At 55.1% G+C, this 55,023-nt stretch carries 59 protein-coding genes and 2 tRNA genes (2 of these 61 only partly in view); 28 read left to right on the top strand and 33 right to left on the bottom strand.

What is annotated here, in order from left to right:
* The 7 genes in view from flgH to flgB are tightly spaced (at most 57 nt apart) and all read right to left on the bottom strand, a layout consistent with a single transcriptional unit that may run on beyond the window.
* On the bottom strand, window positions 1-122 hold the start of the coding sequence (gene flgH, locus IMQ56_RS19185) for a flagellar basal body L-ring protein FlgH (protein ID WP_003857987.1). The gene continues 577 nt to the left of window position 1, outside the view; only the first 122 of its 699 coding nucleotides appear in the window; the start codon lies at window positions 120-122; its stop codon lies beyond the left edge, outside the window.
* A gap of 57 nt (window positions 123-179) precedes the next feature.
* Window positions 180-962 carry a flagellar basal-body rod protein FlgG gene (gene flgG / locus IMQ56_RS19190; RefSeq protein ID WP_000625853.1) on the bottom strand — a complete coding sequence of 261 codons (783 nt, stop codon included), beginning with the start codon at window positions 960-962 and terminating at the stop codon, window positions 180-182.
* 11 nt (window positions 963-973) lie between these two features.
* Window positions 974-1,729 carry a flagellar basal body rod protein FlgF gene (locus IMQ56_RS19195; protein ID WP_196063657.1) on the bottom strand — a complete coding sequence of 252 codons (756 nt, stop codon included), beginning with the start codon at window positions 1,727-1,729 and terminating at the stop codon, window positions 974-976.
* A gap of 20 nt (window positions 1,730-1,749) precedes the next feature.
* Window positions 1,750-2,958 carry a flagellar hook protein FlgE gene (flgE, locus tag IMQ56_RS19200; RefSeq protein WP_015570832.1) on the bottom strand — a complete coding sequence of 403 codons (1,209 nt, stop codon included), beginning with the start codon at window positions 2,956-2,958 and terminating at the stop codon, window positions 1,750-1,752.
* 26 nt (window positions 2,959-2,984) lie between these two features.
* Window positions 2,985-3,695, bottom strand: coding sequence for a flagellar hook assembly protein FlgD (flgD, locus tag IMQ56_RS19205; protein ID WP_003857994.1), 711 nt, complete (start codon window positions 3,693-3,695; stop codon window positions 2,985-2,987).
* An 11-nt stretch (window positions 3,696-3,706) separates the two neighbouring features.
* Entirely contained in the window at window positions 3,707-4,111 is a 405-nt protein-coding gene (flgC, locus tag IMQ56_RS19210; RefSeq protein WP_003857997.1) for a flagellar basal body rod protein FlgC, read from the bottom strand.
* Window positions 4,112-4,114: 3 nt separating this feature from the next.
* Window positions 4,115-4,531 carry a flagellar basal body rod protein FlgB gene (gene flgB / locus IMQ56_RS19215; protein WP_003857999.1) on the bottom strand — a complete coding sequence of 139 codons (417 nt, stop codon included), beginning with the start codon at window positions 4,529-4,531 and terminating at the stop codon, window positions 4,115-4,117.
* Between the two features lie 157 nt (window positions 4,532-4,688).
* Here flgB and flgA point away from each other — a divergent pair, with 157 nt between their 5' ends.
* The 3 genes from flgA to flgN all read left to right on the top strand — a co-directional run bounded on the left by flgA (window position 4,689) and on the right by flgN (window position 6,165).
* Window positions 4,689-5,348 carry a flagellar basal body P-ring formation chaperone FlgA gene (flgA, locus tag IMQ56_RS19220; protein ID WP_023303425.1) on the top strand — a complete coding sequence of 220 codons (660 nt, stop codon included), beginning with the start codon at window positions 4,689-4,691 and terminating at the stop codon, window positions 5,346-5,348.
* A gap of 93 nt (window positions 5,349-5,441) precedes the next feature.
* Window positions 5,442-5,735 carry a flagellar biosynthesis anti-sigma factor FlgM gene (gene flgM, locus IMQ56_RS19225; protein WP_003858002.1) on the top strand — a complete coding sequence of 98 codons (294 nt, stop codon included), beginning with the start codon at window positions 5,442-5,444 and terminating at the stop codon, window positions 5,733-5,735.
* Window positions 5,736-5,739: 4 nt separating this feature from the next.
* Window positions 5,740-6,165: a flagella biosynthesis chaperone FlgN gene (gene flgN / locus IMQ56_RS19230; protein ID WP_108393743.1), complete on the top strand. Its 426-nt coding sequence runs from the start codon at window positions 5,740-5,742 to the stop codon at window positions 6,163-6,165.
* Window positions 6,166-6,224: 59 nt separating this feature from the next.
* On the opposite strand, the gene murJ is transcribed toward flgN, so the two are convergent.
* The 4 genes from murJ to rimJ form a co-directional block, all read right to left on the bottom strand.
* The gene (gene murJ / locus IMQ56_RS19235) at window positions 6,225-7,760 is read right to left on the bottom strand and encodes a murein biosynthesis integral membrane protein MurJ (RefSeq protein ID WP_196063658.1); all 1,536 of its coding nucleotides are present in this window, start codon (window positions 7,758-7,760) and stop codon (window positions 6,225-6,227) included.
* A 129-nt stretch (window positions 7,761-7,889) separates the two neighbouring features.
* Window positions 7,890-8,813 carry a Gfo/Idh/MocA family oxidoreductase gene (locus tag IMQ56_RS19240; protein ID WP_196063659.1) on the bottom strand — a complete coding sequence of 308 codons (924 nt, stop codon included), beginning with the start codon at window positions 8,811-8,813 and terminating at the stop codon, window positions 7,890-7,892.
* Between the two features lie 2 nt (window positions 8,814-8,815).
* Window positions 8,816-9,466, bottom strand: a complete 651-nt coding sequence (locus IMQ56_RS19245; protein ID WP_196063660.1) for a YceH family protein — start codon at window positions 9,464-9,466, stop codon at window positions 8,816-8,818.
* A gap of 9 nt (window positions 9,467-9,475) precedes the next feature.
* On the bottom strand, window positions 9,476-10,060 hold the full coding sequence (gene rimJ / locus IMQ56_RS19250; protein ID WP_003858007.1) for a ribosomal protein S5-alanine N-acetyltransferase: 585 nt from the start codon (window positions 10,058-10,060) through the stop codon (window positions 9,476-9,478).
* Between the two features lie 236 nt (window positions 10,061-10,296).
* On the opposite strand from rimJ, the gene mdtH reads away from it, so the two are divergent.
* The 9 genes from mdtH (at window position 10,297) to IMQ56_RS19295 (ending at window position 16,958) form a co-directional block, all read left to right on the top strand.
* Window positions 10,297-11,505, top strand: a complete 1,209-nt coding sequence (gene mdtH, locus IMQ56_RS19255) for a multidrug efflux MFS transporter MdtH (RefSeq protein WP_003858008.1) — start codon at window positions 10,297-10,299, stop codon at window positions 11,503-11,505.
* Between the two features lie 98 nt (window positions 11,506-11,603).
* Window positions 11,604-12,164 (top strand): lipoprotein, encoded by a 561-nt coding sequence (locus IMQ56_RS19260; protein ID WP_017384739.1) that lies wholly within the window; start codon window positions 11,604-11,606, stop codon window positions 12,162-12,164.
* 128 nt (window positions 12,165-12,292) lie between these two features.
* Entirely contained in the window at window positions 12,293-13,339 is a 1,047-nt protein-coding gene (gene pyrC, locus IMQ56_RS19265; protein ID WP_017384740.1) for a dihydroorotase, read from the top strand.
* A 74-nt stretch (window positions 13,340-13,413) separates the two neighbouring features.
* Window positions 13,414-13,659 (top strand): DNA damage-inducible protein I, encoded by a 246-nt coding sequence (gene dinI, locus IMQ56_RS19270; protein ID WP_023303421.1) that lies wholly within the window; start codon window positions 13,414-13,416, stop codon window positions 13,657-13,659.
* Window positions 13,660-13,933: 274 nt separating this feature from the next.
* Entirely contained in the window at window positions 13,934-14,188 is a 255-nt protein-coding gene (bssS, locus tag IMQ56_RS19275) for a biofilm formation regulator BssS (protein ID WP_015570838.1), read from the top strand.
* A gap of 114 nt (window positions 14,189-14,302) precedes the next feature.
* Window positions 14,303-15,421: an N-methyl-L-tryptophan oxidase gene (gene solA / locus IMQ56_RS19280; RefSeq protein ID WP_196063661.1), complete on the top strand. Its 1,119-nt coding sequence runs from the start codon at window positions 14,303-14,305 to the stop codon at window positions 15,419-15,421.
* 50 nt (window positions 15,422-15,471) lie between these two features.
* Window positions 15,472-15,585 carry a YceO family protein gene (locus tag IMQ56_RS19285; RefSeq protein WP_003858014.1) on the top strand — a complete coding sequence of 38 codons (114 nt, stop codon included), beginning with the start codon at window positions 15,472-15,474 and terminating at the stop codon, window positions 15,583-15,585.
* A 226-nt stretch (window positions 15,586-15,811) separates the two neighbouring features.
* Window positions 15,812-16,378, top strand: a complete 567-nt coding sequence (locus tag IMQ56_RS19290) for a cytochrome b (RefSeq protein ID WP_017384743.1) — start codon at window positions 15,812-15,814, stop codon at window positions 16,376-16,378.
* Window position 16,379: 1 nt separating this feature from the next.
* Complete coding sequence (locus IMQ56_RS19295; protein ID WP_017384744.1) at window positions 16,380-16,958, top strand: YceI family protein; 579 nt, start codon at window positions 16,380-16,382, stop codon at window positions 16,956-16,958.
* Between the two features lie 38 nt (window positions 16,959-16,996).
* Here the strand turns inward: IMQ56_RS19295 and IMQ56_RS19300 are convergent, their stop codons facing one another.
* The gene (locus IMQ56_RS19300) at window positions 16,997-18,046 is read right to left on the bottom strand and encodes a rhodanese-related sulfurtransferase (protein ID WP_015570841.1); all 1,050 of its coding nucleotides are present in this window, start codon (window positions 18,044-18,046) and stop codon (window positions 16,997-16,999) included.
* A 218-nt stretch (window positions 18,047-18,264) separates the two neighbouring features.
* Here IMQ56_RS19300 and IMQ56_RS19305 point away from each other — a divergent pair, with 218 nt between their 5' ends.
* The 3 genes from IMQ56_RS19305 (at window position 18,265) to IMQ56_RS19315 (ending at window position 21,022) form a co-directional block, all read left to right on the top strand.
* Window positions 18,265-19,191, top strand: coding sequence for a Kdo(2)-lipid IV(A) acyltransferase (locus tag IMQ56_RS19305; RefSeq protein ID WP_003858019.1), 927 nt, complete (start codon window positions 18,265-18,267; stop codon window positions 19,189-19,191).
* A gap of 141 nt (window positions 19,192-19,332) precedes the next feature.
* The gene (mdtG, locus tag IMQ56_RS19310) at window positions 19,333-20,568 is read left to right on the top strand and encodes a multidrug efflux MFS transporter MdtG (RefSeq protein WP_062932045.1); all 1,236 of its coding nucleotides are present in this window, start codon (window positions 19,333-19,335) and stop codon (window positions 20,566-20,568) included.
* A gap of 79 nt (window positions 20,569-20,647) precedes the next feature.
* The gene (locus tag IMQ56_RS19315) at window positions 20,648-21,022 is read left to right on the top strand and encodes a MysB family protein (protein WP_003858026.1); all 375 of its coding nucleotides are present in this window, start codon (window positions 20,648-20,650) and stop codon (window positions 21,020-21,022) included.
* Window positions 21,023-21,029: 7 nt separating this feature from the next.
* Here the strand turns inward: IMQ56_RS19315 and IMQ56_RS19320 are convergent, their stop codons facing one another.
* The 3 genes from IMQ56_RS19320 to mdoG form a co-directional block, all read right to left on the bottom strand.
* Window positions 21,030-21,257 (bottom strand): YceK/YidQ family lipoprotein, encoded by a 228-nt coding sequence (locus IMQ56_RS19320; protein ID WP_003858030.1) that lies wholly within the window; start codon window positions 21,255-21,257, stop codon window positions 21,030-21,032.
* A gap of 84 nt (window positions 21,258-21,341) precedes the next feature.
* Window positions 21,342-23,870 (bottom strand): glucans biosynthesis glucosyltransferase MdoH, encoded by a 2,529-nt coding sequence (gene mdoH, locus IMQ56_RS19325; RefSeq protein ID WP_015570846.1) that lies wholly within the window; start codon window positions 23,868-23,870, stop codon window positions 21,342-21,344.
* A complete protein-coding gene (gene mdoG / locus IMQ56_RS19330) occupies window positions 23,863-25,416 on the bottom strand; it encodes a glucans biosynthesis protein MdoG (RefSeq protein WP_015570847.1) in 1,554 nt (517 codons plus the stop codon). The genes mdoH and mdoG overlap by 8 nt, the downstream gene beginning before the upstream one ends.
* Before the next feature lie 255 nt (window positions 25,417-25,671).
* Between mdoG and mdoC the strand changes: the two genes are divergently transcribed.
* Complete coding sequence (mdoC, locus tag IMQ56_RS19335) at window positions 25,672-26,811, top strand: glucans biosynthesis protein MdoC (RefSeq protein ID WP_047052420.1); 1,140 nt, start codon at window positions 25,672-25,674, stop codon at window positions 26,809-26,811.
* A 41-nt stretch (window positions 26,812-26,852) separates the two neighbouring features.
* Here the strand turns inward: mdoC and ymdB are convergent, their stop codons facing one another.
* The 5 genes from ymdB to csgB form a co-directional block, all read right to left on the bottom strand.
* Window positions 26,853-27,389, bottom strand: coding sequence for an O-acetyl-ADP-ribose deacetylase (gene ymdB, locus IMQ56_RS19340; protein ID WP_015570849.1), 537 nt, complete (start codon window positions 27,387-27,389; stop codon window positions 26,853-26,855).
* An 80-nt stretch (window positions 27,390-27,469) separates the two neighbouring features.
* Window positions 27,470-27,790, bottom strand: coding sequence for a type 1 fimbrial protein (locus IMQ56_RS19345; RefSeq protein ID WP_017384751.1), 321 nt, complete (start codon window positions 27,788-27,790; stop codon window positions 27,470-27,472).
* Window positions 27,791-27,943: 153 nt separating this feature from the next.
* A complete protein-coding gene (csgC, locus tag IMQ56_RS19350; protein WP_196063662.1) occupies window positions 27,944-28,276 on the bottom strand; it encodes a curli assembly chaperone CsgC in 333 nt (110 codons plus the stop codon).
* A gap of 56 nt (window positions 28,277-28,332) precedes the next feature.
* Window positions 28,333-28,788 (bottom strand): curli major subunit CsgA, encoded by a 456-nt coding sequence (csgA, locus tag IMQ56_RS19355; protein ID WP_003858043.1) that lies wholly within the window; start codon window positions 28,786-28,788, stop codon window positions 28,333-28,335.
* A gap of 39 nt (window positions 28,789-28,827) precedes the next feature.
* Window positions 28,828-29,283, bottom strand: coding sequence for a curli minor subunit CsgB (gene csgB / locus IMQ56_RS19360; RefSeq protein WP_196063663.1), 456 nt, complete (start codon window positions 29,281-29,283; stop codon window positions 28,828-28,830).
* Between the two features lie 743 nt (window positions 29,284-30,026).
* Between csgB and csgD the strand changes: the two genes are divergently transcribed.
* The 4 genes from csgD to csgG are packed head-to-tail and all read left to right on the top strand — an operon-like array spanning window position 30,027 to window position 32,374.
* On the top strand, window positions 30,027-30,677 hold the full coding sequence (gene csgD / locus IMQ56_RS19365) for a biofilm master transcriptional regulator CsgD (protein WP_017384754.1): 651 nt from the start codon (window positions 30,027-30,029) through the stop codon (window positions 30,675-30,677).
* A gap of 4 nt (window positions 30,678-30,681) precedes the next feature.
* Window positions 30,682-31,071, top strand: a complete 390-nt coding sequence (csgE, locus tag IMQ56_RS19370; RefSeq protein WP_058689476.1) for a curli production assembly/transport protein CsgE — start codon at window positions 30,682-30,684, stop codon at window positions 31,069-31,071.
* 26 nt (window positions 31,072-31,097) lie between these two features.
* Complete coding sequence (gene csgF / locus IMQ56_RS19375; RefSeq protein WP_003858054.1) at window positions 31,098-31,514, top strand: curli production assembly/transport protein CsgF; 417 nt, start codon at window positions 31,098-31,100, stop codon at window positions 31,512-31,514.
* 26 nt (window positions 31,515-31,540) lie between these two features.
* Complete coding sequence (csgG, locus tag IMQ56_RS19380) at window positions 31,541-32,374, top strand: curli production assembly/transport protein CsgG (protein ID WP_003858055.1); 834 nt, start codon at window positions 31,541-31,543, stop codon at window positions 32,372-32,374.
* 43 nt (window positions 32,375-32,417) lie between these two features.
* On the opposite strand, the gene IMQ56_RS19385 is transcribed toward csgG, so the two are convergent.
* The 4 genes from IMQ56_RS19385 to ghrA form a co-directional block, all read right to left on the bottom strand.
* Entirely contained in the window at window positions 32,418-32,900 is a 483-nt protein-coding gene (locus IMQ56_RS19385; RefSeq protein WP_072201885.1) for a DUF1097 domain-containing protein, read from the bottom strand.
* Between the two features lie 96 nt (window positions 32,901-32,996).
* Window positions 32,997-33,551: a molecular chaperone gene (locus tag IMQ56_RS19390; protein WP_003858059.1), complete on the bottom strand. Its 555-nt coding sequence runs from the start codon at window positions 33,549-33,551 to the stop codon at window positions 32,997-32,999.
* A gap of 19 nt (window positions 33,552-33,570) precedes the next feature.
* On the bottom strand, window positions 33,571-34,308 hold the full coding sequence (locus IMQ56_RS19395) for a phosphatase (RefSeq protein WP_003858061.1): 738 nt from the start codon (window positions 34,306-34,308) through the stop codon (window positions 33,571-33,573).
* Window positions 34,309-34,392: 84 nt separating this feature from the next.
* A complete protein-coding gene (ghrA, locus tag IMQ56_RS19400) occupies window positions 34,393-35,331 on the bottom strand; it encodes a glyoxylate/hydroxypyruvate reductase GhrA (protein WP_045338817.1) in 939 nt (312 codons plus the stop codon).
* Between the two features lie 229 nt (window positions 35,332-35,560).
* On the opposite strand from ghrA, the gene IMQ56_RS19405 reads away from it, so the two are divergent.
* Window positions 35,561-35,648 (top strand) — tRNA-Ser (locus IMQ56_RS19405).
* 120 nt (window positions 35,649-35,768) lie between these two features.
* Here the strand turns inward: IMQ56_RS19405 and IMQ56_RS19410 are convergent.
* Window positions 35,769-36,674, bottom strand: coding sequence for a LysR family transcriptional regulator (locus IMQ56_RS19410; RefSeq protein WP_017384759.1), 906 nt, complete (start codon window positions 36,672-36,674; stop codon window positions 35,769-35,771).
* 109 nt (window positions 36,675-36,783) lie between these two features.
* On the opposite strand from IMQ56_RS19410, the gene IMQ56_RS19415 reads away from it, so the two are divergent.
* From IMQ56_RS19415 to IMQ56_RS19425, 3 genes are all read left to right on the top strand, one after another.
* The gene (locus IMQ56_RS19415) at window positions 36,784-37,644 is read left to right on the top strand and encodes a pirin family protein (RefSeq protein WP_058686328.1); all 861 of its coding nucleotides are present in this window, start codon (window positions 36,784-36,786) and stop codon (window positions 37,642-37,644) included.
* Window positions 37,645-37,663: 19 nt separating this feature from the next.
* The gene (locus IMQ56_RS19420; RefSeq protein ID WP_003858068.1) at window positions 37,664-38,341 is read left to right on the top strand and encodes an isochorismatase family protein; all 678 of its coding nucleotides are present in this window, start codon (window positions 37,664-37,666) and stop codon (window positions 38,339-38,341) included.
* A 137-nt stretch (window positions 38,342-38,478) separates the two neighbouring features.
* Window positions 38,479-38,566 (top strand) — tRNA-Ser (locus IMQ56_RS19425).
* Between the two features lie 216 nt (window positions 38,567-38,782).
* Here IMQ56_RS19425 and IMQ56_RS19430 read toward each other — a convergent pair.
* The 5 genes from IMQ56_RS19430 to efeU all read right to left on the bottom strand — a co-directional run bounded on the left by IMQ56_RS19430 (window position 38,783) and on the right by efeU (window position 45,277).
* Window positions 38,783-40,288, bottom strand: a complete 1,506-nt coding sequence (locus IMQ56_RS19430; protein WP_045338039.1) for an alanine/glycine:cation symporter family protein — start codon at window positions 40,286-40,288, stop codon at window positions 38,783-38,785.
* Window positions 40,289-40,697: 409 nt separating this feature from the next.
* Entirely contained in the window at window positions 40,698-41,489 is a 792-nt protein-coding gene (gene phoH, locus IMQ56_RS19435; protein ID WP_032670149.1) for a phosphate starvation-inducible protein PhoH, read from the bottom strand.
* Between the two features lie 499 nt (window positions 41,490-41,988).
* The gene (efeB, locus tag IMQ56_RS19440; protein WP_196063664.1) at window positions 41,989-43,272 is read right to left on the bottom strand and encodes an iron uptake transporter deferrochelatase/peroxidase subunit; all 1,284 of its coding nucleotides are present in this window, start codon (window positions 43,270-43,272) and stop codon (window positions 41,989-41,991) included.
* Between the two features lie 3 nt (window positions 43,273-43,275).
* Window positions 43,276-44,403 (bottom strand): iron uptake system protein EfeO, encoded by a 1,128-nt coding sequence (gene efeO, locus IMQ56_RS19445; RefSeq protein WP_039271135.1) that lies wholly within the window; start codon window positions 44,401-44,403, stop codon window positions 43,276-43,278.
* A gap of 40 nt (window positions 44,404-44,443) precedes the next feature.
* Window positions 44,444-45,277, bottom strand: coding sequence for an iron uptake transporter permease EfeU (efeU, locus tag IMQ56_RS19450; RefSeq protein ID WP_023296293.1), 834 nt, complete (start codon window positions 45,275-45,277; stop codon window positions 44,444-44,446).
* 251 nt (window positions 45,278-45,528) lie between these two features.
* Here efeU and IMQ56_RS19455 point away from each other — a divergent pair, with 251 nt between their 5' ends.
* On the top strand, window positions 45,529-46,713 hold the full coding sequence (locus IMQ56_RS19455) for a nucleoside transporter C-terminal domain-containing protein (protein ID WP_017384766.1): 1,185 nt from the start codon (window positions 45,529-45,531) through the stop codon (window positions 46,711-46,713).
* A 72-nt stretch (window positions 46,714-46,785) separates the two neighbouring features.
* Here IMQ56_RS19455 and IMQ56_RS19460 read toward each other — a convergent pair whose 3' ends face one another.
* A complete protein-coding gene (locus IMQ56_RS19460) occupies window positions 46,786-47,205 on the bottom strand; it encodes a DUF3574 domain-containing protein (protein WP_033487255.1) in 420 nt (139 codons plus the stop codon).
* A gap of 72 nt (window positions 47,206-47,277) precedes the next feature.
* Complete coding sequence (gene putP / locus IMQ56_RS19465) at window positions 47,278-48,786, bottom strand: sodium/proline symporter PutP (RefSeq protein ID WP_049132751.1); 1,509 nt, start codon at window positions 48,784-48,786, stop codon at window positions 47,278-47,280.
* Between the two features lie 422 nt (window positions 48,787-49,208).
* Here putP and putA point away from each other — a divergent pair, with 422 nt between their 5' ends.
* Both putA and IMQ56_RS19475 read left to right on the top strand, forming a co-directional pair.
* On the top strand, window positions 49,209-53,171 hold the full coding sequence (gene putA / locus IMQ56_RS19470; RefSeq protein ID WP_196063665.1) for a trifunctional transcriptional regulator/proline dehydrogenase/L-glutamate gamma-semialdehyde dehydrogenase: 3,963 nt from the start codon (window positions 49,209-49,211) through the stop codon (window positions 53,169-53,171).
* A 100-nt stretch (window positions 53,172-53,271) separates the two neighbouring features.
* Window positions 53,272-53,667 carry a lysozyme inhibitor LprI family protein gene (locus IMQ56_RS19475; protein WP_048220188.1) on the top strand — a complete coding sequence of 132 codons (396 nt, stop codon included), beginning with the start codon at window positions 53,272-53,274 and terminating at the stop codon, window positions 53,665-53,667.
* On the opposite strand, the gene rutR is transcribed toward IMQ56_RS19475, so the two are convergent.
* Complete coding sequence (gene rutR / locus IMQ56_RS19480; protein ID WP_196063666.1) at window positions 53,664-54,302, bottom strand: HTH-type transcriptional regulator RutR; 639 nt, start codon at window positions 54,300-54,302, stop codon at window positions 53,664-53,666. The genes IMQ56_RS19475 and rutR overlap by 4 nt on opposite strands.
* Window positions 54,303-54,547: 245 nt before the next feature.
* On the opposite strand from rutR, the gene rutA reads away from it, so the two are divergent.
* On the top strand, window positions 54,548-55,023 hold the 5' portion of the coding sequence (gene rutA, locus IMQ56_RS19485) for a pyrimidine utilization protein A (RefSeq protein ID WP_196063667.1). It continues 616 nt past the right edge of the window; the window shows 476 of its 1,092 coding nt (coding positions 1-476); its start codon is at window positions 54,548-54,550; its stop codon lies off the right edge, out of view.

Consider the following 55,023-nt stretch of genomic DNA (forward strand, 5'->3'; position numbering starts at 1 on the left):
GGAACGGGTTGGGCGGTAGTCGCACCCTGTACCAATGGTTTAGACGGGATCCAGGCACACCCGCTGAGGGTGACGGCCAGAACAGTCAGGATCGGATAACGAAACGCCGCGTTTTTTTGCATTGCCTTCATCTTCGAAAACAGGGAGCCGGTGCGACGTTTACCGCACCGGGCTACACCTTAGAGTTGCGTCAGTTTTTGCAGCATCTGGTCGGTCGTCGACACTGCTTTACTGTTAATTTCATAGGCGCGCTGGACCTGGATCATATTCACCAGCTCTTCCGCCACGTTAACGTTCGAGGTTTCCACATACCCCTGATACAGCAGCCCCGCCCCGTTCAGGCCCGGGGTACTTTCATTTGGCGTGCCGGAAGACTGCGTTTCGGTGTAGAGGTTCTCGCCGATGCTTTCCAGTCCGGTATCGTTCATGAAGGTGGTCAGGTTGAGCTGTCCAACCTGGACCGGCGCGGCCTGACCTTGCTGAGTGACGCTGACGATGCCGTCACGACCAATGGTGATACTCAGCGCGTTCGCCGGGATGGTGATCGCAGGCTGAACCTGGAAACCGCCCGCCGTCACCAGCTGACCATTCTGATCCACCTGGAACGAACCATCGCGGGTATAGGCGGAGGTCCCGTCAGGCAGCTGCACCTGGAAGAAACCCTGACCTTTAATGGCAACGTCTTTACTGTTGTTGGTCTGGGACAGGTTGCCCTGGCTGTGCAGACGCTCGGTGGCGACCGGGCGCACGCCGGTACCAATTTGCAGACCGGACGGCAGCGTGGTTTGCTCAGAAGACTGCGCCCCTGGCTGACGAATCGTTTGATAAAGCAAATCTTCGAAAACCGCACGCTGGCGCTTGAAACCATTGGTGCTGACGTTTGCCAGGTTGTTGGCAATCACATCCATATTGGTTTGCTGTGCGTCCAGACCGGTTTTCGCGATCCATAAAGAACTGATCATAGGGAGTCCTGTTAACTCATAGCCAGAAGTTGGTTAGCCTTGCCTGCGTTTTCATCGACGCTGCTGATGATTTTCATCTGCATTTCGAAGCGGCGGGCGCTGGCGATCATGTCGGTCATGGCTTCCACCGGTTTGACGTTACTGCCTTCCAGCACGCCGGACATCACGCGGATGGTCGGGTCGGCCTGTAACGTGGCGCCACGCGTGGCCTGCGCCGCCTGGGTCAGACGGAACATCCCGTCATCGCCACGCTGTACTTCGTTGCCTTCCGCTTTCACCAGCTTCAGACGACCGACAGGCGCAACGGTGTTCGCCGGGTCGCCCGGGTTTAACGCCGAGATCGTCCCGTCTGCCGCAATGGTCAGCTCTGACCCTTCCGGCACCGTCAACGGACCGGCTTCGCCCATAACCGGATGCCCCTGAATCGTCAGCTGCCCGGTGGCGCTCACCTGGATATTACCGTTGCGGGTATACCCTTCCCCGCCGTTAGCCGTTTGCACCGCCAGCCAGCCGTCCTGCTGAAGGGCAACGTCCAGCGGACGCGCGGTGTAATCCATCTGGCCTGGCGTCATGTCGGCGCCCGGCGTGGAGGCGGTGACCAGCGTACGCGTGGGCAATGACAGCCCTTCTACCGGCACAGCACGCAGCGCGTTGAGCTGCGCACGAAAACCTGGCGTGGAAGCGTTCGCAAGGTTGCTGGCGGTAACAGCCTGCTGATTGAGCGTCTGGCTTGCTGCGCCCATCGCTGTATATATTGCGTGATCCATTGCGCTTTCCCGTCAGCTGCTTAACGCAGGTTAACCAGCGTGTTGAGGATCTGATCCTGGGTTTTGATGGTCTGCGCGTTGGACTGGTAGTTACGTTGCGCGACGATCATGTTCACCAGCTCTTTACTCAGATCGACGTTGGAGGCTTCCAGCGCGCCGTTAGTCAGCGTGCCGAAGTTACCGGAACCCGCGGTTCCCAGCAGGGCAACCCCGGAAGACTGCGTGGCAGACCAGACGTTATCCCCTTCGGATTTCAGGCCTTCGTTGTTGGCGAAGTTTGCCAGTACGATCTGGCCCAGCACCTGGGTCTGTTCGTTCGAATAGTTACCGACAACGGTACCGTCATCGTTGATCTGGTAGCTCACCAGATCGCCCGGCTTATAGCCGTTCTGGCTCGTCGCCACGATGTTGTTCGCACCGGTGTTTTGCTGCATGGAGTTGGCGAAACTCATGTCAAACGTGGCTGGCGTCGCGCCCGGAACGGTGCCCGTTGTGATCTTGATATCATCGCCACCCGTCAGCACACCACTCTCGTTAAAGGTCAGCGTGGTTGCCAGTTTCGCTGCATCTCCCGCTACGCTGCCGTCCTGCGAATACACTTTCCAGGAGTTAGCTGGCGTCTCGTTTTTGACATAAAACAGGTTCATGTTGTGCGCATTACCCTGACTGTCAAACACCGTCACGGTGCCTTTCTTGTTGTAAGAGTCAGGGTTGGACGGATCGAAGGCGACGGTTGGCGCGGTATCGGTGGAGTTCAGGTTGATCTGCTGAGAGGCCGTGGTGGTGGACTTCGCCGCCATCAGCGTCGTTGGGATGGAGATCGCCTGCGGATTCGCACCGGTTTGCACCGTAGGCGGCGTGCCGGCAACCGGATAACCGGTTAACTGAAGCCCCTGCATGTTCACCAGGTTACGGTTTTCATCCAGCTTGAACTGGCCGTTGCGGCTGTAGAACACGGAACCGTTGGCATCCACCATACGGAAGAAACCGTTCTGGCTGATGGCGACGTCCAGACCGCGACCGGTGTTGGTGGTCGTCCCGTCGGTGAAGTCCTGGGTGATACCCGCAACCTTCACGCCCAGGCCCACTTTAGAGCCTGCAAACATATCTGCAAAAGACGCAGAACCGGATTTAAAACCATAGGTCGCGGAGTTGGCGATGTTGTTGCCAATGACGTCCAGGTTGGTGGCCGCAGCATTCAGGCCGCTGACCGCTTGAGAAAAGGCCATGACTTACTCCTGATAAGTATGAAGGCTTAGATAATCTGCCGAACTTCGTCGAGTGTGGTGGTACCGGAGGTACCCAAATCCAGTTTGTTGCCATCGCTACCTTTGATGACGCCCTGAACCAGGGCAAACTGTAGCGGCTGAGCCACCAGCTGAGTGGTGCCGTTGCTGGCGCTAATCGCAACCTGATACGAGCCGTTAGGCGCTTTAGTGCCGTCGGTCAGGCTGCCATCCCAGGTAAAGGTATGAACGCCCGCTTTAAGCTCGCCAATCTCAATCGTGCGCACCACATTGCCGCTGGCGTCTTTGATTGTGGCGGTGACTTTGTCGGCCGGCTGCTGCAACTCAACGCCAAACGGCGTCGTGGTGGTGGTGGACGTGCCATCGGTAGTGCTGGTGCCCGCCAGAATCGTGGTCCCCGGGATCATCACCCCGTGACCGATCAGGTTGGCGGCCTGCAAGGACTGGCTGTTATCGATTTGACCGGAGACCGAGCCGAGCGTGGTGTTCAGTTTCTCAATGCCGCTGACGGTACTGATCTGCGCAAGCTGCGTGGTCAGTTCGTTGTTCTGCATCGGATTGGTCGGATCCTGATTTTTCAGCTGCGCCACCAGCAGGGTCAGAAAGCTACTCTGTAAATCGGAGGCATTGCTCCCGGTGAGAGAGCTGGAACCGGTCGCACTGCTGGTGCTGTTGACGCCGGTATTTGTCGGGTCATTCACGTTTACGGCGATGGACATGCGTGTCTCCTTTACTGGCCGAGAGTGAGTGTTTTGAGCATCATGCTCTTCACGGTATTAAGCACTTCGACGTTTGCCTGGTAGCTGCGCGACGCGGACATGGAGTTCACCATCTCCCCGACCACATCCACGTTCGGCATTTTCACGTAGCCGCTGGCATCCGCGAGCGGGTTGCCAGGCTCGTAAACCAGCTTGTCGGGTGCCTGGCTCTCAACCACGTCCGCCACTTTTACGCCGCCCGTTGCCGCACCCGGTGCAGCATCAACCTGGAAGACAACCTGTTTAGCGCGATACGGTTGCCCGTCAGGGCCGGTCACGCTGTCGGCGTTGGCGAGGTTACTGGCGGCCACGTTCAGTCGTTTGGACTGCGCCGTTAATGCCGAACCGGCGATATCAAAAATATTCAGCAAGGCCATTTACTAATTGCCCCCCTGTAGGACGGTCATCATGCCTTTAATTTGCCCGCCGAGTAGCGTCAGACCTGTCTGGTATTGCAGGCTGTTATCGGCAAACTGTGTGCGCTCCCGGTCCATGTCGACGGTATTGCCATCAAGTGAGGGCTGATCGGGAATACGGTAAAGCAGGTCGGTCGTTGGCGCGGTCATCGCCTGAGCGGGAATATGACGTGAGGATGTCAGGGCCAGTGAGACACCCGTTCCTTCGGCACGTCCACGCTCCATCACTTTTTTGAGTTCACTGGAAAAATCAATATCGCGCGCCTGATACCCGGGGGTATCCGCGTTGGCGATATTGGCGGCTAAAATCTCCTGCCGCTGGGCGCGTAAATTGAGCGCTTCCTGCTGAAAACGTAACGCGGCGTCGAGTTTATCGAGCATGTCTCCTCCGCTGATGAGAAAATTTCAGTTCACAGCTTAAATCTCACCCCGTCTCCCCTATCGACGGAATAAGCGCAAAATGCGTCGCTATTTGTTGCGTTGATGGAAAACCACCGCGGGTAGAATTTGCTAAATTCTGGACATGGTGGAACATGCGATGCGGACTTTTAAACGTGGCCTGGCGGCGACCCTACTGCTTTTAAGCCCTCTGGTGCAGGCTGAGGGGTTAGAGGACCAGCTCAATGCATTCTTTGCGCAGAAACTGGCCGGTTTCAGCGATGACGTACGCGTGACCGTGCGCTCCCCGCCTAACCTTTACCCTTCCTGCGAAGCCCCGTCATTTAGCGTGACCGGCAGCACCCGCTTATGGGGCAACGTGAACGTGCTGGCGCGTTGCGCCAATGAAAAACGCTACTTACAGGTTGCGGTTCAGGCGACGGGCAATTATGTTGTCGCCGCCGTTCCCATTCCCCGGGGCAGCCTGCTGCAACCTGACAGCGTAACGCTGAAGCGAGGCCGTCTGGATCAGCTTCCACCGCGGACGATGCTGGATATCAACCAGGCTCAGGAGGCGGTCAGCCTGCGCGATGTCGCTCCTGGACAGGCGATACAGCTATCCATGCTGCGCCAGGCGTGGCGGGTGAAAGCGGGACAACAGGTGATGGTGGTCGCCAATGGCGAAGGCTTTAGTATCAACAGTGAAGGAAAAGCGCTGAATAATGCCGCAGTGGCGCAAAATGCCCGGGTCAGAATGTCCTCAGGCCAGGTGGTCAGCGGCACGGTCGGTCCTGATGGGAATATTCTGATTAACCTGTAATCTTTTTAAAGATTTCGCGGCGACTGCCGATAAATATTCAACAAATGATGATGTCAGGCGCAAACGCCGCGAACCCTCGATGAGGACAACACTATGAGCATTGATCGTACATCAGCCCTGAAGCCGGTTAGCACTGTACAACCTCGCGAAACGAATGAGGCTGCCCCGCAAAAAACGCGTCTGGAAAAAACGTCGACGGCTAACAGCACCAGCGTCACGCTGAGCGATGCGCAGTCGAAGCTGATGCAGCCAGGCAGCAGCGATATCAATATGGAACGTGTTGAAGCGCTGAAAACGGCTATCCGTAACGGCGAACTGAAAATGGATACCAGCAAAATCGCTGATGCGCTGATTCAGGACGCACAGAGTTTCCTCCAGAGTAACTAACCGTATGAGTCGACTGTCAGAAATACTGGATCAGATGACGGTGGTCCTGAACGACCTGAAAGCGGTGATGGATGCAGAACAGCACCACCTCTCTTCTGGTCAAATCAACGGCAGCGCGTTGCAACGCATAACTGAAGATAAAAGCTCGCTGCTGGCGACCCTGGATTATCTGGAAAAACAGCGACGCGCTGAGCAAGACGCGAAACGCAGCGCCAATGATGAGATCAACGAACGCTGGCAGACCATTACAGAAAAAACCCAGCATCTTCGCGATCTTAACCAGCATAACGGCTGGCTGCTGGAAGGACAGATTATCCGTAATCAGCAGGCGCTTGAAGTGTTAAAGCCCTATAAAGAGCCGGGGCTGTACGGTGCGGATGGTCAGACGGCCACGGCACGTATCACGGGTGGGAAAAAGATTTCGATTTGACGCAGTAGCGGCACGTCATGAAGCGGGGAGCACCTTCTGGTGAACTCCCCTTTTGGCGTTTATACCGTGCGGCGGGTGAACTCTTTCACTTTGAAGCCAAGCACCGCCAGCGTGGCAAAGTACGCCACCACACCGACCACCACCACGGCCATCAGACGCATCAGGCGGTAAGGCATGGTGCCCTGCGCCCACTCAGGCATGACATACAACATGCCAACCAGCGCGGCCGCCATCACCACTACCGCAATCGCCAGACGCAGCAGGAAGCTTGCCCAGCCCGTCTGCGGTGTGAAGATATCCTGCTTGCGCAGCTGCCAGTACAGCAGCCCGGCGTTCAGACAGGCCGCCAGACCAATCGACAATGACAGCCCCGCGTGTTTCAGCGGTCCAATAAACGCCAGGTTCATCAGCTGCGTCATGATCAGCGTCACAATGGCAATCTTAACCGGCGTTTTGATGTCCTGACGTGAATAGAAACCGGGCGCAAGCACCTTCACGACAATCAGCCCCATCAGCCCCACCGAGTAGGCTACGAGCGCACGCTGGGTCATAGCGGCATCAAAGGCGGTGAACTTTCCATACTGGAACAACGACACCGTCAGCGGTTTCGCCAGGATCCCCAGCGCCACCGCGCTTGGCAGCGCCAGCAGAAAACAGAGACGCAGGCCCCAGTCCATCAGGCGGCAGTATTCATCGTGGTTGCCGCTGGCGAAACTTTTCGACAGCGACGGCAGCAGAATAGTCCCCAGCGCCACGCCCAGCACCCCGGATGGAAACTCCATCAGACGATCGGCGTAGTACATCCAGGACACCGAGCCCGACACCAGGAAAGAGGCGAAGATGGTATTGATGATCAGCGAGATCTGGCTAACGGACACGCCGAGTATCGCCGGTCCCATCTGTTTGATAACGCGCATTGCGCCCGCATCTTTGAAATTAATGCGCGGCAGAACCAGCATGCCGATTTTTTTCAGGTGCGGAAGCTGGTAAGCAAGCTGTAACACGCCGCCGACGGTCACGGCCCAGGCCAGCGCCAGCACCGGTGGGTTAAAATGCGGCGCGGCGAACAGCGCAAAGCCAATCATGCTGACGTTGAGGAACGTGGGGGCAAAGGCCGGAACGGAGAAGCGGTTCCAGGTATTCAGGATGGCACCCACCAGCGACGCCAGCGAAATCAGCAGAATATAGGGGAAGGTTATACGCAGCAGTTGGGTGGTCAGGGTAAATTTATCCGCTGTGTCAGCAAAACCCGGCGCCGTCACCATGATCACCCAGGGCGCTGCCAGCATCCCCAGGACGGTCACGATCGCCAGCGCCAGCGTCAGTAATCCGGAAACGTAGGCCACAAAGACGCGGGTGGCATCTTCGCCCTGTTTGCTTTTATATTCTGCGAGGATCGGAACAAATGCCTGTGAAAAGGCCCCTTCGGCAAAAATACGGCGCAGCAGGTTTGGCAGCTTAAAGGCGACGAAAAAGGCGTCAGTCGCCATCCCGGCGCCAAAAACCCTAGCCACAATGGCATCGCGCGCAAAGCCAAGCACGCGGGAAAACATGGTCATCGAGCTGACGGCCGCCAGCGATTTTAATAAGTTCATTAACGTGAAGTTCCACAACCCTACGGATTTCCAGGACGGGCAAGCGTTAGCGCCACCCGGCAAAGCCAACAAGCGGCGCTTAGTCTAACCGGATTTCAACGAATTACTATCGGCAGATGTTACAACGCGTTATTCCGACATGGCTTCGCGCCAGAGTCGTTCCACAATGCGCTGCGCCAGAATAGCCTGCTCCCCGGACGTTTCAGGAACCGTCTGATTCTGCACGCAGGTGATGAAGTGACGCGCGCAGCCCACAAAGCCACGCTGCTCCAGGGTGCTTTGCCAGCCGGGAACCGGTAACGCGACCACGCCATTGCCCTTCTCTTCCCGCCACTCTCGCATATCGGTGACGTCATACAGCGCGCCATCCGTAACGGCCTGCACGGACTCGCGCTGGCTGCCCGCCCGACGATGCATGCTGGTCGTCACCTGCAAATGCTCAACGGCAAAATGATGTTCGGCGTAAACCATCTCACCCTGCTCGTTGGTCAGCAGCGTGCCGCTTTGCAGCTGGGCTTTTCCGTTACTCAGCCACAGGGCCGTATCCACGACGTGGAGATAATCATCCAGCAGCGTGAAGCGCAGGTCGTTAGGCCCCACGCTGTCGGTACGGTGCTTATCCATACGCAGAGAGGCGAACGAGCCGGACTGCGCTTTAAGCTGCTGATAGAGCGGCGCAAAACGGCGGTTGAAGCCGACCATCAGCGTCAGCTTTTTACGCGCGGCCAGCTCAATCAGTCGTTCAGCATCCTGTACATTTTCCGCCAGGGGTTTATCCACGCAGACGTGAACGCCTGCGTTCAGCAACTCGCTCACCACCTGGTAGTGCGTCGCGGTTGAGGTATGCACAAATACCGCATCACATTCACGGGCTAAATCCTGTAGCGAACCGGCATAAGGGATGCGCCAGGTTTTGCAGATGCGCTCTGCTTTCTCGCGGGTGGGCGACCACGCCCCTTGCAGCGTCCAGTCGGACGCGGCGCCTAAAACGGGCAGCCAGGCGTTTTGCGCGATCCCTCCCAGCCCCACAACACCAATGCGTAATGTTGTCACGATTAATCTCCCAGATGTGCGAGTAACGCATCCAGACGCTGCTTCAGCCCGGCAACCTCGTCTTCCAGGGCCGCCACGCGCGCGTTCAGGCTGTCGTTTGATGCTGGCGTGTCGGATTCTACGGCCAGCGCAGAGGGCTCAACGTCGCCGCTAAAAAGGTGCATGTAGCGGCTTTCACGCTTGCCCGGCTCGCGTGGCAGACGCACCACGTAAGGACCGTCCTCGCGTGAGGCTAATCGCTCCAGCGTCTGTTCAACGTCCTGCATATCCTGAAACTCATGCATGCGGGAGGCGCGTGTGCGCAGTTCACCCGGCGTCTGCGCCCCGCGCAGCAGCAGCGTGGTGATCACTGCCACTTCTGCGGCGCTGAGTTTTAAATCGCCAAATTCGGAATTACAAAAGCGCTGTTCATATTTAGTGACGCGATTACCGAAGCCGCTGACGGTGCGCAGGTAGTGGCGCTTCACCAGCTCGTCAAGGGTATCCTGCACCTCGTGCTCGCCAAGGTTCATCACCGGCTCACGGTTCGTCTTCTGGTTGCAGGCCATCGTGACGGCATTCACGGACAGAGGATACTGTTCCGGCGTGGTGACCTGCTTTTCCAGAAGGCAGCCGACCACGCGCGCTTCGGCGCCATTTAACTGATATTTCATTTTTTCTCCTTAACGACCCGCGGTCCACTCCTGCGTGGTGAGCGCGGTGAGCACATGGTCCCGCCACTCGCCGTCAATCAGCAGATAATCTTTGGCATAGCCCTCTTTCTCAAACCCCAGGCGGGCCAGCAGATCGCCGCTGCGCTTATTGTGCGGCATGTAGTTGGCCATAATGCGATGGATATGTTGCGTGCGCTGCATGTAGCGAATCGCCGCCGTCAGCGCCTCAAACATGAGCCCCTGCCCCTGCCATTTCTGACCGATGGAATACCCGAGGTAACAGGCGTGAAACGACCCGCGTACCACGTTTGAAAAATTGGCAATGCCAACGATCTCTTTCTCTTCCGGATCGAGAAGCGCGAAATAAAACGCACTTCCCTGTTTATGAAATTCCGCAATCATACTGAGGCGCGCCTGCCAGCCAGAGGGGTAGCAGTGGCTCTCGTCCCGAACGGGTTCCCAGGGTTTTAAAAACTGGCGATTCTCGGCGTAATAATCCGCCAGACGCCAGGCATCACGCTCATGCACCAGACGAACGACCAGCCTGTCCGTCGTCAGACGCACCTTTGGCACATTACTGCGATAGCCAAACATCGTTACCACTCCTTCCCGTCGCTTCTGCTCTGCCTGTTAGCTTTACTATACCTGCGCCTGTGCCTTCTGTGAAAACAGTGACATACCATTTTGATCGCTTTTCACATTTTTCGATGAGAACTCTCTATCAAAGCACCTTTTTGATAAAAAAATATTGTCGCCAGCGGGTATGGGAAAAAGCCCGGCGACACCGCAGAATGTTAGCGTGCTCACCTTTTATTTTCCCTGGAGGGAAAATGTCCCGCGTATCACAGGCCAGGAGCCTGGGTAAATATTTCCTGCTCGTCGATAACATGCTGGTCGTGCTCGGCTTTTTTGTCGTTTTTCCGCTTATATCGATTCGTTTTGTCGATCAAATGGGCTGGGCGGCATTGATGGTCGGGATCGCGCTGGGTCTACGCCAGTTTGTACAACAGGGTCTGGGCGTGTTTGGCGGCGCAATAGCCGACCGCTTCGGCGCGAAACCGATGATCGTTACCGGCATGCTGTTACGTGCGGCGGGATTCGCCACCATGGCAATCGCTCATGAACCCTGGCTGCTGTGGTTCTCCTGTTTCCTTTCCGGGATTGGCGGTACCCTTTTCGACCCACCGCGTACCGCGCTGGTGGTGAAGCTTATCCGTCCGCAACACCGGGGGCGCTTCTTCTCGATTTTGATGATGCAGGACAGCGCTGGCGCGGTGGTGGGCGCCCTGCTGGGAAGCTGGCTGCTGCAATACGATTTCCGCCTGGTCTGCGCCACCGGCGCGGTGTTGTTTATTCTCTGCGCGCTGTTTAACGGTCTGTTTCTGCCCGCGTGGAAGCTGTCAACGGTGAAAGCACCTGTGCGGGAAGGGCTCGACCGTGTGCTAAGCGATAAACGCTTCGTCACCTATGTGTTAACCCTGACTGGCTACTACATGCTCGCCGTGCAGGTCATGCTGATGCTGCCCATTATGGTTAACGATATTGCCGGCACGCCGGCAGCGGTGAAATGGATGTATGCCATTGAGGCCTGCCTCTCTCTGACGCTGCTCTATCCGATTGCCCGCTGGAGCGAGCGCCGTTTCCGACTTGAGCACCGTCTGATGGCCGGGCTGTTGCTGATGACGCTGAGCATGATGCCCATCGGCCTGGTGAGTTCGCTTCAGCAACTGTTTATGCTCATCTGCACCTTCTATATTGGCTCAATCATTGCCGAGCCAGCCCGTGAAACGCTGAGCGCGTCACTTGCCGACGCCCGGGCCCGAGGCAGCTACATGGGCTTCAGCCGTCTCGGGCTGGCGCTTGGCGGCGCACTGGGTTACACCGGTGGCGGCTGGCTGTTTGATGCCGGAAAAGCGCTCCATCAGCCGGAGCTGCCGTGGGTCATGCTCGGCATGGTCGGCTTTATGACGCTGATTGCCCTCTGGTGGCAGTTCAGTGATAAACGCAGCACCCGCGGGATGCTGGAGCCTGGCGCCTGACCGCTTTCATTATCAGTTTTTTCTGCTGGTTTCTGTTGGATCACCCTGACATACTGGCGTATCAGGACAGATGCGCCGATTTTATGTTGAGGAACGCCATGAAAAAGATCGTTATTGCCGCTGCGTTAATTGTCAGTGGTCTGCTGGTGGGATGTAACCAGCTTACGCAGTACACCGTCAGTGAGCAGGAAATTAATCAGGCGCTGGAAAAACATAATAACTTTTCAAAAGATATCGGCGTGCCCGGCCTTGCGGATGCGCATATCGTCCTGACGAATCTCGCCAGCCAGATTGGGCGCGAGGAGCCTAACAAAGTCACCCTTTCCGGCGATGCCAGCCTCGATATGACCTCGCTCTTCGGCAATCAGAAAGCGGATATCAAGCTGAAGCTCAAGGCGCTGCCGGTCTTTAATAAAGAGAAAGGGGCCATTTTCCTGCAAGAGATGGAAATCGTCGATGCAGTTGTGACGCCGGAAAAAATGAAACCGGTGCTGCAAACGCTGATGCCGTATCTCAACCAGTCGTTGCAGAACTACTTTAACCAACAGCCTGCCTATGTTCTGAGCGAAGACAAGAGCAAAGGCGAATCTCTGGCGAAAAAATATGCCAAAGGGATAGAGGTGAAACCGGGTGAAATCATCATCCCTTTCACCGACTAAACACTCCGGGCGCTCAGGCGCCCGTTTTTTTTAACGGAATAGTGTGCAAACGAAAACGTTTCCGCTTATGATTTGTGTCCGGCAAAAACAGCCCTCTTATGACTGATCTCTTTCAAGCCGGAGCTTCCATGACTGTACAATCCCAGGTTCTCAAAATCCGCCGCCCAGACGACTGGCATATCCATCTTCGTGATGGCGACATGCTGAAAACCGTCGTGCCGTATACCAGCGAAATTTATGGCCGTGCGATTGTTATGCCTAACCTGGTTCCGCCAGTCACTACCGTCGAGGCCGCGATTGCCTATCGCCAGCGTATCCTTGACGCCGTTCCGGCCGGACACGATTTTACCCCATTGATGACCTGCTACCTGACGGACTCGCTGGATCCGAATGAAGTTGAGCGCGGGTTTAACGAAGGTGTATTCACCGCCGCGAAGCTCTACCCGGCGAATGCCACCACCAACTCCAGCCATGGGGTGACCAGCATTGACGCCATCATGCCCGTTCTGGAGCGTATGCAAAAACTGGGCATGCCGCTGCTGGTGCACGGGGAAGTGACCCACGCTGACATTGATATTTTCGATCGCGAAGCACGTTTTATCGAAACGGTCATGGAGCCGCTGCGCCAGCGTCTTCCGGGGCTGAAAGTGGTGTTTGAACACATTACGACTAAAGATGCCGCAGAGTATGTCCGGGATGGAAACGAGCTGATTGCCGCCACCATCACCCCGCAGCACCTGATGTTTAACCGTAACCACATGCTGGTGGGCGGCGTTCGTCCACATCTGTATTGTCTGCCGATCCTCAAGCGCAACATCCACCAGCAGGCGCTACGTGAGCTGGTCGCCAGCGGCTTTCCGCGCGCGTTCCTCGGCACGGATTCCGCCCCGCATGCCCGTCACCGTAAAGAGGCGAGCTGCGGCTGTGCAGGCTGCTTTAACGCCCCGACCGCCCTGGCAAGTTACGCAACCGTGTTTGAAGAGATGAATGCGTTAGACCATTTCGAAGCCTTCTGCTCCCTTAACGGTCCGCGTTTCTACGGTCTGCCGGTTAATGACACGTTCATTGAGCTTGAGCGCAAAGAAAGCCAGGTTGAGGCGTCGATTGCGCTCACCGACGATACGCTGATCCCCTTCCTGGCCGGTGAAACCGTAAACTGGACGGTAAAACGCTAAAAAAATCGCGCCCCCTGTTGTCAAACCGACAATATAACTGTATAAATAAACAGTATATTACACAGGGGGCATTTATGCGTATCGAAGTCACCATTGCCAAATCCACCGTCCTGCCTGCTGGCGCACTCGACGCTCTGGCGGGTGAACTATCCCGACGTATTAACAGCACTTTTCCTGAAAACGATGGTGCCGTAACGGTACGTTATGCAACAGCAAACCATCTTTCCGTCATCGGCGGCGCGAAAGAAGACAAAGAACGCATCAGCGAAATTTTGCAGGAAACATGGGAAAGCGCCGACGACTGGTTCATCACTGCTTAAAATTTGCTCCCTCATTGTGTTTTTTTGCCGGGTCGCCCCGGCTTTTTTTCGTTTCGTCTCCTGAAAGTTCAAAATATTTCAGCATCTTCTTAGAAAATCGTGAACAAGATGGCGTTTTATTGTTCGAACAATCCTAAAAAGCATAAAAATGTGTTGCTACCCGTTTATTTTTTCCTTCTGAACCCTTATTAATTGATATACTGAAATTGCTTTCAGAAAAACATGCATTGAACCTCAAAGTCGTTGTCTTCTAACACGCATTAAGGGGGTTATAATGGAAAAGAATAGTGAAGTCATCCAGACCCATCCGCTTGTTGGCTGGGATATCAGCACCGTAGACAGCTACGATGCGCTGATGCTGCGTTTGCACTACCAGACCCCAAATCAGCAAAACCGTGACGAAGCGGAAGTTGGACAGACGCTGTGGCTTACAACAGACGTCGCCCGTCAGTTTATCTCTATTTTAGAAGCAGGCATCGCAAAAATAGAATCTGGCGACTATCAGGAAAATGAGTATAAACGGCATTGACCTTATGCCCCTTTTCACTCAACAGGCACCCTCGCGGTGCCTTATTTATTTCGTTCTTGTATAAGCCCACATAGTTAATTACTCTGCTAACAAAGCGTTAGTAAAGAGAAGCCTATGAAATACGATTTAATCATTATCGGAAGCGGCTCCGTAGGATCTGCCGCCGGGTATTACGCCACGCAGGCGGGTCTGAATGTGCTGATGATTGACGCCCATCTTCCTCCCCACGCTGAAGGAAGCCATCACGGCGATACCCGTCTGATCCGTCACGCTTACGGCGAAGGTGAACGTTATGTACCGCTGGTGCTTCGGGCTCAGACGCTGTGGGATGAGCTGGCCACACTCACCGAAGATCGCATTTTTGAGCGCACCGGGGTCGTTAACCTGGGGCCAGCCAGCTCCACGTTTCTGGCGACCGTCGAGGAGAGCGCGAAAGCCTACCGCCTGGACGTCGAGCGTCTGGATGCAAACGGCATCATGGCGCGCTGGCCGGAAATTTCTGTCCCTGACGACTACATTGGGTTGTTTGAAGCCAACTCTGGCGTGCTGCACAGCGAAACGGCCATTAAGACCTGGATTGATCTCGCCGCCAAAGCGGGCTGCGCACAGTTGTTCAACTGTCCGGTCACGGGCATCACCCACCATGCAGAGGGTTCAACCGTCACCACCTCTGAAGGTGAATATACCGCCACGCGTCTGCTGGTGAGTGCGGGAACGTGGGTGACGAAACTGCTGCCGGACCTACCCATCCAGCCGGTGCGAAAAGTCTTCTCCTGGTTCCAGTCTGACGGGCGTTACAGCAGCCAGAACAAATTCCCGGCGTTTACAGGCGAGTTACCCAATGGCGACCAGTTCTACGGTTTCCCCTCGGAAAAAGACGCGCTCAAGATTGGCAAACATAACGGCGGACAGGTAATTTCCTCTGCGGAAGAACGCAAGCCGTACGGTGCTTATCCGCAGGATGGTTCCGAAGCCTTCACGTTCCTGCGTAATATCCTGCCGGGCGTAGGCGGGTTGCTTTACGGCGCAGCGTGCACCTACGACAACACCCCGGATGAAGATTTTATCATCGACACCCTTCCGGGACACGATAACACCCTGCTCGTAACCGGGCTCAGCGGTCACGGGTTTAAATTTGCCTCTGTGTTAGGTGAAATCGCCGCCCAGTTTGCGCAGGGGATCGCGCCTTCGTTTGATCTCAAGCCCTTCGCGCTCTCGCGCTTTAACCGATAATACCTCTACAGGCTCCGAATAACCGGGGCCTGTTTAGCGAGAGGGGCATGATGCGCAGACTGGTGAATTACCTTATCAATAACATCCGCGAGCATTTCATGCTCTACATTGTTCTTTGGTCGCTGCTGGCGATCATTGACGTTATCTATATTGTATTCTTCTGAAAATTCTCGCTGACGTTTATTGACACTCCTTTAAATTTATTTAACTTATATTTTTTAAAAAACGTCACCTCAAATTTATTGAACGAAGCGATTGAAATACATTGCGGAAACACATTCAAATTCGCTGAAATAAATTAAATAAAAAACATTATTCATTTTTTTCAGTTGCATTATTTATTTAACCCGTCCATTTTTATTGCTCAGTCATTTGAGAACGGAAATTCATATGCAATGGCGTAACTCCTCCCGTCGCTACGGAATTATATCCATGTGTTTACACTGGCTATTTGCACTTGCCGTTTATGCCATGTTTGGTCTCGGCCTCTGGATGGTGACATTAAGCTATTATGACGGTTGGTATCATCAGGCCCCCGAATTGCACAAAAGCATTGGGGTTCTGCTGATGATGGGTCTGGTTTTTCGCGTGATCTGGCGACATATCTCTCCGCCCCCTCCAGCGCCCAAAAGCCATGGCCGACTTACCCGCATAAGCGCTGTTGGCGCACATATCGCACTCTATGCCCTGCTGTTCGCCATTCTGATCAGCGGCTATCTCATTTCGACCGCAGACGGTAAACCGATCAGCGTGTTTGGGCTTTTTGACGTCCCAGCCACGCTGGCTGACGCCGGTTCACAGGCTGACACCGCAGGTGTGGTTCATCTGTGGCTGGCATGGAGCGTGGTGATCCTGTCTGTCCTGCATGGCCTTGCGGCCCTGAAACATCACTTTATTGATAAAGACGATACGCTGAAGCGCATGCTTGGCCGTTCGTCAGTTGACTCTGGAGCATAAAATGAAAAAACGCCTGTTGGGTATCGCATTAGGTTCGCTGCTATTTACCACCGGTTCGGCCATTGCCGCTGACTATAAAATTGATAAGGAGGGCCAGCATGCCTTTGTCAATTTCCGTATTCAGCATCTGGGTTACAGCTGGTTATATGGCACATTCAATGATTTCGATGGCACATTTACTTTCGACGAGAAAAACCCTGCTGCCGATAAAGTGAACGTCACCATTAATACCAACAGCGTCGACACTAATCACGCCGAGCGTGATAAACATCTGCGCAGCGCTGAATTTCTGAACGTGGGCAAATTCCCGCAAGCTACTTTCGCGTCGACAGAGGTGAAGAAAGACGGTGATAAGCTCGCTATTACCGGTAATCTGACGCTGAACGGCGTAACAAAACCGGTCACACTGGATGCCAAATTAATTGGACAGGGCGACGATCCGTGGGGTGGCAAACGTGCTGGCTTTGAAGCCGCAGGCAAAATTCATCTGAAAGATTTTAATATCACCACGGATTTAGGCCCGGCATCGCAGGATGTTGAGTTGATTATTTCGGTGGAAGGCGTTCAGCAGAAGTCATAAAACAGGCCCGGCAGGCTTTCGCGCCGCCGGGCAGTGTTTTACTCCGGGTCCGGAATACCCAGTTTGGTATTCAGTCGGCCCCGGGATTTATTAAAGATCTTATTCCCGTTCTCGCGTCCGGCACGGCGACGACGTTGCTCTTCTTCAGGCAAGATACTCTCTTCACTGCACAGCTCGCTACAGCAGCCATTAAACTTCTCGGCACATGCAGGGCACTGAATAAACAGCAGATGACATCCGTCGTTTTTGCAGTTGGTATGCGTATCGCACGGCGTACCGCACTGGTGGCAGTGCGCGATCACGTCCTCTGAAATTCGCTCGCCCATACGCTCGTCAAACACAAAGTTCTTACCGATAAAACGCACCGGTAAACCCTGCTCACGGGCGCGACGGGCATACTCAATGATCCCACCCTCAATGTGCCAGACTTTATTAAACCCGTTGTGCTTCATCCAGGCGCTGGCTTTTTCACAGCGGATCCCCCCGGTGCAGTACATAACGATCTTTTTGTCTTTATGCTCCTGCATCATCTCAACGGCTTTTGGCAGTTGCTCGCGGAAGGTGTCGGCAGGAATTTCCATCGCATTCTCGAAGTGACCCACTTCATATTCGTAGTGGTTACGCATATCAATGAACACCGCATCCGGATCGTCGAGCATCGCGTTCACTTCAGCGGCCTTCAGGTACTCCCCCACATTAGCGGCATTGAAGCTCGGATCGTCAATGCCATCCGCCACAATACGCTCGCGCACCTTCATGCGCAGCACCCAGAATGATTTACCGTCATCATCCAGCGCAATGTTCAGGCGTAAGCCGTTAAGCGCCGGATCAAACCCGTAAAGGAGGTCGCGGAAGGCGCTGACCTTGCTTTCCGGCACGCTGATCTGCGCGTTAATCCCCTCACGCGCCAGATAGACGCGACCAAACACGTTCAGGGCGGTAAAAGCCTGGTAAAGCGCATCGCGGGTCGCCTGGGGATCATCGATGGTGAAATACTTATAGAAAGAGATCGTTGTGCGCGGTTCGGTTTCGGCCAACATACGCGCTTTCAACATCTCATTCGAAACGCGGTTGTGTAACACTGGCATGGTGTACAAGTCCTGCAATCGTTGAGAAATAAAAATCGGTCGGCATGATATAGCAAACAAAGACAATTTACATCCACACAATTTACGCTACATTTCAGTCAACCTGATTAATCAGACTTAACATTTGCATATTCTTTCATGTTTCGATGACAGACATTTTGGCTATGCCTTAAAAAATGAGACAATAGCCTTTCAGGACGTTAGAACACAGGACAGACATGACCCAGTTACCGAAATTTACTGCCGCGCTTTTGCATCCCCGCTATTGGTTAACATGGTCAGGCATTGGCTTGTTGTGGCTAATTGTACAGCTGCCTTATCCCGTCATTTTCCGCATGGGTAAAGGACTGGGCCGCATTGCTCAGCAGTTTATGAAGCGTCGCGCCAGGATCGCGTATCGTAACCTTGAGCTTTGCTTTCCTCAGATGAGTGAATCTGAGCGCCACGACATGGTGGTTAAAAACTTCGAATCTGTCGGCATGGGGCTGATGGAGACCGGTATGGCCTGGTTCTGGTCGGATAAGCGCATGGCGCGCTGGACGGAAGTGGCCGGGACCGGCATGGAGCCGGTGCATACTCTTCAGGCCAACCAGACTGGCGTCCTGCTGATTGGCGTTCATTTCCTGACGCTCGAAATTGGCGCGCGGATGTTCGGCATGCAGGCGCCGGGTATAGGCGTTTATCGTCCTAACGATAATCCGGTGATCGATTTGATCCAGACCAACGGACGCATGCGCTCCAATAAAAGCATGATCGATCGCAAAGACCTGAAAGGGATGATCCGCGCCCTGAAATCAGGTGAAGTGGTCTGGTATGCCCCGGATCATGACTATGGCCCGCAATCCAGCGTGTTTGTCCCGTTCTTTGCGGTGGAAGATGCAGCGACGACCACCGGGACCTGGATGCTGGCGCGGATGTCCAAAGCGGCTATCGTGCCGTTTGTGCCGCGCCGTAAACCAGACGGTTCAGGCTATCAGCTCATCATGCTGGAGCCGGAACTCGCGCCACCGCTGATTGATGCAGAAACCACCGCCCGCTGGATGAACGGCGTTGTCGAGAAATGCATTATGCTCGCGCCGGAGCAGTACATGTGGCTGCATCGCCGCTTTAAAACCCGGCCTCAGGGCGTCCCTTCCCGGTATTAACCTGCGTGCGGCCTTCCGGGCCGCATGTTGTTTTAGCTTTAAAAGCTCCCCGTCATTGCGGCAATCATACCCCGGGCGCATAATTAGCAGGCTTATTACCTCACTGTTCACGGTGCCCTGCACCTCATTATGCGGATAGTTATGTCCCCCACAGATGCTCCCATAAACTGGAAACGTAACCTGACGGTTGCGTGGCTGGGTTGTTTTCTTACTGGCGCCGCCTTTAGCCTGGTGATGCCCTTCCTGCCCCTCTACGTTGAACAGCTCGGCGTCACCGGACATAGCGCCCTGAATATGTGGTCCGGCCTGGTGTTCAGCATTACGTTCCTGTTCTCCGCCATTGCGTCGCCTTTCTGGGGTGGGCTGGCGGATCGCAAAGGCCGCAAAATTATGCTGCTGCGCTCCGCGCTCGGCATGGCGATCATTATGCTGCTGATGGGGGTGGCGCAGAATGTCTGGCAGTTCCTGATACTACGCGCGCTTCTGGGCCTGCTCGGGGGATTTATCCCTAACGCCAACGCCCTGATCGCCACCCAAATCCCGCGCCAGAAAAGCGGCTGGGCGTTGGGCACGCTATCCACTGGCGGAGTAAGCGGCGCACTGCTGGGCCCACTGGCGGGCGGGCTGCTGGCCGACCACTACGGACTGCGGCCGGTATTCTTCATTACCGCCAGCGTGCTGTTCCTCTGCTTCCTGGTGACGCTTATCTGTATCCGCGAGAATTTCACACCCGTGGCCAAAAAAGAGATGCTGCACGCCCGGGATGTGCTGGCCTCGCTGAAAAACCCAAAGCTGGTGCTGAGCCTGTTTGTAACCACCATGATTATCCAGGTGGCCACCGGTTCAATCGCGCCTATACTGACGCTCTATGTCCGCGATCTGGCGGGAAACGTCAGCAACATTGCTTTTATCAGCGGCCTGATCGCCTCTGTTCCCGGCGTGGCCGCGCTACTGAGCGCGCCGCGGCTCGGCAAGCTGGGAGACCGGATAGGCCCGGAGAAAATCCTGATCTGCGCCCTGATCGTCTCCGTCCTGCTGCTGATCCCCATGGCGATGGTGCAGTCTCCCTGGCAACTCGGCGTCCTGCGCTTCCTGCTGGGGGCTGCGGATGGTGCGCTACTCCCGGCTGTACAGACGCTGCTGGTCTATAACTCCACCAACCAGATAGCCGGTCGTATTTTCAGCTATAACCAGTCGTTTCGCGATCTGGGTAACGTCACCGGACCGCTGGTCGGCGCGGGGATTTCGGCCAGCTTCGGTTTCCGGGCGGTCTTTATCGTGACGGCAGGCGTCGTGCTGTTCAACGCCGTTTATTCGTGGCTCAGCTTATCCCGGGCGCTACGCCCGGCGCGAATAAGACAACATCGTGACGGCTAATTTTCGCATTCATACTTGCAAAATCACATAATCAGCTATTCTTTCCCTGAATACCTTCACGAAAAACAGGGAGACACCAATGACCATGTACGCCACGCTGGAAGAAGCAATTGATGCCGCTCGCGAAGAGTTCCTCGCCGATAATCCCGGCATTGAGGAAGAAGATGCTGACGTGCAACAACTCAATATCCAAAAATACGTCCTACAGGACGGCGATATTATGTGGCAGGCCGAATTCTTTGCTGATGAAGGTGAAGACGGTGAATGTCTGCCGATACTCAGTGGTGAAGGTGCACAGGCGGTATTCGACGGCGACTATGACGAAATTGAGTTACGTCAGGAGTGGCTGGAAGAAAATACGCTGCACGAATGGGACGAAGGTGAGTTTCAGCTCGAACCGCCGCTGGATACCGAAGAGGGTCAGGCCGCAGCGGACGAATGGGACGAGCGATAAGTCACCGCTACTCGTAGGGGCCGTGGCTGGCATCGATGGGCAGCAGTAGCGTGTCGAAAATCAGCGAAAACGGCAGATCGAGCACGGTGAGATAGCGCCATGCGGAATCACGGACATCCCACTGTACGCCGGGGTAGTACTGATTCCCGTGGCCCTGCCCGGGGATGGTGCGGCTGATGATGCTGCCGCAACCGCTGAGCAGGCATGCCATCATGACGACAATGATTACTTTCATTTCTGACCTCTAAAAAAATACCGGCGATTAAGCCGGTATTTTATTTGGCGGGTGGCGCTTCGCTTACCCGCCCTACTTAACAACTTACTTCGCCTTCAGGGCCAGCGGATTGAGCTTCACGTCCTTGTAGTAGTTCACCCACGAAGAGTATCTCTCCGGCGCGGACCACACGCGGTAGTGAAGCCGTGCCATCGTCACCGGATCGCTCAACAACACCAGACGACGGTCGCGGTTAAGCTTTTCTGGCGTCTCGTTCAGCGCCTGCTCAACGTGGCGATCGCGGGCGATCTCCAGCACCTGGCTGGCGCGGTGACGCGCCGTCGCCATCGCGGTTGCCAGCGCGTTGAATGACGGGTTAAACACGGCATGCATAAAGCCATCATCCAGCGTGCGTTTGCGGTTCTGCTCCAGATAGGTATCGGTATCCACCAGCACCTGCGGCGGAGAATACTCTTCCGGGATCAGGAACAGCTTCCAGCGTTTGGTACGCAGGCCCACCGTGGAACGGCTGGAGATCACCGATACAAACGGCGACAGGATCAGCGAGAAGACGATTGGCGCAAGCCAGAACAGGAAACGCAGATCCAGCCAGGCCATACCAACGGCCCACACCAGGCCCAGCAGCAGCTGAGAGCCGTGGCGCATAAAGGCTTCACTCCACGGCGTAGAGTCATCGTCACGCTGCGGTGAATTCCACACCACTTCCCATCCCAGGAACGCGCTCACCACAAACACCGTATGGAACAGCATACGCACCGGCGCCAGCAGGACCGAGAACAGCACTTCCAGCAGCAGTGAAAGGGTCACGCGGCAGAAACCACCGTACTCCTTCGAACCTTTGCACCAGATCAGAATGATACTGAGCAGCTTAGGCAGGAACAGCAGCACCATGGTCGACGCGAACAGCGCGATCGCAAGCTCCGGACGCCACTGCGGCCACACCGGGAACAGCTGGCGCGGTTGCAGGAAATACTGCGGCTCCGTCAGGGCATGCACAACCTGCAACGCGGTTGAGAGCGCCAGGAACATAAACCACAGCGGCGCAGACAGATAGGACATAACGCCCGTCAGGAACACCGCACGGTGAACAGGGTGCATCCCTTTCACCAGGAACAGGCGGAAGTTCATCAGGTTACCGTGACACCAGCGGCGGTCGCGTTTGAGCTCATCCAGCAGGTTCGGCGGCAGCTCTTCATACGAGCCAGGCAGATCGTAGGCAATCCAGACGCCCCACCCTGCGCGACGCATCAGCGCAGCTTCCACAAAGTCATGCGACAGAATGGACCCGGCAAACGACCCTTCACCCGGCAGCGGCGCCAGGGCGCAGTGCTCGATGAATGGCTTCACGCGGATAATGGCGTTGTGGCCCCAGTAGTGGGATTCACCCAACTGCCAGAAGTGCAGACCGGCAGTAAACAGCGGCCCGTAGACGCGGGTCGCAAACTGCTGGCAGCGCGCATACAGCGTGTCCATACCGGACGCTTTTGGCGAGGACTGAATAATTCCCGCGTTCGGGTTGGCTTCCATCAGACGGACCAGCCCGCTCAGGCAGTCGCCGCTCATCACGGAGTCTGCATCCAGTACCACCATGTAGCTGTACTGGTTACCCCAGCGACGACAGAAGTCATCAATGTTTCCGCTCTTACGCTTAACACGACGACGACGACGACGGTAGAAGATCTGCCCTTCGCCCTGCACCTCGGCAATCAGTTCCATCCAGGCTTTTTGCTCCGCCACGCAGATATCCGGATTGTAGCTGTCGCTCAGGATATAGACGTCGAAATGCGCCGCGTTACCGGTCGCCTTCACGGACTCCCAGGTAGCACGCAGCCCGGCGAATACGCGGTCAACGTCTTCGTTACAGATAGGCATGATCAGCGCGGTACGATGCTCAGGATTGAGGGGCTCATCCCCGACCGTCGACGCGGAAATGCTGTATTTGTCACGCCCCATCAGCAGTTGCAGGAAGCCCATCAGCGCCGTCCAGAACCCGGCGGAGACCCAACAGAACAGCACCGCGAACAGCAGAAGAATGCCGCTCTGTAAAATATACGGCAGCAGCTGCATGAAGGAGACCCAGATATCCTGGCCAATCATGTCAGCAGGGTTAATCAACGCCCAGCCCTGGTACGGCAGAATGGTTTTCATGTACCAGGTGGCGACAACCGTCTGCGCCAGCGTCAGCAGCAGCAGAATGTAACGACGAATCGTTCCCACGGTACGCCATTTCTGCTCGGATGCCTGCTGTTCTTTGGTCAGACGTGACAGATAGCGCGGCGTCACGTCACGCCCACGCAGGCGATCCCAGAAGCGGCCCACCGGGTTGGTGCGCCACGGATCGGGGAACATGGAGGAACGCGTGGCCTTCGGCATCGCCTGTAGCTGGTCACGCCCTTCGTCATCCTTGATTAACTGCCCTTCTGCCAGCGAGTCTGGCCATGCCTGCTCCAGACGTGCCTTCACTGACCCCAGCGGCGTATCATCATCACGGGAAAAGTGACGATGTTCACCATCCAGCGCGGTGTGAACCGCGCGGATGTCGCTCGCAGGGAGTGCCGCTTTTTCAATGTCCGTCAGCGGCATGGCATCAATATATTCAGATGTATTATTCATTGGCAGGTAGCTGATAGCTCCAGGTTTCACTCAGCGGCTTATCGTTACTGACCAGCGCGGCGCGCATTTCAGTGGTCTGTTTCGGATCTTTCACCTTCACGCGCAGGGTCAAACGCCACCCTTTGGTGACCGGATTGTAGCGCACGGCGTTCTCAACGATTTCACCGTTATCGCCAATGCTGGCCTGTGCCGTCACGGCAGTATCCGGCGCCAGTTTTTTCATATCCTGCCCGGTGAAGTCCACGATAAATGCCAGCGTGCCATCCGGCTGACGAATCAGGTTGGACTGCTTCACGTCACCCGTCGAACGACGCGTCTGCATCACGTACGCGTTATCCGGCGCGTGCAGCTTGTCTTCGTCACGGCTGAAAGTGATCGCATACTTGAAGTTCATCTCTTTACCGGCTTCCGGCAGCTGATCCGGTGTCCAGTACGCCACGATGTTATCGTTGGTTTCATCGTTGGTTGGAATTTCAACCAGCTCAACCTTGCCTTTACCCCAGTCGCCTTTCGGCGTCACCCAGGCGCTTGGACGCAGATCGTAGCGGTCATCCAGATCTTCAAAGCGGGAGAACTGACGGCCACGTTGCAGCAGACCAAAGCCCTGTGGGTTTTCCATCGCAAAGCTACTGACGGCGAGGTGTTTCGGGTTGTTCAGCGGACGCCAGATCCACTCGCCGTTACCCGCATGAATGGAAAGGCCATTGGAATCATGCAGTTCAGGACGGAAGTTGGTCGCCGGAGACGGCTGGTTCGGCCCGAATAGGAACATGCTGGTCAGCGGCGCGACGCCCAGTTTGCCCACTTTATCGCGCAGGTAAACTTTAGACTGTACGTCAACTACCGTGTCACGCCCTGGCATGATCACGAAGCGATAAGCGCCTGTCGCACGAGGGGAGTCCAGCAGCGCATAAATTGTCAGACGTTTGTCAGTTGGTTTTGGACGTTCGATCCAGAACTCGCGAAAACGTGGAAATTCTTCACCTGATGGCAGCGCGGTATCAATTGCCAGACCGCGCGCAGAAAGCCCGTACACCTGCCCCGCGCCAATCACGCGGAAGTAGCTGGCGCCAAGCATGCTGACGATTTCGTCGTTTTTATCTTTGCTGTTAATCGGATAAAGCACCTTGAAGCCTGCGAAGCCGAGGTCTTTCACCGTGTCTTTATCGTGTTGCACATCGCCAAAATTGAAATAATCCGGGCTGTACTTGATTTTGCGTACCGCGGTCGCCGTCACTTCGTTGATGGCAACCGGCGTGTCGAAGTACATACCCTGGTGGTAAAATTCAAGCTTGAACGGGGTTTTAATATTGTTCCAGTACGCTTTATCGTGATTGAACTGGATCTGCTGATAGTCCGCGTATTTCATGTCGCGGAAAACGGAGGGCAGGTTACTTTTTGGCGCTTCGTAGCTCTTGCCCGCCATCGATTTAGCCTGTTTTGCGACATCATCGATGTTAAAGGCCAGTGCAGATGAGGTATACAGTGACAACAGCACTGCTACACCCAACCAACGCATTTTCATCATTTGTGGTTTATGTTTCATAATAAGTAAGCACTTCCCCCTTTGTGTGCTTATATCGATCCGATCCATTTTAATGGAAACTCAGGCAATCCGACAACATTATCACTGCTTTGTTCAGCTCGCTGGCTCATGGATTAAGCAAATGAAAGAACCCGCTTTTCACTTTGCGTGCTTATCCTGGAGACAGGGTGTCGGTCTTGGTGTAGGGTTGGCTCCGAATGTAACCATTATGAGCCTTAGGGATAAGGCGAAAAGTCTGAGAATGCGCAAAGTTATATGAGCACAACCCCTGTACAACGTGAATATTTCCTCGACTCGATCCGCGCATGGCTCATGCTATTGGGGATCCCTTTTCATATTTCACTGATCTATTCCAGCCACACCTGGCACGTGAACAGCCAGATGCCCTCCTGGTGGCTGACGCTGTTTAATGATTTTATCCATGCCTTCCGCATGCAGGTGTTTTTTGTCATTTCCGGTTATTTCTCTTACATGCTCTTCTTGCGCTATCCCCTCAAGCGGTGGTGGAAAGTGCGCGTGGAGCGCGTGGGCATACCAATGTTGACGGCCATTCCGCTGCTGACGCTGCCGCAGTTCATCATGTTGCAGCATGTTAAAGGCAAGGCGGAAAACTGGCCGAATCTCTCCTTCTATGAGAAATACAACACCCTGGTCTGGGAGCTGATTTCCCACCTCTGGTTCCTGCTGGTACTGGTGGTGCTAACCACGGTGAGTTTGCTGATCTTCAGCCGGCTGCGCCAGCGCGCGAGTAGCGCATCCTCGACCTTCTTCGCCAACATCACCCTGGGCAAGCTGTCGCTGCTGTTTCTTGCGCTGGGGGTCGCGTATGCCGCCGTCAGGCGCACCCTGCTCATTGTCTACCCTCCCATTCTGAGCGATGGGCTGTTTAATTTCGTGGTGATGCAGACCCTGTTCTACATTCCCTTCTTCCTGATCGGGGCGCTGGCATTTATTCATCCCCGGCTTAAAGCGCTGTTTACCACCCCCTCCCCCTGGTGTGCGGTGGGTGCTGCGCTGGCCTTTGCCGCCTATCTTCTCAATCAGCGCTATGGCAGCGGGGACGCGTGGATGTATGAGACAGAGAGCGTGATAACGATGCTGATGGGCCTGTGGATGGTTAACGTGGTGTTCGCCCTTGGCCATCGTCTGCTGAATTTTAAATCCAGCCGCGTTACCTATTTCGTTAATGCTTCGCTGTTTATCTACCTGGTTCACCATCCGCTGACGCTGTTTTTCGGGGCGTACATTACGCCGCATATTGCCTCGAATGCGCTGGGCTTCTTCACCGGCCTGGTCTTTGTGGTTGGCATTGCCATCGTGTTGTATGAAATCCATCTGCGGATCCCGCTTTTGCGTTTCCTGTTCTCAGGCAAACCTCAGGTTAAAGCGGGATAACAAAACGGCGCCTCCAGGGCGCCGTTTTTGCACTTCAGACATCAAAATGCCTGGCTGCGCGCGGTCAAAATCCGCTGATACAGGTCGGCGGTGTGCTCATCGAAACAGACAAAAATGACTTTTTCCGGCATGGGTTTGAGGGAAAGGTAGTGATAAACGGTATTCACGGCGATTGTAGCTGCCGCTTCCTTTGGATAACCGTATACCCCGGTGCTAATGGCGGGGAACGCCATGGTCTTATACCCGTTATCCGCCGCAAGCCGCAGGCAGTTACGATACGCCTGCTCCAGAATCTCAGCCTCATGGCGGTCGCCACCGTGCCAGACGGGTCCAACGGTATGGATCACCGCTTTGGCCGGGAGATCGCCCGCAAGCGTAATAACAGCATGCCCCGGCGGGCACTCTCCCTGCTGCTGACGCACGGTTTTGCATGCTTCAAGGAGTTGAGGGCCTGCGGCCCGGTGAATGGCACCGTCCACCCCGCCCCCACCCATCAGGGAGGAATTGGCTGCGTTGACGATCACGTCAACGTGTACCGTCGTGATATCGCCATGAATAACGTCGATTTGCGGTCTCATAAACACCCTCTGCAACCCGCCTTTTTATTCAGTGTATCGCAGAGGGAGAAGGAGAAAAACTGCCGCAAAAAAAACGGCGGTTAACGGTAATCTACCTGAACGACCGCAAGCGTTTTCTGTTCATTCAGGTATTTCATGCTGACAGCGGCCAGAGCTGAATGAGGATGATGGCCCCGGAGCGCCTCGTCATAACTGATGGTATGCGTTTTCATACGGTTATTTTCCGGGCAGGAGATTGCGAACTGCTGATGCCGGGGCGTGACTTCGCACGGGTCAGCGACCACCGCGCCACGAAAATGAATCACCCCACCATTTTCTATAGTTGCTGAATAAGCCGGAGATAAAAAAGAGGACAGGATCAGTCCCAGACCAGAAATAATACACGCTGCGGATTTGAACATTATTTGTACTCCTCAATGAAATTCGTCCTTGAGGGGTAAAAACGCTCCGTTATGACGTATCAATTTAAGCAACCCGATGACTGGGTTCTTGATATCAGCATAGCTTACCTGTGCAGCGCCGCCACTTTATTAAATCATTGATTTCATGAATTATTAAAGCGTACTTACCGGTGCGTTCCACTGCTGTGATAAATGAAGCGATTTTCCATCGGAAACGGTGACGATTATTTTTACCGCTTCCCCTGAACGAATATTTAAACTGATTCGCGTTAAATCAATCGGCTGATTAGCGGGTATAAAAAGAGTATTTTTCTGCCGCGATGTACTTTGTCCCGCTTGCCCCTGTCGGACAGATAACATCTCAACCTGACATTCGCAGGCGTCTGCCAGCGTGACCTGAGGAATAATGGTTGTCATATTTGCCTGCTGTGAGGTGCTGAACGTTATCTGGCTGGCAAGCGCGGCAAGAAGAATGAAGGTGCTCATGAGATCCTCCCGAAAAAAAACAGGGCGCATGCCCTGTTTTTTGGTACAGAAATGAATCAGTACTGATGTGCGGTCGCGTTGTTGCCAAAGCCAACCTGGTGCACAGTCACCGTTGAGCCGGACGCTGTCTGGTCTACCGCCGCGCCGTTGCCGCCGCCGAACTGTTTCACGTTGATAACAGAGTCTTTGCTATTCCACTGGTCGATGGTGGCGCTGTTACCAAAGCCTTTTTGCAGCAGATCGATAGAACTGTCATCAGAGCCCTGGCCAACATCTGCACCGTTACCGCCACCGTGCTGGGTAATGGTTAATTCAGAATCTCGGGCGTCCGTCTGCAAAGCAAGTGCGGAGTTACCGCCGCCGTACTGGTAAATGCTCAGGGTTGAGTCAGGGCCGTTATTGCCGCCACCCCAACCACCACCGTGGCCGCCGCCAAATTGTGGTACCGCACCTGCGAAAGCACTGCCAGAAACTACGATTGCTGCAATAACTGCCACTTTGAAAAGTTTCATGGTAAACCCCCATCGGATTGATTAAGGCGTCACACATCGCTAGCGTTGAATAACGCGAATAGCCATTTGCGACTGTCTCTGCACTACAACTGCTGTTTTCTGCGTACCATACTGCGTTATATTCGCCCTGTTACCCGAGCCTTTCTGGATAATCATGGCGGTGTTGCCAAAAGCGCCCTGCTTAATACTCGCATCGTTGCCGTTGCCGGTCTGATCGATATAAGCAAGGTTATACGTCCCTGACTGTTCAACATGCGCGTGGTTATTCCCGCCCTCCTGGGAAATAATGGACAGCAATTTAGAACCGCCCTGGCGTACATCAGCATTATTACCTGAACCCTGTTGACCAATAATGGCTGCCTGATTGTATGAAGCTTTACTTAATTCATTTATCGCAAAATTATATTCAGAACTGGCTAAATCTGAATCACCTGCGATTACAAACCCAGGCGCACCCAGTAATGTAAACATCATAAACAACGTTTTGTTTTTCATGCTGTCACCCTGGACCTGGCTATAAAATAGGTATTTCTTAACCCGTTAACGCGATTCGTTTTGTTAACGCCGCGTTACGGAAAAGAGTATGTCTGCCGAAACATATTTAATATCTCACCCGTGTGCCTTATTTTTATATGCTCATTCACCTCAAAGTCGTAAATCTCGCCTGAAACTACGCGACACACCACTAATGCAGAAATAAATTCTTGTCTGTGCACCTGGACAACAGCGAGACAGGCTGTCCATCCTGTACCGGCTTCTACAGACAAACACGGCAATGTCTTTTGCCAGGTGCGTGACACGAAGCAAGTTTTCTTAAGAAAATTCTCCGGCTTAGAGAAGTCTTAACTTTTTAGCTGAGTTCATACTTTTTACCGGCTGGCTTATAATAATTAAAAGCCAAATAATTCAATCCGTTATAATATATTGTATGACTTTCAAAATCTGTGCACGTTTATACACCTGTACAACTTTCCCCTTATCTTAAAATCTATTCGCCCTGCAAAATACACAACTTAATATCGAATTTTACATTCTGTTACATGATTAACACTTGCTTTAAAGTTTGCAATAGCTAGATTGAAAACAGCAGTACGTTATTTGTTTTTAATTTTACCGCCTCCTTTGGAGGAAGGTTTTTTAACTACACACAGCAGTGCCACACCTGTCAGTACTTCTGGTGCCCTTTTCAATAATACGAGGGCAGCTGCCGGGTGTCATAAATAACGTGGGGTTTCATCATGTTTAATGAAGTCCATAGCTTACCCGGTCATACATTATTGTTGATCACAAAACCTTCCTTACAAGCGACAGCATTATTGCAGCATTTAAAACAATGCCTCTCGCTTAACGGGAAACTGCATAATATTCAACGTTCTTTTGATGATATCGCTCCTGGCAGCATCATTCTTCTCGATATGATGGAAGCGGATAAAAAACTGGTCCATTACTGGCAGGATAATTTAAGCAGGAAAAACAATAATATCCGCGTATTGTTATTAAATACGCCTGATGAGTATCCTTTCCGCGATATTGAGAGCTGGCCGCATATTAACGGCGTGTTTTACGTCACTGAAGAAGAAAACCGTGTCGTGGAGGGTTTGCAGGGCATATTGCGGGGGGAGTGTTATTTCTCGCAAAAACTGGCCAGCTACCTCATTACCCACTCCGGAAATTATCGCTATAACAGTTCAGAATCTGCACTTCTGACGCACCGTGAGAAAGAGATCCTGAACAAACTGCGTATTGGTGCTTCAAATATTGAAATCGCCCGTTCGTTATTTATCAGCGAAAATACGGTTAAGACGCATCTTTATAATCTTTTCAAAAAGATAGCTGTTAAAAATCGCACGCAGGCGGTGTCGTGGGCAAACGATAACCTCAGGCGTTAATAGCATGAAACGCACCCTAAGTTGGATTGCCGCCGCAGGCATTATGCTTGCTGCCGGAAACCTTCAGGCTGTTGAGGTGGAAGTTCCCGGACTGTTGACCGACCACACCGTCACCTCTGTCGGACACGATTTTTATCGTGCCTTCAGCGATAAGTGGGAAAGCGATTATCCGGGTAACTTAACCATCAATGAACGGCCCAGTGCGCGGTGGGGAAGCTGGATCACAATAACCGCTAATCAGGACGTTATTTACCAGACTTTTCTATTCCCAACGAAAAGAGACTTCGATCAGAACGTCGCTTTCGCGCTGGCACAAACAGAAGACGCTATTAACCGCCTACAGTTAGACAAAGCCCTTTTGAGCACAGGCGATTTAGCAAAAGATGAGTTCTAGCAACGACACCTATTTCGGAGGCAGTAATGCGTCTCGCACACACAGTGATTTCGTTAATGCTCATTGCGCCGTTGAGCTGGGCCGGAAATATGACATTCCAGTTCCGCAACCCTAATTTTGGCGGCAACCCGAATAACGGAGCCTTTATGCTTAACCAGGCTCAGGCTCAAAACTCCTATAAAGACCCCAGCTATGACGATGATTTCGGTATCGAGACCCCGTCGGCCCTGGATAATTTCACTCAGGCCATCCAGTCGCAAATATTAGGTGGCTTATTAACCAACATTAATACCGGAAAACCCGGCCGGATGGTCACTAACGACTTTATCGTCGATATTGCCAATAAAGACGGACAGCTTCAGTTAAATGTGACAGACCGAAAAACCGGTAAAACGTCGACAATCCAGGTTTCCGGTTTGCAGACCAGTTCAACTGATTTCTAAACAACCCCAAAATAAGGACAATTATTATGCAGCGCTTTTTTATTTTAGTTGCAGTGTGCTTATTAAGCGGTTGTTTAACTGCCCCGCCAAAAGAAGCCGCTAAACCCACCCTAATGCCTCGTGCCCAGAGCTACCGGGATCTGACGCATCTGCCGGTCCCTACCGGGAAGATATTCGTCTCGGTCTATAACATTCAGGATGAGACGGGCCAGTTCAAACCGTATCCGGCCAGTAACTTCTCGACGGCCGTACCGCAGAGCGCCACCGCGATGCTGGTCACCGCCCTGAAAGATTCTCGCTGGTTTATCCCGCTGGAACGTCAGGGGCTGCAAAACCTGCTTAACGAACGAAAAATCATTCGTGCCGCGCAGGAGAATGGTACCGTTGGCGTCAATAACCGCATGCCGCTACAGTCTCTCACCGCAGCCAATATCATGGTGGAAGGCTCGATTATCGGCTACGAAAGTAACGTGAAATCGGGCGGTGCGGGTGCGCGTTACTTTGGCATCGGGGCCGACACGCAGTATCAGCTGGATCAGATTGCCGTCAACCTGCGCGTGGTTAACGTGAGCACGGGTGAGATATTATCCTCCGTGACCACCAGCAAAACGATTCTCTCTTATGAAGTGCAGGCCGGGGTATTCCGCTTTATCGATTACCAGCGTCTGCTGGAGGGTGAAATTGGCTATACCTCTAACGAGCCGGTCATGTTGTGTCTGATGTCAGCCATCGAAACCGGCGTGATTTTCCTGATTAATGACGGTATCGATCGCGGCTTGTGGGATCTTCAGAATAAAAGTGACGTGAGTAATGCGGTGCTGGTGAAATACCGTGAGATGTCGGTGCCGCCGGAGTCATAATCGGCGGCGCATAAAAAAGGCGAGATTTCCGTCTCGCCTTTTTTTATTTACTTACCGCAGGAACGCTCTGGCTCTTCTCGCGTCGGGCCGCAAGCCAGAGGCCGCTGTTCTTCATGGCGTAGCCAAACAGTAATCCCAGCATGAGCGAAGGGACCACCAGCTTCCAGTCCCCCTGCCCCGCAAAGGTCGCGCAGGCCCCCATGAACGTGCCGGGCACAAAGGACAACAGCAGATGTTTTGCCTGAACGCACATCAGGAAGGCCACAATGCCGGTCATGGCGTACCCCAGGATTTCCACATGCGGCGCCAGCGCGCTGCCTTTCATAATGACCAGCGCCCAGACCACGCCACTCAGTAACGTGCAGCCTGAAATAAAGAGCCCTTTGAGACCACCCTGCGGGCAGGCGAAATAGGCCGTGCAGCCAAGAAAACCAGCCCAGCTCAACAAGCCGAGAGATACCGCCACCCAACCCCAGAGGCCGGAGAGAATGCCAGTCGTGATTGCAATACAAAGTAATATGTTCATGGTGCGCATCTTAGCAGATGCGCACCTTAGAAATGAGATCAGAAGCACATTACGTGCAAGTTGAAATGTATCGTTGCAGGATTTTTGTGATTCAAATCACTCTTCGTTCTCTTCTTCCAGCTCGTCCCACATGGCAGCGATGGCGTCACGCGTCAGCGGAGCCAGCGTTCTCCAGAACGGCGAGGTGGCGTGGGCTTCAACTTTACCCAGGAAGGTGCCAACCCACGGAAGCAAATACGTTTCGAACAGGGTTTCAATCGCCTCGTTCTCATCATCACCTGCATTATCTTCAATCCATGAGGCCGCCAGCAGCAGGGTACCGATATGATCGGCAGGCATATCCGTCAGCGGCATGCCGCGTTCTGAAAGAAACGCCCGAACTTCCGCTTCGGTCGCACCTTCCTGCCAGGCAGAACGATACGGCGACACGCGACACTCTTCCCCCACAAACAGCGCGTTGTAATCCGTTGAAATCTGCTGCATATCGCAGCTTTTTTGCAAACGTTCCAGCAATTCATCCTGTTCCAGCGGCCAGCTCTGCGCCAGTTTACCTTCACGAATCAGGGTAAACAGCGGAACCAGCAGCGGATCCTGTGGCTGGCGGTAATATAAGGTGCCCAGCACGCGGCAAAGGATGGAAAACTCATTCATGTTTTTATTCCGTTATTAATTAAAGATCGGCAAATTCATCAATCGGCGCCATGCCGCGCGACTCAAGGAAGTCGAGCATACGACGCGGCGTGACGTTCAGGATCTGTTCTTCCGGGAAATTCACGTCCCGCAATATTTTCAGGCACTCGCTGAAATCACCCAGCGTGAAGGCCGTGTGTGAATCAGAGCCCAGCGCCACCATGCCGCCCGCGTCACGCACGGCCGCCGCCACTTCGCGGCAGTTGGCTTCACTGCCCTTACGCGAGTGAACAAAGGAGGAGTTGTTAATCTCCAGCGCCACGCGGTGCTTCGCTGCCGCCTGCGCCACGGCCTGAATATCAATCGGGTATTTCGGATTTCCCGGGTGGCTAATAATGTGCACGTTGCCGCTGGCAATAGTGGCAATCATCGCTGCGGTGTTGGTCTCTTTATCCTGGGGCGCAAAGACCGGCTCGTGGAAGCCGGCGAGGATCAGATCTAACGAGGTCAGCATCGGGCCGGTGCAGTCAATTTCACCGTCGGTATTTTTGATGTTCGCTTCGATGCCGCGCAGTATCCCGATACCGTCCACCAGGCGTGGCCAGATACGCATATTCACAAAATGCCAGTAGTGCGGCGCATCCGCCATATCCGGACCGTGATCGGTTATCGCAAACAGTTTAATGCCTTTCAGCTTCGCCTGAGCGATATAATCATGGAGGTTACTGTAAGCGTGGGTACTGGCGACGGTGTGCATATGCAGGTCAACGGGATACATCTTTCTCTCCTCTGCGGTTTTTCCAAAGGATAGCAGTTATCAGCGGCGAATATTAGCAAAAACCCGGCGAACGCCGGGTTTCTCTCAGTAGCCTCGCTGTCTGTCGACCTGTCCGGTCACCGCGTTGCCCTTCTCTATTTCGCTGATGGTATGCGAGATGTACGCCACGGCCTCCGCCGGTCGCGTCACGGCCGCAATATGAGGCGTCATCGCCACGCGCGGATGTGCCCAGAGCGGGCTGTCTGTCGGCAGCGGTTCGCGGCTATAGACATCCAGCATTGCGCCTTTCAGTTTACCGCTATCCAGCGCTTTCAGCAGATCGTCTTCCACAACGTGTACCCCGCGCGCCAGGTTCATTAAGTAGCTGTCTTCTGCCAACTGGTTGAGGAGCGTGCCATTGATAATGCCGACCGTTTCCGCCGTATTCGGCAGCAGGTTAATGAGGACGCGAGTCCCTTTCAGGAACGCCGGGAGTTCGTCCGTTCCGGCAAAGCTCTCGACGCCTGGATAATCCTTACGGCTCCGGCTCCAGCAGCGCAGTGGGAAGCCCCACGGCGCGAGCGCTTCGGCGACTTTCGAACCCAGTACACCCGCGCCGAGGATGCCGATGGTGAAATCTTCATGCTGATAATCAGGAAGCGGTTCCCAGTGGGATTGCTGTTTAAACGCCTGATAATCGTCGAAACGTCGGAACCAGTGCAGCACCTGGCTCACGGCATATTCCTGCATCTGCTGCCCCATACCGGTATCTTCCAGACGAAACAGGGGAATATCCTCCGGCAGCATTTCAGGGTGTGCCTTCAGCTTACTGAGAATGGAATCCACACCCGCACCAAGAGCAAACACCGCCTTCAAACGTCGTCCCTGAAGCATTTCGACCGGGGGATGCCAGACCAGCGCGTAGTCAGCATGTTCCTTATCGCCCTGTTTCCATTCGCGAACGCGTGCGCCAGGCAGTGCCGCCGTAAGCGCGTTAATCCAGTAAGCCGTATCAAAAGTGGGGTGATAGAAGATAATATCCATAGTCATTGCCTTTTATTGCGCTGTTTTATTTTCATTTTCAACTGGCTTGCCAGCATAACAAATTTATCGCTAAACCGCGTTGCTGATAAAAGAGGCGCATTTCGCACATTTCGGAATCAGGTTGCCTGAAGTTTGTCTAAACACGCTAAATTACTGAAAAAGTGGGTTGACGGCAGTACGGCTTTTCCTTACATTAGCGCCCGTCCCGACAACAACGGGATGACAATATGGTGAGGTGTCCGAGTGGCTGAAGGAGCACGCCTGGAAAGTGTGTATACGGCAACGTATCGGGGGTTCGAATCCCCCCCTCACCGCCATATTCAAGACAAGAGCTCGTACGAAAGTACGGGCTTTTTTCTTTTATATTCTCCGTAAGGAGATTCGCTCCCTGCGTTCTTTATGTCGGGTGGCGCTACGCTTACCCGACCTACAAAAAGCTAGTCTTCAACCATCTTTGCATACTCTTCGGTGAGAAAATCCACCAGCGTCCTGACCGATGGCAGCAGGCCGCGCCGGGATGGATACACCGCGTGGATCACTTCCCGTCTGGGTTCCCAGGCATTCAGCACCCGAACAAGTTCACCTGAAGCCAGCTGATCCTTCACCATCAAAATGGGCAGCTGTACCACGCCCACGCCCGCCATCGCCGCCTCCCGCAGCGCCAGCATGTCGGTAGTCACCAGGCGCGGCGTGAAGTGAATTTCTGCCTTTGCGCCCTCCGGCCCGCTCAATTCCCACTTATGCAGGTGCTTGCCCGCCCCCATACTTAACCCCGGCCACTCGCTGAGTTCAGAGGGCATCGCCGGGTTGCCCATCCGTTCAATCAGTGCCGGCCCGGCAACCAGACAGTGCCCCCTGTCCGCCAGCACCCTTAATACCAGATCGCTGTCATCAAACGGGCGCGGACGAACGCGGATCGCCACATCCACCCCCTCCGCCACCAGATCGACCCGGCGATTGGTGGCTTCGAGCTGGAGGTTGATCCCTGGATAGCGCGCCATAAACCGCGCCAGCATGGGCCCCACGTGAACGTGCAGCAAGGTGACAGGACAGGTGATCCGGACCATACCGCGCGGCTCAGCCTGTAAAGCAGCCACCGCCTCCTCCGCAGCTTCAGCTTCCACCAGCATGGCTTTACAGTGCTGATAGAACGTCTGCCCCACCTCCGTCACCGCAAACTGCCGCGTGGTACGTTGGATCAACCGAACGCCCAGGCGTTCTTCCAGCTGCGCAATCCGACGGCTCAGTTTCGACTTAGGCTGATCGAGCGCCCGACCCGCCGCCGCAAAGCCACCATGCTCCACCACCTTCACAAACCATACGAAATCATTGAGATCCTGCATACGCCTCCATTGTTCCATTTAAGGAACAGTGAATGTCATTTTTGCTATCTACCGGGATATTAACCCTGAATATAAGCTAATTCCATCAACAGGACATCAGGAGTTAATCATGAAAAACGTAACAGGCGTGTATACCGCACCTCGGCCGCACTGGGTCGGTGACGGTTTTCCGGTTCGTTCGATGTTTTCTTACCAGACGCACGGCGAGCCCCTGAGCCCGTTCCTGCTGCTGGACTACGCCGGACCGCATACCTTCCCGGCGGACGGCGCGAAACGCGGCGTGGGCGAGCACCCTCATCGCGGTTTTGAAACGGTGACCATCGTCTACTCAGGCGAAGTGGAGCACCGTGATTCCACCGGCAGAGGCGGCGTTATTGGCCCAGGCGACGTGCAGTGGATGACGGCAGGCGCAGGCATTTTGCACGAGGAGTTCCACTCCAGCGCGTTTTCGCAGAAAGGCGGTGAACTGAAAATGATGCAGCTGTGGGTCAACCTGCCCGCCAAAGACAAAATGGCGACGCCTGGCTACCAGAGCATCACTCAGTCGGATATCCCGGTGGTCACCCTGCCGGATAACAGCGGAACATTGCGCGTGATTGCTGGCCGTTTTGGAGAGGTAACCGGCCCGGCGCATACCTTCTCACCGCTGAACGTGTGGGATCTCGCGCTCCGCCAGGGTAGCCACCTGACGCTCAATCAGCCCGACGGCTGGAGCACGGCGCTGGTTGTCGTTGAAGGCAGCGTGACGGTGAACGGCACCACGCCTGCCGGTGAGGCGCAACTGGTCGTGCTGAGTCAGAGCGGTGACAAACTGCATCTCGAAGCCAGCAGCGATGCCAAAGTGCTGCTGATGGCCGGGGAGCCGCTGAATGAACCCATCGTGGGCTATGGCCCGTTTGTGATGAACAGTAAAACCGAAATTGCCGAGGCTATTCGCGATTTCAACTCCGGCCGCTTTGGCCAAATCTAAACGTAATAAGGAGCGCATTATGTCTACCCCTGCAAACTTCAACGGCGCACGTCCCGTTATTGACGTAAACGATGCCGTTATGCTGCTTATCGATCACCAGAGCGGGCTGTTCCAGACCGTTGGAGACATGCCAATGCCTGAGCTGCGCGCCCGTGCAGCAGCGCTGGCAAAAATCGCCTCGCTGGCGAAGATCCCGGTGATCACCACGGCGTCGGTTCCACAGGGACCGAACGGCCCGCTTATCCCGGAGATCCACGCCAACGCGCCGCACGCACAGTATGTGGCACGCAAGGGTGAGATCAACGCCTGGGATAACCCGGAGTTCGTGGCGGCGGTGAAAGCCACCGGGCGCAAAACGCTGATTATCGCGGGGACGATCACCAGCGTCTGCATGGCCTTCCCGTCCATCAGCGCGGTGGCGGACGGATATAAAGTGTTTGCGGTGATTGATGCCTCCGGCACCTACAGCAAAATGGCGCAGGAGATCACCCTGGCGCGCGTAGTGCAGGCAGGCGTGGTGCCGATGGACACGGCTGCTGTTGCTTCCGAAATTCAGCGCACGTGGAACCGTGAAGATGCGGGTGAATGGGCTGAGGTGTACACACACATCTTCCCGGCCTACCAGCTGCTGATCGAAAGCTACAGCAAAGCGCAGGACGTGGTGAAAAATAGCGAAGTGCTCGATTCGCAGCGTTAATCCTGCGCGCTGCGACATAAGCTGATTAAGGCTTAACCGAACAAGCACGAATGCTGAAAATCTGCTTGACCGTTTTAGCGCAACTCCCTATAGTAGCGCCCCGTTGCCCCCCAAGCGGTCAGGCAGCAAAACAATATGGTGAGGTGTCCGAGTGGCTGAAGGAGCACGCCTGGAAAGTGTGTATACGGCAACGTATCGGGGGTTCGAATCCCCCCCTCACCGCCATATTTGAAGAAGAGCTCGCATGAAAATGCGGGCTTTTTTTTCGCATGTCGCACGCCTTTGGGGGGGATGAGAACCCCCGACCGGGGTTCGACAACTGGCGCAGCCAGTTGGACAGACTGAGAGCGAAGCGAGTCAATCCCCCCGGTGCGACAGGAGCTGCCTCACCTACAAAAAAAGAAAGCCCGTACAAAAGCACGGGCCTGTCTCAACCATTCCTCAGCTATTCAACTTCCCTACCGACTCCTTTCCTTCAGGAGATGAAACCTGCTCAGGCTGAGCACCCGCTTCATCCTTACGCTCCTCCAGCCAGTAATCCGCATTTTTAATCCCCAGCCGAACCGGGTCAAAGTGTGGATCCAACCCCTGTGCATTCTGGATTTCATAATCCTTCAGGCTGGCAAACGCTTTTTTATGCAACAGAACGATGGCAATAATGTTGAGCCATGCCATCAGCCCTACGCCAATATCCCCTAATCCCCAGGCCAGATCCGCGGTGCGTACCGTGCCATATACCGTCGAAGCCATCAGACACAGCTTGAGCAGGAACGTCAGCCACGGGCGATGAATCTTACGGTTGATGTAGGCGATATTCGTTTCAGCGATGTAGTAGTAAGCAATGATCGTGGTGAAGGCAAAGAAGAACAGCGCGATGGCAACAAAGTAATTACCGAAGCCCGGCATCATACTTTCCATTGCCGTCTGGACATATCCCGGTCCTGCGGCCACGCCCGCTATTCCGGTATAGAGCGCTGCGCCGTCGACGCCCTGCACGTTATACAGCCCGGTGATCAACAGCATAAACCCGGTCGCGGAGCAGACAAACAGCGTGTCGATGTACACGGAGAACGCCTGAACCAGCCCCTGTTTCACCGGATGGCTTACGGCCGCCGCCGAGGAGGCATGTGGCCCGGTACCCTGCGCCGCCTCGTTGGAATAGACGCCACGCTTCACGCCCCACATGATGGCCTGGCCCAGAATAGCGCCAAACCCAGCTTCAAGGCCAAAAGCACTTTTCCAGATCAGCAATATAACTGAAGGAAGCTGATCAATATTGATAGCGATAATCACGCACGCCACAATAATATAGCCGAGCGCCATAAACGGAACCACCATGCTGCTAAAGCTGGCAATCCTTTTTACGCCACCAAAAATAATAAAACTCAACAGCACAGCAAGTAACGCCGCCGTGACATTTGGGCTCAGACCAAAGGCAATATCCAGGCTCGCACCAATAGAGTTTGCCTGCACACCTGGCAGTAATAATCCGCAGGAGAAAATCGTTACGATGGCAAATAACCATGCGTACCACTTCACGCCTAACCCTTTCTCAATATAAAAGGCAGGACCACCACGATATTCGCCGTTAATTTTCTCTTTATAAACCTGACCTAACGTGGATTCGACAAAAGCAGAGCTTGCCCCCAAAAATGCCACGATCCACATCCAGAAAAGCGCACCGGGTCCACCAAAGGTAATGGCGGTCGCTACACCGGCAATATTCCCTGTCCCCACGCGGCCCGCCAGGGTCATCGTCAGCGCCTGAAACGACGACACGCCTGCCTCGGTAGGACGCCCCTGAAACATCAGGGTAATCATAAGTTTTATATGCCGTAATTGCAGAAAGCGACTACGCAGCGAGAAATAGAGGCCGACACCCAGACATAAAAATATTAACGCCGGGCTCCAGATAACACCATTAATTGCACTAACCAGTTCGTTCATGTATGACCCTTAGCGTGATGTTCCAGAGGAAACGATCCCCTGGCGAGTTTCTTTTTAGAATTTTGTCTGAACAAGTACGAAACATAGATAATTACCCAAAAGACACCAACTTAATTTTTACTGCTTAGTCATGTTCTGTGACAACATTCACGTTTAATTTTAAACCAATAATTAGCATGATCATTATATTCATAGATATTTTGTGGGTATTATAAATACATATCACACTTCCGTGACCTGTATAAAAAGCGTTCGCAGCAAATTAACAGTAATATTATTATTACCGCAAAACGGGGCGTAAATCCCGTTGAATGCTATAGGAAATAAATATGATTTAAACGTGCAGAGGGAATAAAGGAAGCTTCCCGGCATAACGCCGGGAAGAAATGACTTAAAATGTGAAATGATCTTAGTCGGAGTACACTTCCAGCGTTCGTTGGCACAGCGCTGAGCGGACGCAGTCCTCTTTTGTGAAGCGGACCACCCCTATCATCTCATCTTCATCAAAACGTGACATGGCATCGCTCAGGCCGGACTTCACGCCCGACGGCAGGTCACACTGGGTAATATCGCCGTTGACGATAACCGTCACGTTCTCCCCGAGGCGCGTTAAAAACATCTTCATTTGCGCAGCGGTCACGTTCTGAGCCTCGTCAAGAATGACGACCGCATTTTCAAATGTACGTCCGCGCATATAGGCGAACGGCGCGATTTCCACCTTGCCAATCTCTGGTCGCAGGCAGTACTGCATAAAGGAAGCGCCCAACCGCTTCACCAGCACGTCATAGACGGGCCTGAAGTACGGGGCAAACTTCTCGGAAATATCGCCGGGCAGGAAGCCCAGATCTTCATCCGCTTGCAGTACCGGACGGGTAACGATGATCCTTTCCACGTCCTTATGAATCAGCGCCTCCGCCGCTTTGGCGGCGCTGATCCAGGTTTTCCCGCATCCGGCTTCCCCGGTTGCAAAGATGAGCTGTTTACTCTCGATAGCATTCAGGTAGTGCGCCTGAGCTTCATTCCGCGCCACAATTGGCGATGCATCGCGGCTGTCCCGCGCCATGCCAATGGATTCTACGCCGCTCATCTGCACAAGCGAGGTGACCGATTCTTCTTCACGCTGCTTATGGCTACGTGAATCCCGTCTCAGCACACGTTTTGCTTCACGACGAGCTTTGATCACTGCTTTCTGTCTTCCCATGGATAGCACCTTGAGTTGTTGGTATTCATCACACGCGCCAGCATCGGCACGATTATGCGCACGAACATCAGAGGGTTGGCTTCCTTGTAAGCCATTGCTTGCATTACCGGATGACGATATACAACGGCTACGCGCACCGTTATGCACGTCGGTAGAAAAAGGTTCTTGAGGTGAAGGAGAGAATTTGGTGGTGAAGAAATCGCTGCCGGAGTCTGAGCCTCCGCGCCGGGTACTGCGGTTGATGTGTTTACCTTGTCCAGTACAGGACGCAACCATTCGCGATCTCCATAGTGAGTTAGCATCACTGCCGGGAACTACCGCTGTCTTCTCTTAAGTACATCAGGAATTATCATAAATGCAACATTTATTTTACCTGAATGCAACTTTAGGACTGTCCCTACATGGAAAATCAGTCTTATATAGAAATATTACAGAAATATAACAATAAGATAGTCCTTCGAAAAAATAATGTCCCCGCGAACTGTCGCAGGGACGATTATCAGGCTTCTATCAGACCCTGAGCGAGCCAGGCGTTCGCGTCACGCGCGCCGGGCAGGGCAAAGAAATAGCCGCCGCCGATGGGCTTAATATATTCCTCCAGCGCTTCGCCGTTGAGCCGCTTCTGCACGGTGAGGAATCCCTTCTCCAGATCGTGCTGATAGCAGACAAACAGCAGTCCCGTATCAAGCTGACCGGAGTTGGTCACCCCCAGCGAGTAGCTGTAGCCCCTGCGCATCATCAGGCTGGATTGCGTCTCTTTGGTGCGAGGATTGGCGAGGCGAATATGGCTGTCCAGCGCGATGACGTCCCCGTTCGGATCGCGGGCGTAGTTGGGTTCATCGTGCTCGTGCTTCATGCCGAGCGGTGCGCCGGTTTGCTTATCGCGACCGAAGATAGTTTGCTGCTCTTTCAGCGGCGTGCGATCCCAGAACTCCACGTGGAACCGAATGATACGCACCGCCTGATAGGTGCCTCCGACCGCCCAGGCCGGTTCGCCCTGATCCGCCGTCACCCATACCACGTTCTTCATCAACGCGGTATTGCTGCTGTCCGGGTTGGCGGTGCCGTCTTTGAAGCCCAGCAGGTTGACCGGCGTCTCTTTCCCTTTACTGCGCGCGGCGTGGTCAGAGATAAAACCTTCCCGCTTCCAGCGCACGCTCAGCAGATCCGGGGTGTGCTTGATAATATCGCGCAGGGCATGGATCACCGTATCCTGGGTATTAGCGCAGATCTGCAACAGCAGATCGCCGTGGCACAGCGCCGCGTCAAGAGAATCATTCGGGAATCGCGTCATTTTTTGCAGCGCTTTCGGCTTCTGCTTCGCCAGTCCGTAGCGATCATCAAACAGCGATTCCCCCACCGACACGGTGATGGTCAGATTATCGGGAGCGATAAACGCGCCGAGGATGCCGGAATCCATCGGCGGCAGGCGCGGATTCGGTGTTTCCGGTGCGGGACCGCCGGCGGTGAGGAAGGCAATACGCGTGGTCAACAGCCTGAACAGACGCTCAAGGTCGGCTTTATCACTCGCCAGCGAATCGAAAGCCACCAGCATCATCGAGGCCTGCTGCGGCGTCAGGATCCCCGCCTGGTGCTCACCATAAAACGGCTGCGTTTCCATACGCGCATCCGGGGAGAGCGTGCCGGGGGCGCTTTGCGGTTTTGCCGCATGCGCCACCGGACAGCCGCCCGCCAGGGCAAACGCGCCGCCCAGCGCCCCTACCCCTTTTAACAACCGACGTCGGGAAGGTTCCGCCACGTCGTACTCGTCATGCTTGTTCATCGCTTAATCCAGACCCAGTACGCCACGCAGCAGGGAGAGATCTTCCGCCAGGGTGGTTATCGGGCCTTTCAGCGCGTTACGGTCAGCATCGGTCAGCTTGTCGTAGGTTTCGAACCCGTCTTTGGTGCGGTATTTCGCCAGGATAGCGTCAACTTTCTTAAAGTTGGCATCCACTTTCGCCAGCAGCTCGCCGTTCTCTTTTTGCAGCTGAGGCCGCAGCAGCTCGACAATTTTCTGTGCGCCGTCGACGTTCGCCTGGAAGTCCCACAGGTCGGTGTGGCTGTAACGATCTTCTTCACCGCTGATTTTGCTGGCGGCCACTTCTTCAATCAGGCCCGCTGCGCCACCCACCACTTTCGACGGTGGGAATGCCAGCTCGCTGATGCGTTTTTGCAGCTCCAGCACGTCGCTGTTGAGCTGCTCGGCGTATTTCTCCATCCCACTGGTGGAGTTATCGCCAAACAGGGCTTTTTCCAGACGGTGGAAGCCGGTGAATTTCGGATCGGCGGCCTTCTGCTCGTAGTCGTCTTCACGGGCGTCAATGCTGCCATCAAGGTCAGAGAATAGTTCGGCAATCGGCTCAATGCGCTCGTAGTGCTGACGGGTAGGCGCATACAGGGATTTCGCTTTTTCGATGTCGCCCGCTTTCACCGCGTCGGTAAAGGCTTTGGTGCCTGCCACCAGGTCCGCTGTCTCTTTGGTGACATAGGCTTTATAGGCGGTAATGGCGTCGCCGAGGCTCAGCAGCGCCGTGCCTTTGGCCGCGTCCGCCGTCGCTGCGCCTTTGACGATCAGCTTACCTTTCGGGTTAGTCAGCAGGCCGCAGGTCATGTCATATTCCCCGGGCTGAAGATTTGCGGTCATCTTCTGGCTGAAGCCCGGCGCGATATTCTCGCGCTCTTCCACCACCATCACGCCTTTCAGGATTTCCCACTCCAGCGCCTTCTGGCTGTGGTTCTGAATAATAAACTGCGTTTTACCGCTGTTAACCGTGATGGTCATCGGCTCGCACTGTTTATCGTTGACGGTGACTTTTACCTGCGGAATATCTGCCGCCTGAGCGGTGAAGGCAGACACGAACAGCGCGGCAATGCCTGCGCATAACGCACTACGACGGAACTGAATGGCCATGACTCTTCCCTTTAAAAGTATGTTGTAACTAAAACAGCACTTACGGCGCTACGCGCGACGCCTGCGAGCCGGTACGCGGCGGCATAGCGAACAGGATCAGCGCCGGAACCAGATAGATAAAGTACATCGCCACTTCGCTGACGCTCGGCGTTTCCTGGTAGCCGAAGATCCCTTCGAGCAGGGTACCGGTCAGTGAATGGGTCGACAGGACGTTGCTGAGATCGAACGCCACGTCCTGGAAGTGGTTCCACAGACCCGCTTCGTGGAAGGCGCGGATCGCCCCTGCCGCCAGCCCTGCGGCCACCAGCAGAATAAACAGGCTGGTCCACTTGAAGAACGCGCCCAGGTTAAGACGAATGCCGCCCCAGTAGAGCAGGAAGCCAAGCACAACCGCCGTGGCCAGCCCGAGCACCGCGCCCAGCGGCGGCCAGATGCCCACGTCCTGCTGAAAAGCCGCGAGCAGGAAGAACACAGACTCCAGGCCTTCACGCGCCACGGCGAAAAAGACCATCATGATCAGCGCCCAGCCGTGGTGGTTGCCTTTTTGCAGGGCGTTATCCACCGCCTGCTCAAGCTGTACCTTCACGTTACGGGAGACCTTGCGCATCCAGAACACCATCCAGGTGAGGATCACCACCGCAATCACGGCGACGATCCCTTCAAACAGCTCCTGCTCTTTCTGCGGGAACTCCCCGGTGGTTTCGTTGATGAGGATACCGAGGCCCAGGCAGAGCGCCGCAGCAAGGAAAACCCCAACCCACATGACGCCAATCCAGCGTCCGCGCTGGGTACGCTTCAGATAACTGGCGATAAGGCTAACAATCAGGGCCGCTTCAAGGCCTTCACGTAACATAATGAGAAAAGGAACAAACATGCCGACACCTTAAATGTTTATCGCGGTCAACTGATGCAAAGAAAAGTAAATTCTTGTGATAGTGATTATCATTACGGCAACAAGAAAAACAAGCGAAATGTGTTGAGTTTTGATGACCAGATGTAAACGCATTGCGGAGTAATAATTGCCTGAGTAACCGTTACGTTTATAAGGTATAACGAAAATGCCCATTTACGGTTAACCGGGGCTGTGGCTAAATGTCCGCCTCGAAAACCAACTGAAAATAAGCCATGTTTAAAATTGTCCATTTCCTGCTGGCGCTGGTGATTATTCTTGCGCTCGCCTGGCTGGTGAGTTTCGACCGCCGAAAAATTCGTATTCGTTTCGTTTTACAGCTGATCGTGATCGAAATCGCGCTGGCGTTCTTTTTCCTCCACGCAGAAAGCGGCCTGTTTATTATTAAATACGTTTCCGGTTTCTTTGAGTCGCTGCTTAAATTCGCTGCCGAAGGGACGAATTTTGTCTTTGGCGGGATGGGTGAAAAAGGGCTGGCGTTCATTTTCCTTGGCGTGCTCTGCCCCATTATTTTTATCTCGGCGCTGATTGGTATTCTTCAGCACTGGCGTATTCTGCCGATCTTTATTCGGGTGATCGGGACGCTGCTGTCAAAACTGAACGGCATGGGCAAGCTGGAATCCTTTAACGCGGTGAGTTCGCTGATCCTCGGTCAGTCTGAAAACTTCATTGCCTACAAAGGCGTGCTGGGCGATCTCTCCTCGCGTCGTCTGTTTACGATGGCTGCCACGGCCATGTCGACGGTTTCGCTGTCGATTGTCGGGGCCTATATGACTATGCTCGACGCCAGGTTTGTCGTCGCGGCGCTGATCCTGAACATGTTCAGCACCTTTATTATTCTTTCGGTCATTAACCCGGCCCGCCCGGAAGCGGAGCCGGATATCAGGCTGGAAAAACTGCACGAATCCCAGAGCTTCTTTGAAATGCTGGGCGAGTATATTCTGGCCGGTTTTAAGGTGGCGATGATTATTCTGGCGATGCTGATTGGCTTTATCGCCCTTATTAGCGCCATTAACGCCCTCTTCTCCGGCATATTTGGCATGAGCTTCCAGCAGATTCTGGGTTATGTGTTTTATCCGCTGGCGTGGCTTATTGGTATTCCGCTGAGCGATGCCTTAAGCGCGGGGAGCATTATGGCAACTAAACTGGTGGCGAATGAATTTGTGGCGATGATCGAGCTGCAAAAAATAGCCCATCAAATGTCACCGCGCGGGCTGGGGATTTTGTCCGTGTTCCTGGTATCGTTCGCTAACTTCGCTTCCATTGGCATTGTGGCGGGGGCAATAAAAGGTCTGAATGAGCAACAGGGTAACGTGGTGTCGCGGTTTGGTTTACGCCTTGTATACGGGGCAACGCTGGTAAGCCTGCTGTCGGCGAGCTTTGCGGGGTTGGTGCTGTAAGTTTTGTGCCCGGCGGCGCTTCGCTTGCACGGGCCTACGATACAACAACGGCGGGTTATCCCGCCGTTTTCATTAAAACTGCACGCACACCGGCTGGTCGACCCGCATCACCGACTCCTGCGCGAAGCGTGACTTATAGATCCCGCGCAACGCTTCGATATTCTTCTCACTCTGCGCGTCTTTAGCGTGGATCAGCATCAATGCCTTGCTCGGCTCGCGCGCCACTTTTCCATCATTCCCCAGCCACTGACCGCGCGCATCAAATACCGTTAAACCATCGCGAAAGCGTGGCGTCACGTCCTGGTCGACAAACTGCTGCCATTCGTTGCCTGTGATTTGCGCCCCGGCAGGACGGTTTAAGCCGAAATAAAGCGTGGTCTGCTGCATCTGATTTTCTGCTTTGCAGGTTTCCACCGCCGCGTGCTGTGCGGGTGCGCTACAGCCCGCCAGCATCACGAATGCTGCCACCATTAACCCTGTTTTAATTCTCATTGATGAAGACTCACATAGATGAAAGGACTATCCCCTCTCCCCACCGGGGAGAGGGTTAGGGTGAGGGGAAAATTACTCAGCCTGGAGCTTAGACGGCGGCGCTGAGTGATAGTGCGCGTCCGCCTCCGCAAAGCGTTTCTGCATAGACGCAGACGGCGCTTTACCCAGCAGGCTAAACACCACGATACCGAGGCTGCCGAAGATGAAGCCCGGAATGATTTCGTACAGGCCCAGCCACGCGAACTGTTTCCAGACGATAACGGTTACCGCACCGATAATCATCCCCGCCAGCGCGCCGTTGCGGGTCATGCGTGACCACAGTACAGAGAACAGCACCACCGGACCAAATGCGGCGCCAAAGCCCGCCCAGGCGTAGCTCACCAGCCCCAGCACGCGGTTTTCCGGGTTTGCCGCCAGCGCAATTGCAATTAGCGCCACCAGCAGCACCATAAAGCGCCCTACCCACACCAGCTCTTTCTGGCTCGCGCCCTTACGCAGAAACGCTTTGTAGAGGTCTTCGGTGATGGCACTGGAACACACCAGCAACTGGCAGCTCAGGGTGGACATCACCGCCGCGAGGATCGCGGAGAGCAGAATACCGGCAATCCACGGGTTGAACAGGATCTGCGCCAGCTCGATGAACACGCGCTCGGCGTTCTGGTTCACCGCGCCCGCCTGCGCCGGGTTGTTATTGAAGTACGCGATACCGAAGAAGCCAACCGCACACGCCCCCGCCAGACACAGGATCATCCACGTCATGCTGATACGACGCGCATGAACGATGGTATGGTGAGAATCCGCCGCCATGAAGCGCGCCAGAATGTGCGGCTGGCCGAAGTAGCCCAGGCCCCAGCCCATCAGAGAGACAATGGCGACGAAGTTCAGCCCTTTCAGCATATCGACGTTTTCGATGCTCTTCTGCTTGATCACTTCCAGCGATTCGCCAAAGCCGCCGACGGTGAAAATGACAATCACCGGAGTCAGGATCAGGGCGAAGATCATCAGGCTCGCCTGCACGGTATCGGTCCAGCTTACCGCCAGGAATCCGCCCACGAAGGTATAGAGGATGGTTGCTGCGGCGCCGGCCCACAGGGCGGTTTCATAGCTCATGCCGAAGGTGCTTTCGAACAGGCGCGCGCCCGCCACGATGCCGGAGGCACAGTAGATGGTGAAGAACAGCAGGATCACCACCGCGGAGATAATGCGCAGGATACGGCTGTTATCTTCAAAGCGTCCGGTGAAGTAGTCCGGCAGCGTCAGGGCGTTGTTGTTGGCTTCGGTGTGCACGCGCAGACGGCCTGCCACCAGCTTCCAGTTGATCCACGCGCCGACGGTCAGGCCGATGGCGATCCAGCTTTCGGAGATACCGGAGATGAAAATCGCGCCCGGCAGCCCCATCAGCAGCCAGCCGCTCATGTCGGAAGCGCCCGCAGAGAGTGCGGTGACCATCGGGCCTAAGCTGCGCCCGCCGAGGATGTAGTCGTCAAAGTTTTTAGTGGAACGCCATGCCAAAAACCCTATCAGGATCATGCCAAAAATATAAACGAGAAATGTCACCAGCATCGGTGTGCTAATAGCCATTCAAATTCTCCAAAATGTCGAGCGACAACCGTCCGGGTTGCCTTGTTATGTCATCACCGGAACGTAGTGATGTGTGTATGTGTTTCCGTTGGGCGCGCTATCCTGCCGTATACGCATCCCACTGACAAACGATTTAACACTGCATTTACATGAATTTCATCCCTGGTTTTATACGTCTTTCCTATAGGTTGCACTCGCTCACGCTTTTACGGGTTGCACCTTTAAAAAGTGTTAAGCACCGCATAAAAAATGGGCTCAGAAACCGCCGCACGTTCTTTTTCACAGCTAACTAATCGTTAACAATCCATTCATTTTCCAGCTTGCAGACCAGGTCACATTTAACACGGTTGCACAAAGTTGCAACATGGTGGATATTTCACGCTATCAACAGAACGCTATTACAGAACAACAGGAGTTTTGGCATGGGGATGACCACCATGGGGGTTAAGCTGGATGACGCTACCCGCGAACGGATTAAAACCGCTGCGACCCGCATCGACCGCACACCGCACTGGTTAATCAAGCAGGCGATTTTTAACTATCTGGAAAGACTGGAGAGTGAAGAAGGTCTGCCGGAGCTGCCTGCCCTGCTGGCGGGTGCAGCGAACGAAAGCGAAGAGGCCGCGACGGCTGTTGAAGAGAACCACCAGCCGTTCCTGGAATTTGCCGAGCAGATCCTGCCGCAGTCCGTCAGCCGCGCCGCCATTACCGGCGCCTACCGCCGTGCCGAAACCGACGCCGTGCCGATGCTGCTGGAGCAGGCGCGCCTGCCGGAAGCCGTTGCCGCTCAGGCGCACAGCCTCGCGTATCAGCTCACCGACAAGCTGCGTAACCAGAAAACCGCCAGCGGACGCGCCGGTATGGTGCAGGGTCTGTTGCAGGAGTTCTCCCTCTCCTCGCAGGAAGGCGTGGCGCTGATGTGTCTGGCGGAAGCGCTGCTGCGTATTCCGGATAAAGCCACCCGCGATGCCCTGATCCGCGACAAAATCAGTAACGGCAACTGGCACTCCCACATTGGCCGCAGTCCGTCCCTGTTCGTTAACGCCGCCACCTGGGGCCTGCTGTTTACCGGCAAGCTGGTCTCCACCCATAACGAAGCCAACCTGTCGCGCTCTCTGAACCGCATCATCGGCAAGAGCGGCGAGCCGCTGATCCGCAAGGGCGTGGACATGGCGATGCGCCTGATGGGCGAGCAGTTCGTCACCGGGGAAACCATTGCCGAAGCGCTGGCGAACGCCCGCAAGCTGGAAGACAAAGGCTTCCGCTACTCCTACGACATGCTGGGTGAAGCGGCGCTGACCGCCGCCGACGCGCAGGCCTACATGGTCTCTTACCAGCAGGCGATCCACGCCATCGGTAAAGCGTCCAACGGTCGCGGTATTTATGAAGGTCCGGGCATCTCTATCAAGCTTTCCGCCCTGCACCCGCGCTACAGCCGTGCGCAGTACGACCGGGTGATGGAAGAACTCTACCCGCGCCTGAAGTCCCTGACCCTGCTGGCGCGCCAGTATGACATCGGCATCAACATCGACGCCGAAGAGGCGGACCGTCTGGAGATCTCCCTCGACCTGCTGGAAAAACTGTGCTTCGAGCCGGAGCTGGCGGGCTGGAACGGGATTGGTTTCGTTATCCAGGCTTACCAGAAACGCTGTCCGTTCGTCATTGACTACCTGATTGACCTGGCCAGCCGCAGCCGTCGCCGCCTGATGATCCGTCTGGTGAAGGGCGCCTACTGGGACAGCGAAATCAAACGCGCCCAGATGGAAGGTCTGGAAGGTTATCCGGTCTATACCCGCAAGGTCTATACCGACGTCTCTTACCTCGCCTGCGCGAAAAAACTGCTCGGCGTGCCGAACCTGATTTATCCTCAGTTCGCCACCCACAACGCCCACACCCTGGCGGCGATCTACAGCCTCGCGGGTCAGAACTACTATCCGGGCCAGTACGAGTTCCAGTGCCTGCACGGCATGGGTGAACCGCTGTACGAGCAAGTGACCGGTAAAGTGGCCGACGGCAAGCTAAACCGTCCGTGCCGAATCTATGCCCCGGTAGGTACCCACGAAACTCTGCTGGCCTACCTGGTGCGTCGTCTGCTGGAGAACGGGGCGAACACCTCCTTCGTTAACCGCATCGCCGATACCACCCTGCCGCTGGACGAACTGGTGGCCGATCCGGTACAGGCCGTTGAGAAGATGGCGGCGCAGGAGGGCCAGATTGGTCTGCCGCATCCGAAGATTGCCCTGCCGCGCGAGCTGTATGGTGCAGGCCGCGTCAACTCGGCGGGTCTGGATCTCGCCAACGAACACCGTCTGGCGTCGCTCTCTTCCGCCCTGCTTAACAGCGCATTGCAGAAGTGGCAGGCCAGGCCGATCCTTGAGCAGTCCGTTGAGGACGGTGAAATGCAGCCGGTGATCAACCCGGCAGAGCCGAAGGATATCGTCGGCTACGTGCGTGAAGCCACGGAAGCGGAAGTGGAGCAGGCCCTGGAGAGCGCGGTGAACAACGCGCCAATCTGGTTTGCCACCCCGCCGCAGGAGCGTGCCGCCATTCTGGAACGCGCGGCGGTGCTGATGGAAGATCAGATGCAGCAGCTTATCGGCATTCTGGTGCGTGAAGCGGGTAAAACCTTCAGCAACGCCATCGCCGAAGTGCGCGAGGCGGTCGACTTCCTGCACTACTACGCCGGTCAGGTGCGCGATGATTTCGACAACGAAACCCACCGTCCGCTCGGCCCGGTGGTGTGTATCAGCCCGTGGAACTTCCCGCTGGCGATCTTCACCGGCCAGATTGCCGCGGCGCTGGCCGCAGGCAACAGCGTGCTGGCGAAACCGGCAGAGCAGACCCCGCTGATTGCCGCCCAGGGCATTAGCATTCTGCTGGAAGCGGGCGTACCGGCGGGCGTGGTGCAGCTGCTGCCAGGGCGCGGTGAAACGGTCGGGGCCAAACTGACCTCCGATAACCGCGTGCGCGGCGTGATGTTTACCGGTTCTACCGAAGTGGCCTCCCTGCTACAACGCAACATCGCCACCCGTCTGGATGCGCAGGGCCGTCCTACCCCGCTGATCGCTGAAACCGGCGGCATGAACGCCATGATCGTGGACTCCTCCGCGCTCACCGAGCAGGTCGTCGTTGACGTGCTGGCCTCTGCTTTCGACAGCGCGGGCCAACGCTGTTCCGCCCTGCGCGTACTGTGCTTACAGGATGACGTGGCTGACCACACGCTGAAGATGCTGCGCGGTGCGATGGCGGAATGCCGCATGGGCAACCCGGGCCGTCTCACCACCGACATCGGGCCGGTGATCGACGCGGAAGCCAAAGCCAACATTGAAAATCACATTCAGACCATGCGTGCCAAAGGCCGTCCGGTGTTCCAGGCGGTGCGCGAGAACAGCGAAGATGCCCGCGAGTGGCAGACCGGCACCTTCGTGCCGCCAACGCTGATTGAGCTGGCAAGCTTCGACGAGCTGAAAAAAGAGGTCTTCGGTCCGGTACTGCACGTGGTGCGCTACAACCGTAACAACCTCAACGAGCTGATCGATCAGATCAACGCTTCGGGTTACGGCCTGACGCTTGGCGTGCATACCCGTATCGACGAAACCATTGCCCAGGTGACCGGCAATGCTAAAGTCGGCAACCTGTACGTCAACCGCAACATGGTTGGCGCGGTCGTGGGCGTGCAGCCGTTCGGCGGTGAAGGTCTCTCCGGCACCGGCCCGAAAGCGGGCGGTCCGCTCTATCTGTACCGCCTGCTGGCAAACCGTCCGGAAAATGCGCTGGGCGTGACGCTGGCGCGTCAGGACGCGGAATATCCGGTGGATGCGCAGGTGAAAGCCGTGCTGACCCAGCCGCTGGACGCGCTGATTAAGTGGGCTGAAAATCGTCCCGAGCTGCATGCGATTGCACAGCAGTACGGCGAGCTGGCGCAGGCGGGAACACAGCGTCTGCTGCCGGGTCCTACCGGTGAGCGCAACACCTGGACGCTGATGCCGCGCGAGCGTGTGCTGTGCGTGGCGGACAACGAGGAGGATGCGCTGGTGCAGCTGGCAGCCGCAACGGCAACGGGCTGTGAGGTGCTGTGGCCGGAAGATGCCCTGCATCGAGACCTCGCCAAACAGTTGCCAAAAGCGGTCTCGGCCCGCATTCGCTTTGCGAAGGCCGATGCCCTGCTGACCCAGCCGTTTGACGCGGTGATCTACCACGGTGATTCCGACCAGCTGCGCGAACTGTGCGAGCAGGTTGCGGCCCGCAGCGGTGCCATCGTTTCCGTGCAGGGCTTTGCGCGCGGGGAAACCAACCTGCTGCTGGAGCGTCTGTACGTTGAGCGCTCGCTCAGCGTTAACACCGCGGCGGCGGGCGGTAACGCCAGCCTGATGACAATCGGTTAATCGTGTAAACTCTCCCCGGTGACGCTACGCTTACCGGGGCTACAAAATAGCCCAGGCCGGATAAGCACAGCGTATCCGGCTTTTTTACATGGAGGGGATGATGAAAAGAGTATTTCTCGCAGGTGCAGCCCTGCTCATGAGCGCCAGCACGCTGGCCGACGAGTGCGATAACGCGACCACCCAGCTTGAACTGAACACCTGTAGCGCGCAGCAGTACCAGGCCGCCGATAAAAAGCTCAACGAGACGTATCAGGCCGCCATCAAACGTGCGGCAGCGCCTCAGCGCGATCTACTGAAAAAGGCGCAGCAGGCGTGGATTAGCCTGCGCGACGCGGACTGTGCGTTTATCGGTTCGGGTACGGAAGGCGGGAGCGTTCAGCCAATGATTGTTAACCAGTGTCTGGCGGAGAAAACCGCGGAGCGCGAAGCGTTTCTGGCCACGCTGATGCAGTGTGAAGAGGGCGACTTAAGCTGTCCTCTTCCGCCGGGAAACTAGCGCACGCGGATCCCTTCGATAATCATCCGCTGTACGTTTTCCAGGGTGCTCTGGAAAAACGCCTCGTCCTGGAGCGTTTTACCGGTCACCGCCTCGACCTGGGCCGCGAAGTCAGCGTAGTGCTGGGTTGAGGCCCAAATCATGAAGATCAGATGATGCGGATCGACGGGCGCCAGTTTTCCGCTGGCGACCCATCCGGCAATAATGGCCGATTTATCGTCCACCAGCTGCTTTAAATCGCCGGTCAGCTCCGCCTGCAACAGCGGCGCGCCCTGCAACATCTCCAGGCAGAACAGCCTTGATGCCTGCGGGTAATCACGCGATACCTCCAGCTTCAGGCGTATGTACTCCTCTATCGCCACCAGCGGGGCCAGCTTTTCGCGAAATGCTTTAAGTGGTGCGAGCCAGATATCCAGGATCTGCTGCATCACCGCCACATACAGCGCCTCTTTCGACGGGTAGTAGTAGAGCAGATTGGTCTTGGACACCCCGGCCTGCTCCGCCACCTGCTCAAGGCGCGTACCGTGAATACCAAACTGCGAAAATGTCTCCAGCGCGGCGCTGAGGATCGCCTGTTTCTTGGCGCTCACCGCCTGCGAACGTTTACCGGGTGTTTTCACTGCGCCTTGTGTCATTTTCGCTCTCCATTTTCTGTCCTGCGCTCAGCATAGCAAAACCCCCGTCTCGCCACGACCTTCTGCACCCTCAGCGCGCATGAGTGCCTGTTTTCTGTGCAATGATTTTGACCATCCAGTCCACATTTTCGCTGTTAATTTTAACAACCATCATTTAACACATTAATAACAAAGCGATTTTCAAAACTGGCACTGCCTTTGCAAAAACATCGTGACACCTGCGACGTAATGAAGAGAGGTTCGTGATGAAAATTGGCGTATTTGTACCGATCGGCAACAACGGCTGGCTTATCTCGACCACTGCCCCGCAATACATGCCGACCTTTGAGCTGAATAAAGCCATCGTGCAGAAAGCGGAGCACTACCACTTCGACTTTGCGCTCTCGATGATCAAGCTGCGCGGTTTCGGCGGTAAGACCGAATTCTGGGACCACAACCTGGAGTCTTTCACCCTGATGGCGGGCCTGGCGGCGGTAACCTCGCGCATCCAGATTTACGCCACCGCCGCCACCCTTACCCTTCCCCCGGCAATCGTGGCGCGGATGGCCTCCACCATCGACTCCATCTCCGGCGGGCGCTTTGGCGTTAACCTGGTCACCGGCTGGCAAAAGCCGGAGTACGAGCAGATGGGGATCTGGCCGGGGGACGATTACTTCTCCCGTCGCTACGACTACCTGACTGAATATGTGCAGGTGCTGCGCGATCTATGGGGCACCGGCAA

This window comes from Enterobacter sp. Res13-Sevr-PEC09-46 (assembly GCF_015672585.1).
Taxonomy (GTDB): Bacteria; Pseudomonadota; Gammaproteobacteria; order Enterobacterales; family Enterobacteriaceae; genus Enterobacter; species Enterobacter hormaechei_C.

Excerpts from the sequence above, each read along its gene's own strand:
- IMQ56_RS19430 (WP_045338039.1), bottom strand. The coding sequence starts at position 40,288 with ATGAACGAACTGGTTAGTGCAATTAATGGTGTTATCTGGAGCCCGGCG.
- efeB (WP_196063664.1), bottom strand. The coding sequence starts at position 43,272 with ATGAACAAGCATGACGAGTACGACGTGGCGGAACCTTCCCGACGTCGG.
- IMQ56_RS19420 (WP_003858068.1), top strand. The coding sequence starts at position 37,664 with ATGTCTACCCCTGCAAACTTCAACGGCGCACGTCCCGTTATTGACGTA.
- mdtH (WP_003858008.1), top strand. The coding sequence starts at position 10,297 with ATGTCCCGCGTATCACAGGCCAGGAGCCTGGGTAAATATTTCCTGCTC.
- murJ (WP_196063658.1), bottom strand. The coding sequence starts at position 7,760 with ATGAACTTATTAAAATCGCTGGCGGCCGTCAGCTCGATGACCATGTTT.
- IMQ56_RS19245 (WP_196063660.1), bottom strand. The coding sequence starts at position 9,466 with ATGAAATATCAGTTAAATGGCGCCGAAGCGCGCGTGGTCGGCTGCCTT.
- IMQ56_RS19385 (WP_072201885.1), bottom strand. The coding sequence starts at position 32,900 with ATGAACATATTACTTTGTATTGCAATCACGACTGGCATTCTCTCCGGC.
- IMQ56_RS19300 (WP_015570841.1), bottom strand. The coding sequence starts at position 18,046 with ATGCCAGTGTTACACAACCGCGTTTCGAATGAGATGTTGAAAGCGCGT.
- mdoC (WP_047052420.1), top strand. The coding sequence starts at position 25,672 with ATGAGCACAACCCCTGTACAACGTGAATATTTCCTCGACTCGATCCGC.
- putA (WP_196063665.1), top strand. The coding sequence starts at position 49,209 with ATGGGGATGACCACCATGGGGGTTAAGCTGGATGACGCTACCCGCGAA.
- pyrC (WP_017384740.1), top strand. The coding sequence starts at position 12,293 with ATGACTGTACAATCCCAGGTTCTCAAAATCCGCCGCCCAGACGACTGG.
- IMQ56_RS19395 (WP_003858061.1), bottom strand. The coding sequence starts at position 34,308 with ATGTATCCCGTTGACCTGCATATGCACACCGTCGCCAGTACCCACGCT.
- phoH (WP_032670149.1), bottom strand. The coding sequence starts at position 41,489 with ATGGGAAGACAGAAAGCAGTGATCAAAGCTCGTCGTGAAGCAAAACGT.
- csgA (WP_003858043.1), bottom strand. The coding sequence starts at position 28,788 with ATGAAACTTTTCAAAGTGGCAGTTATTGCAGCAATCGTAGTTTCTGGC.
- IMQ56_RS19320 (WP_003858030.1), bottom strand. The coding sequence starts at position 21,257 with ATGAAAGTAATCATTGTCGTCATGATGGCATGCCTGCTCAGCGGTTGC.
- IMQ56_RS19415 (WP_058686328.1), top strand. The coding sequence starts at position 36,784 with ATGAAAAACGTAACAGGCGTGTATACCGCACCTCGGCCGCACTGGGTC.
- csgB (WP_196063663.1), bottom strand. The coding sequence starts at position 29,283 with ATGAAAAACAAAACGTTGTTTATGATGTTTACATTACTGGGTGCGCCT.
- csgD (WP_017384754.1), top strand. The coding sequence starts at position 30,027 with ATGTTTAATGAAGTCCATAGCTTACCCGGTCATACATTATTGTTGATC.
- IMQ56_RS19410 (WP_017384759.1), bottom strand. The coding sequence starts at position 36,674 with ATGCAGGATCTCAATGATTTCGTATGGTTTGTGAAGGTGGTGGAGCAT.
- IMQ56_RS19475 (WP_048220188.1), top strand. The coding sequence starts at position 53,272 with ATGAAAAGAGTATTTCTCGCAGGTGCAGCCCTGCTCATGAGCGCCAGC.
- IMQ56_RS19315 (WP_003858026.1), top strand. The coding sequence starts at position 20,648 with ATGACCATGTACGCCACGCTGGAAGAAGCAATTGATGCCGCTCGCGAA.
- efeO (WP_039271135.1), bottom strand. The coding sequence starts at position 44,403 with ATGGCCATTCAGTTCCGTCGTAGTGCGTTATGCGCAGGCATTGCCGCG.
- csgG (WP_003858055.1), top strand. The coding sequence starts at position 31,541 with ATGCAGCGCTTTTTTATTTTAGTTGCAGTGTGCTTATTAAGCGGTTGT.
- dinI (WP_023303421.1), top strand. The coding sequence starts at position 13,414 with ATGCGTATCGAAGTCACCATTGCCAAATCCACCGTCCTGCCTGCTGGC.
- flgC (WP_003857997.1), bottom strand. The coding sequence starts at position 4,111 with ATGGCCTTGCTGAATATTTTTGATATCGCCGGTTCGGCATTAACGGCG.
- IMQ56_RS19260 (WP_017384739.1), top strand. The coding sequence starts at position 11,604 with ATGAAAAAGATCGTTATTGCCGCTGCGTTAATTGTCAGTGGTCTGCTG.
- IMQ56_RS19460 (WP_033487255.1), bottom strand. The coding sequence starts at position 47,205 with ATGAGAATTAAAACAGGGTTAATGGTGGCAGCATTCGTGATGCTGGCG.
- IMQ56_RS19290 (WP_017384743.1), top strand. The coding sequence starts at position 15,812 with ATGCAATGGCGTAACTCCTCCCGTCGCTACGGAATTATATCCATGTGT.
- putP (WP_049132751.1), bottom strand. The coding sequence starts at position 48,786 with ATGGCTATTAGCACACCGATGCTGGTGACATTTCTCGTTTATATTTTT.
- flgE (WP_015570832.1), bottom strand. The coding sequence starts at position 2,958 with ATGGCCTTTTCTCAAGCGGTCAGCGGCCTGAATGCTGCGGCCACCAAC.
- solA (WP_196063661.1), top strand. The coding sequence starts at position 14,303 with ATGAAATACGATTTAATCATTATCGGAAGCGGCTCCGTAGGATCTGCC.
- csgF (WP_003858054.1), top strand. The coding sequence starts at position 31,098 with ATGCGTCTCGCACACACAGTGATTTCGTTAATGCTCATTGCGCCGTTG.
- bssS (WP_015570838.1), top strand. The coding sequence starts at position 13,934 with ATGGAAAAGAATAGTGAAGTCATCCAGACCCATCCGCTTGTTGGCTGG.
- mdoG (WP_015570847.1), bottom strand. The coding sequence starts at position 25,416 with ATGAAACATAAACCACAAATGATGAAAATGCGTTGGTTGGGTGTAGCA.
- flgA (WP_023303425.1), top strand. The coding sequence starts at position 4,689 with ATGCGGACTTTTAAACGTGGCCTGGCGGCGACCCTACTGCTTTTAAGC.
- IMQ56_RS19390 (WP_003858059.1), bottom strand. The coding sequence starts at position 33,551 with ATGAATGAGTTTTCCATCCTTTGCCGCGTGCTGGGCACCTTATATTAC.
- mdtG (WP_062932045.1), top strand. The coding sequence starts at position 19,333 with ATGTCCCCCACAGATGCTCCCATAAACTGGAAACGTAACCTGACGGTT.
- csgC (WP_196063662.1), bottom strand. The coding sequence starts at position 28,276 with ATGAGCACCTTCATTCTTCTTGCCGCGCTTGCCAGCCAGATAACGTTC.
- IMQ56_RS19305 (WP_003858019.1), top strand. The coding sequence starts at position 18,265 with ATGACCCAGTTACCGAAATTTACTGCCGCGCTTTTGCATCCCCGCTAT.
- IMQ56_RS19195 (WP_196063657.1), bottom strand. The coding sequence starts at position 1,729 with ATGGATCACGCAATATATACAGCGATGGGCGCAGCAAGCCAGACGCTC.
- ymdB (WP_015570849.1), bottom strand. The coding sequence starts at position 27,389 with ATGAGACCGCAAATCGACGTTATTCATGGCGATATCACGACGGTACAC.
- rutR (WP_196063666.1), bottom strand. The coding sequence starts at position 54,302 with ATGACACAAGGCGCAGTGAAAACACCCGGTAAACGTTCGCAGGCGGTG.
- efeU (WP_023296293.1), bottom strand. The coding sequence starts at position 45,277 with ATGTTTGTTCCTTTTCTCATTATGTTACGTGAAGGCCTTGAAGCGGCC.
- IMQ56_RS19455 (WP_017384766.1), top strand. The coding sequence starts at position 45,529 with ATGTTTAAAATTGTCCATTTCCTGCTGGCGCTGGTGATTATTCTTGCG.
- flgM (WP_003858002.1), top strand. The coding sequence starts at position 5,442 with ATGAGCATTGATCGTACATCAGCCCTGAAGCCGGTTAGCACTGTACAA.
- flgN (WP_108393743.1), top strand. The coding sequence starts at position 5,740 with ATGAGTCGACTGTCAGAAATACTGGATCAGATGACGGTGGTCCTGAAC.
- IMQ56_RS19345 (WP_017384751.1), bottom strand. The coding sequence starts at position 27,790 with ATGTTCAAATCCGCAGCGTGTATTATTTCTGGTCTGGGACTGATCCTG.
- csgE (WP_058689476.1), top strand. The coding sequence starts at position 30,682 with ATGAAACGCACCCTAAGTTGGATTGCCGCCGCAGGCATTATGCTTGCT.
- flgD (WP_003857994.1), bottom strand. The coding sequence starts at position 3,695 with ATGTCCATCGCCGTAAACGTGAATGACCCGACAAATACCGGCGTCAAC.
- ghrA (WP_045338817.1), bottom strand. The coding sequence starts at position 35,331 with ATGGATATTATCTTCTATCACCCCACTTTTGATACGGCTTACTGGATT.
- mdoH (WP_015570846.1), bottom strand. The coding sequence starts at position 23,870 with ATGAATAATACATCTGAATATATTGATGCCATGCCGCTGACGGACATT.
- rimJ (WP_003858007.1), bottom strand. The coding sequence starts at position 10,060 with ATGTTTGGCTATCGCAGTAATGTGCCAAAGGTGCGTCTGACGACGGAC.
- flgG (WP_000625853.1), bottom strand. The coding sequence starts at position 962 with ATGATCAGTTCTTTATGGATCGCGAAAACCGGTCTGGACGCACAGCAA.
- IMQ56_RS19285 (WP_003858014.1), top strand. The coding sequence starts at position 15,472 with ATGCGCAGACTGGTGAATTACCTTATCAATAACATCCGCGAGCATTTC.
- IMQ56_RS19295 (WP_017384744.1), top strand. The coding sequence starts at position 16,380 with ATGAAAAAACGCCTGTTGGGTATCGCATTAGGTTCGCTGCTATTTACC.
- flgB (WP_003857999.1), bottom strand. The coding sequence starts at position 4,531 with ATGCTCGATAAACTCGACGCCGCGTTACGTTTTCAGCAGGAAGCGCTC.